This window comes from Streptomyces sp. MCA2 (assembly GCF_023544705.1).
GTDB classification, from domain to species: Bacteria; Actinomycetota; Actinomycetes; order Streptomycetales; family Streptomycetaceae; genus Streptomyces; species Streptomyces decoyicus.
The window spans coordinates 57672-115342 of record NZ_JAMJFM010000005.1; the positions used below are offsets into that span (position 1 = coordinate 57672).

Below are 57671 nucleotides of genomic sequence, written 5' to 3' on the forward strand. Positions count from 1 at the left end.
ACACGCCGACCTCGGTCACGTCGGGCTGGATGAGGCGCTCGGCGAGGATGCGGGCGCCGTCCAGGGTGCGCTGCTGGCGCTCCTTGAAGTCGTCGGACGCCGCGACCTTGAAGGACACCGCCTTCGCCGCGATGACGTGCTCCAGGGGGCCGCCCTGCTGGCCCGGGAAGACCGCCGAGTTGATCTTCTTGGCGAGTTCCTGGGTGGAGAGGATCACGCCGCCGCGCGGACCGCCGAGGGTCTTGTGCGTGGTGGTGGTGACGACGTGGGCGTGCGGCACGGGGGAGGGGTGCAGACCCGCGGCGACCAGGCCGGCGAAGTGCGCCATGTCGACCATCAGGTAGGCGCCGACCTCGTCCGCGATCCGGCGGAACTCGGCGAAGTCCAGCTGGCGGGGGTAGGCGGACCAGCCGGCGACGATCAGCTTCGGGCGGTGCTCCTTGGCGAGTCGCTCGACCTCTTCCATGTCGACCAGGTTCGACTTCTCGTCGACGTGGTAGGGCACCACGTTGTAGAGCTTGCCGGAGAAGTTGATCTTCATGCCGTGGGTGAGGTGGCCGCCGTGGGCGAGGTTGAGGCCCAGGATGGTGTCGCCCGGCTTGATGAGGGCGAACATGGCGGCGGCGTTGGCCTGTGCGCCGGAGTGCGGCTGGACGTTGGCGGCCTCGGCGCCGAAGAGCGCCTTGATGCGGTCGATGGCGATCTGCTCGACGACGTCGACGTGCTCACAGCCGCCGTAGTAACGGCGGCCGGGGTAGCCCTCGGCGTACTTGTTGGTGAGGACGGAGCCCTGGGCCTCCATGACGGCGACGGGGGCGAAGTTCTCCGACGCGATCATTTCGAGGGTGGACTGCTGGCGGTGGAGTTCGGCGTCGACGGCGGCGGCGACGTCGGGGTCGAGCTCATGGAGGGAGCTGTTCAGAAGCGACATGAGTCTTTCCTGGGGAGTCAGGGGCGCGAGCGGGTCCCCTGGGCGGAGTCCGGGGGAGCTGTCACGCGGGCGGTGGCGGTCGGGGGGAGCCGGGTGGCTCAGCCGGTGATGAAGGCGGCGTACTCGTCGGCCGAGAGCAGGTCGCCCGGCTCACCGCTGATCTTCACCTTGAACAGCCAACCGCCCTCGAACGGGGCGGAGTTCACCAGCGAGGGGTCGTTGACGACGTCCTCGTTGATCTCGGTGATCTCACCGTCGACGGGCGAGTAGAGGTCGCTGACCGACTTGGTCGACTCCAGCTCGCCGCAGGTCTCGCCCGCCGCGACCGTGGCACCGACCTCGGGGAGCTGCACGTAGACGACGTCGCCGAGCGCGTTGGCCGCGTGCTCGGTGATGCCGACCGTCGAGACGCCTTCCTCGGCGCCCGACAGCCACTCGTGCTCCTTGCTGTAGCGCAGCTGCTGGGGGTTGCTCATGGCTCGATTCTCCTGTACGCGAGGGTGTGATCGTGAAGGGGGTCGCCCCCTGGGCACGGCCAGGGGGAGGGTCTTGCACCGTGAGACGCGCGGGCGCGCTGCCCGGGTCCGCCGCGGACGAACCGTTACTTCTGCCGCTTGTAGAACGGCAGAGCGGTGACCTCGTACGGCTCATGGCTTCCACGGATGTCCACACAGACACCCTCGGTACCCGGTGTGGCGTAGGCGGCGTCGACATAGGCGATGGCGACCGGCTTGCCGAGCGTCGGGGACGGCGCCCCGGACGTGACCTCACCGATGACCGTGCCGTCGGCCGTGACGACCGGGTACCCGGCGCGCGGGACCCGGCGGCCCCCGGCGACCAGCCCGACCAGCTTGCGCGGCGGCTGGGTCTCGGCGCGCTCGGCGGCCGCCGCCAGCGCCTCGCGGCCCACGAAGTCACCGCCGTTGGAGGTCTTCTCGAACTTCACGACCCGGCCCAGGCCCGCGTCGAACGGCGTCGTCGCGGTGGTCAGCTCATGCCCGTACAGCGGCATGCCGGCCTCCAGACGCAGCGTGTCGCGGCAGGACAGACCGCAGGGCACCAGACCGGCGTCCTTGCCGGCCTCGGTCAGCGCCTCCCAGAGGGCGACCGCGTCGGCCGGCCGGACGAACAGCTCGAAGCCGTCCTCACCGGTGTATCCGGTACGGGCGATCAGTGCCTCCACACCGGCGACCGTGCCGGGCAGTCCCGCGTAGTACTTGAGACCGTCCAGATCGGCGTCGGTGAGCGCCTTGAGGATGCCGGGGGACTCCGGGCCCTGCACCGCGAGCAGTGCGTAGGCGTCCCGGTCGTCGCGGATCGCGGCGTCGAAGCCGCCCGCGCGCGCGGTGAGCGCGTCCAGCACCACCTGGGCGTTGGAGGCGTTGGCGACGACCATGTACTCCTGGTCGGCCAGGCGGTAGACGATCAGGTCGTCGAGGATGCCGCCCTCGGCCTCGCAGATCATGGTGTAGCGGGCGCGGCCGGTCTTGACGCCGCCGATGTTGCCGACCAGCGCGTAGTCGAGGAGGTCGGCGGCCTGCGGGCCGGTGACGGTGATCTCGCCCATGTGGGAGAGGTCGAAGAGGCCGGCGCGGGTGCGGACGGCGACATGTTCGTCACGCTCGCTGCTGTAGCGGAGCGGCATGTCCCAGCCGGCGAAGTCGGTCATGGTGGCACCGAGCGCGCGATGGGTGGCGTCCAGCGCGGTACGGCGGGGGGCATCTGTCATGGTTCTGGGCTCCCAGGCATGGGTGACAAGACGTTCTCCCCATCTGTCATCGGAACCTGAGAGGTTCACCGGGATCGCGCGAACGGACCCGGTTTGCACCTTGGGTGGAGCCGCCCCGTAGGCCGGGCAGTGGCTCGCTTTTCAGATCTGCCTCGCCCGCGCGGTATAGGGGCCTGAGAGATTCAAGGGAGGACTTGCTCCTTCGGCGCCCCGCCATGGCGGCCGGGGACTCTCCCGCGCGGGTTCAAGCGGCCGGTATGGAGTTGGCCGTGCACGAGTAGCTGCGCTGGTGCACGTGGCGGCCACATCATTGCACGGGATCGCCGGATACAGGAGTCCCGGCCGCCGCCCCGCCCGTGACATGGGCAGATCGGACAATCTCCTTGATGGGCATTACCTTTTCTTGACACTCTGCGGGTAGGGGACGGACTCGAACCGGAGCAGAACCGGACGGGGAGGACGATCACGGTGCACAGCGAAGCGGCATGGGGGGCCACTTCCGGGGTCGCGCCCCCGGACGTCGGGCCGGCGGCGCCGCCGGTCATGGCCAGGACCGGGCGGCCGCCGCGGCCCGTGGTCCGGCCGGGGCGCGCCGCCGAGGCCGTGGACCTCCGGGGCGGGGGACGGGCGCGGGGCGCCGCCGAGCTGCGGTTTCCGGCCGGTGACCTGGTGGTGGTCTCCGGCCTGCCGGGCAGCGGCAAGAGCACCCTCATGCACCGTGTCGTGCCGCCGCTGGACGCGCACGGCGCCGCGGTGCACCGCATCGATTCGCAGGACGTCCGCGAGCGCTGGGCACGGGGCAGGCTGCGCCGGCTGCCGTACGCCCTCTACCGCCCGCTGGTCCGGGCCGCCCACTATCTGACGCTGCACCGTGCGCTGCGCTCCGGCGACAGCGTGGTGGTGCACGACTGCGGCACCCTGGCGTGGGTGCGCCGCTGGATCGCGCGGTCCGCGGCGCGCGGCGGCCGCGGGCTGCATCTGGTGCTGCTCGACGTGGCGCCCGAGGTGGCGCTGTCCGGCCAGGAGTCCCGGGGCCGCGGGGTGTCGGGGTACGCCTTCGCGCGGCACCGCGGGGCGGTGGGCCGGCTGGTCGGCGCGGCGGAGTCGGCCCGGCTGCCGAAGGGGTTCGGCTCGGCGGTACTTCTCGACCGGCGGGCGGCGAGCGCCCTGGAGACGGTCAGCTTCGACTGAACGGACCGGCATCCCGCCCCCCGGGTTCCGCCTCCCGCCTTCTCGTCTAGGGTCTTTGGCCAGATGGCGTGGTTGGGAACGGGTGGATACACATGACATTTCCGGAGCAGGGGATACCGCAGCTGGCATGGCCGGCGAACGAGCTCGAAGAGGTGCTGGCCGCGTCGGTCGGGCACCCGGGCGCCGGTGGCCGGATCGTCGAGGTACTGGGCCGCAGCCGGGTGTGGGTACCGCTGCCCAACGGCGGCGGCCCGGAGAGCGCGGGCCCCGGCACCCGCGGCCTCGATCTGCCCACGGTCGAGCTCGGCGGTGCGGCCTATGTCCCGGTCTACAGCTCCGAGCAGGAGTTCCTGCGGGTGGTCGGCTCGCACCTGTCCTTCACCGTCGCCCCGGCCCGGGAGTTCGCCCGCGGGCTGCCGCCGCAGATCGGCATCGTGGTCAACCCCGACGGCACGATAGGCGTCCCGCTGCCGCCGCCCGCGGTGGCCGAACTGTGCCGGGAGGGGCGCCATGAGCCGTCCGGTCTGCCGAGCGGCGGCCGGGTGCGGCTCTTCGAGCCGGACTGGCAGGACGAACCGGTGGACTTCCTGGCCGCCGCCGGACTGGAGTTCTCCGGCGCCGGAATTGTCCTGACTGCCCGGCGTGCCCTGGCAAGTGTCGAGGGCGACACGCCCGCACTGTTCGTCGGAGTGCAGATCGGGGCGGAGGTGATGGCACTGCACGACGGCACTGCCCGCGAGGCGGTACTGTCAGCCCTCGGACGTGCGCTCGGCGCAGTACCGCTGCCCTGGCCCGTACAGCTCGTCATGCTCGACCTCGCCCAGGGTGACCCGGTCGCCGACTGGATGCTGGAGCGTGTGCGGCCCTTCTACTCTCGGGACCACTCGTAAGCTGGTTGGATGACGGGCGGGCGCACCCACACGTGCCCTGCTGACAGAAGGGACGGACCACGTGAGCGCGGGTGCGCATCAAGGGCCGGCGGCGGCCGGACAGCTGGAGCAGCTGCTCCAGCAGGTCGCGCCCGGCCGTTACGACGCCTACGAGGCACTGCTGCACGCGCTCGCCGCGAGCCAGGTCTGGATGCTGCTCTGGCACGGCCGGGCCGGTATGCCCGATGCGCAGTACGGAAACATGGAGGTCGAGGGCCTCGGCTATGCGCCGTGTGTGACCTCGGCGCCCGAGCTCGCCGCCTCCGGCTGGAACCGTGACCACGAGGTCGTCACCGGCCCGGAGATCGCCGCCTCGCTCTTCCCCGACCGCTGGGGCCTGTGGCTGAATCCGCATGCCCCCGGCGGCGGTGTCGGCATCCCCTGGCTGGATCTGCGCCGTATCGCCGGTGGTCTGGACCGGCTGCCCGCCGGTCCGCTGCGGATCTCCGAACCGGTCATCGACATCCCGCAGTTCTATGCGCTGCTGGCCCAGAACGCCCATCGGACGCCCGCCGTGCGGTCGCTGCGCCGGGCCTGGGTGCAGCCCGCGCTCGGTGCCCCCTATCTGGCGATCGGTCTGGATCTGTACGACACCGGCCAACAAGCGGTGGATTCGGTGCGGTTGATGATCCAGCAGTCGATCGGCGCGGTTCCGGACGGTCTGCCCGTCTCCACCGTCGCGATGAACGACGAGTACGACCCGGTCGGCATGTGGATGCGGGCCTCCGCACGCCCCTTCTTCGACCGTGACGGCTACGTCCAGGCGCCGGGTCAGCAGGCCCCCGCGCCGTCGTACGGCTACGGCTACCCGCGCCCTTACTGACAGCGTGTCTCCGACGTCCGACCGTGCCGGCCGGGCGTCGATCTTGTGGTGAATTCGCCCCGCATGCCCGGCGGTTGAGGCTCTCTCCCGCGGGCGTTCACCCCGCTCAGCCCGAACTGTTGTCCGTATAACGGAATGCCGTGGAGCACATCACAGTTGCGCATCCTTTCCCCGTCAGGGCTGGTGACTGATCGCGAAAGGGATGAAGACTCCGGAAACAACGGGCCTCGGTCCTTTGTGCGGGGCGTCATCCCGTACGGCGTCGCGCGAGCCGCTGATCTTCCTGGTGTGAACTTCCGCGATGCCCGCACCACTTGCACCACTTGCACCACTTGCACCAGTGATGTGAACCAGGCCGCTATCCGCGGCGGGCAGGGGCCGGCCACCGTCGGCCGAGAGGGGTCAAAGGCACTGTGACCGCACCGATCGAGACCACCGGGGCGGCTGCTGAGGCGCAGCCGGAAGCGGTGCTGAAGGGCGTCGAGGGAAAGCAGATCGAGGGGCGTTCGCTCGGTCAGATCGCATGGTTGCGCTTCCGGCGGGACAAGGTTGCGGTGGCCGGTGCCATCGTTGTCATCCTGCTCATCGTCGTCGCCGCGCTCTCCCGTCCGATCCAGTCCCTGCTGGGGCTGGACCCGAACAGTCCCAACCAGTCGCTGATCGATCCCAACACCACGCTCCCCAAGGGCGACATGGGCGGCATGAGCGGGGACCACCCCCTGGGCGTGGACCCGAAGTTCGGCCGCGATCTGCTCGCCCGGATCCTGGAGGGCTCCTGGGTGTCGCTGATCGTCGCGTTCGGCGCGACCCTGCTGTCGGTCGCCATCGGCACCGTCCTCGGTGTGGTCGCCGGCTTCTACCGCGGGCGGGTGGACGCCCTCATCAGCCGGATGATGGATGTCTTCCTGGCCTTCCCGCTGCTGCTCTTCGCCATCGCGATCTCCGCATCGCTCCAGGGCGGCGCCTTCGGCCTGGATGGCCTGCCGCTGCACATCTCGGTACTGATCTTCGTGATCGGCTTCTTCAACTGGCCGTACATGGGCCGGATCGTGCGGGCGCAGACACTGTCGCTGCGCGAGCGGGAATTCGTGGACGCCGCGCGCGGCATGGGTGCGCGCGGGCCGTTCATTCTCTTCCGGGAGCTGCTGCCCAACCTGGTCGGGCCGATCATCGTCTACTCGACGCTGCTGATCCCCTCCAACATCCTCTTCGAGGCCGCGCTGAGCTTCCTGGGCGTCGGCATCCAGCCGCCCCAGGCGTCCTGGGGCGGCATGCTCAACCAGGCGGTCAAGTACTACGAGGTCGACCCCCAGTACATGATCGTCCCTGGCCTCGCGATCTTCGTCACCGTGCTCGCGTTCAACCTGCTCGGTGACGGACTGCGGGACGCGCTGGACCCGCGCAGCCGCTGACGGCGCCTTCCCAGACGTCCCAACTGTGTTACCGCGTCACAGAGTTACTGCGTTACTTGCGTTGCTTGCGTTTCTGGTTTCTGCGTTTCTCGACGAACGAAGGGGACACCGACCATCATGCGAAGGTCAGTTCCGGTCGCGGCTGTCGCGGCCATCACCAGTGCGGGCCTTTTGCTGGCCGGCTGTAGCGGGGGCAAGGGCTCCTCGGAGGGCTCGGGCGAGGCGAACGCCGCCACCAAGGGCATCGTCAACGCCTCGGACGAGAAGGGCGGCACGCTCACCTACGCGATCAGTGACGCCCCCGAGTCGTTCGACCCGGGCAACACGTACTACGCCTTCATCTACAACTTCAGCCGGCTCTACGCCCGCCCGCTCACCACCTTCAAGCCGGGCCCCGGCACCAAGGGCAACGAGCTGGTACCGGACCTCGCCGAGTCGATGGGCAAGCCCAGCGACGGTGGCAGGACCTGGACGTACAAGATCCGCAAGGGCGTCAAGTACGACGACGGCTCCACGGTCACCTCGCAGGACGTCAAGTACGCCGTCGAGCGCAGCAACTTCGCGCGTGACACCCTCTCGCTGGGCCCGAACTACTTCCAGCAGTTCCTCAAGGACAACGACGGCGGCTACAAGGGTCCCTACAAGGACAAGAGCAAGGCCGGTCTGAAGTCCATCGAGACCCCGGACGAGCAGACGGTCGTCTTCCACCTCAAGAAGCCGTTCGCCGAGTTCGACTACCTGGTGAGCGCCCCGCAGACCGCCCCGGTCCCGCAGGCCAAGGACAAGGGCGCGGACTACACCAAGTCCGTGCTGTCCACCGGTTCCTACAAGTTCGAGAGCTACCAGGAGGGCAAGAAGCTCACCCTGGTCCGCAACCCGCAGTGGTCCGCGAAGACGGACCCGCTGCGCAAGCAGCTGCCGGACAAGATCGTCCTGAACCTGAAGGTCGCCCAGTCGACCATCGACAAGGACCTCCAGTCGGGCAACACCCTGGTGGACCTGGCCGGCCGTGGTGTCGACGGGCAGACGCAGGCCCAGCTCCTGACGGACTCCAAGGCGAAGGGCAACACCGACAACACCCTCGGCCAGCGCCTCGTCTACACGGCGCTGAACACCAAGGTGAAGCCGTTCGACAACATCGAGTGCCGTAAGGCCGTTGAGTACGCCATCGACAAGAAGGCCGTACAGACCTCCCTCGGCGGCCCGATACGCGGCGAGCTGGCCTCCACGGTCCTGCCGACCGACATCGACGGCTACCAGAAGTACGACCTGTACCCGCAGAAGTACGACGGCGACAAGCTGGATCTGACCGAGGCCAAGAAGCACTGGGCCAAGTGCGGCGCCGGCAAGACCACGACCACGATCCTGGCCCGCAACGACCGCCAGGACGAGGTCGACGCGGCCACCACGGTCATCGACTCGCTGAAGAAGATCGGCGTCACCGCCAAGATCCAGTCATACCCCACCAGCAAGTACTTCTCGGACTACGCCGGTGTGCCGAAGTTCAACAAGAAGAACAACGTCGGCATGATCATGATGCAGTGGGGCTCGGACTTCCCGACCGGCTACGGCTACCTCCAGCAGATCCTGAACGGCAAGGCGATCAGCCAGTCCGGTAACACCAACCTGTCGGAGCTGGACGACCCGGAGATCAACAAGCTGCTCGAAAGCGCCATCGCCAACACCGACAAGGCGGCCCGCGAGAAGGCGTACGCCGAGATCGACAAGAAGACGATGGAGCAGGCGGCGCTGGTCCCGCTCACCTACTTCAAGGTCCTGATGTACCGCTCGCCCAAGGCCACCAACCTGGTGTCCACCTCGGCCTTCAGCGGTCAGTACGACTACCTCAACATCGGCGTCAAGAAGTAGCAGCCCTGGAAGGCAGGTGAAGGCTTGGTGTCCGCGGGCCGGTGCTGAACCGGCTCGCGGCGCCGACGCCGCATCCCCGTGTTCTCGTACATCATCCGCAGGTTGATCAGCGCAGTGATCCTGCTGCTGATCGTCAGCGCGGTCACTTTCGGCATCTTCTTCCTGCTGCCGAAGCTGGCCGGGCAGAGCACCGACCAGCTTGCCCAGCAGTACATCGGAAAGGCCCCCACGGCTGCGGACATCGCCGCGGTCAAGAAGAATCTCGGCCTGGACAAGCCCGTGTACGAGCAGTACTGGGACTTCCTCAAGGGCATTTTCGTCGGCGTCGACTACAAATTCGGTCCCGAAGTCGCCAAGTGCCATGTGCCGTGCTTCGGTTACTCCTTCAAAACCCATATCGAGGTCTGGCCGGAGATCCAGTCCCGGCTTCCGGTGACGCTCTCCCTGGCCGCCGGCGCGGCCGTGCTGTGGGTCGTCTCCGGTGTCGCCACCGGCGTGCTCTCCGCGCTGCGCCCCGGCTCGCTCTTCGACCGGATGGCCATGGGCGTCGCCCTGGCCGGCGTCTCCCTCCCGATGTTCTTCACGGGAGCCCTGGCACTGGCGCTGTTCACCTACCAGTGGCCGATCTTCGAGCGCAGCGACTATGTGCCGCTGATGGACGATCCGTTCCTGTGGGCACGGACCCTGGTCCTGCCCTGGGTCACCCTGGCCTTCCTCTACTCCGCGCTCTACGCCCGGCTCACCAGAGCGGGCATGCTGGAGACGCTGAGCGAGGACTACATCCGTACGGCCCGCGCCAAGGGCCTGCGCGAGCGCAAGGTGGTCGTACGGCACGGTCTGCGGGCCGCGCTCACCCCGATCATCACCGTCTTCGGCATGGACCTGGGCCTGCTGCTCGGCGGCGCGCTGATCACCGAACAGGTCTTCTCGCTCAAGGGAGTCGGTGCCTTCGCCGTCGAGGCGATCAACGCCAACGACCTCCCGAACATCCTCGGCGTCACCCTGCTCGCCGCGTTCTTCATCGTCATATGCAATCTGGTGGTGGATGTGCTGTACGCCGCCGTCGACCCGCGGGTGAGGCTCTCGTGACCGACTCCTCCGAGGACAAGACCGAGGCCGTCGTGGGCGCGCCCACCGCGGCCGGCTCCCGGCCCTCTTCATCCTTCCTCGAAGTGCGGGACCTGAAGGTGCACTTCAACACCGACGACGGGCTCGTGAAGTCCGTCGACGGGCTGAACTTCACCCTGGAGAAGGGCAAGACGCTCGGCATCGTCGGCGAGTCCGGCTCCGGCAAGTCCGTGACCTCGCTCGCCGTGATGGGCCTGCACCGTGCCTCGCGCCAGCAGCGCAGCAAGGTGAACATGTCCGGCGAGATCTGGCTGGACGGCAAGGAGCTGGTCTCCGCCGAACCGGACGAGGTGCGCCGGCTGCGCGGCCGCGAGATGGCGATGATCTTCCAGGATCCGCTGTCCGCCCTGCACCCCTTCTACTCGGTCGGCGCCCAGATCGTGGAGGCCTACCGCGTCCACAACGACGTGGACAAGAAGACCGCGCGCAAGCGGGCGGTCGAGATGCTCGACCGGGTCGGCATCCCGCAGCCCGACAAGCGGGTGGACGACCATCCGCACCAGTTCTCCGGCGGTATGCGCCAGCGCGCCATGATCGCGATGGCGCTGGTCAACAACCCGGAGCTCTTGATCGCGGACGAGCCGACCACCGCACTGGACGTCACCGTCCAGGCGCAGATCCTGGACCTGATCCGCGATCTCCAGAAGGAGTTCGGCTCGGCGGTCATCATCATCACCCACGACCTCGGTGTGGTCGCCGAGCTCGCCGACGACCTGCTGGTGATGTACGGCGGGCGGTGCATCGAGCGCGGCCCGGCCGACAAGGTCTTCTACGAGCCCCAGCACCCCTACACCTGGGGTCTGCTCGGCTCCATGCCGCGTATCGACCGTGACCAGACGGACCGGCTGATCCCCGTCAAGGGATCCCCGCCCAGCCTGATCAACGTCCCGTCCGGCTGCGCCTTCAACCCCCGTTGCCCGTACGCGGATGTGCCCAAGGACAACCTCACCCGTACGGTCCGTCCCGAACTGCGCCAGGCCGGCGGCGGGCACTTCTCCGCCTGCCATATGTCGCAGGAGGAGCGGGAGCGTATCTGGACCGAAGAGATTGCGCCGAAGCTGTGACCGAGACGACTGACGACCAGAACAAGAAGATTCCGCTCCAGAAGACGGCCGCCCCGGCGGACCGTTCCGCGGAGTCCTCCTCCGACGCCGAGCCGCTGCTGAAGGTCCGCGGTCTGGTCCGGCACTTCCCGATCACCAAGGGCCTGCTCAAGCGGCAGGTCGGGGCGGTGCAGGCGGTCGACGGCATCGACTTCGACGTACGGCCCGGGGAAACGCTCGGCGTCGTCGGCGAGTCCGGCTGCGGCAAGTCGACGATGGGCCGGCTGATCACCCGCCTCGACGAGCCGACCGGCGGCTCCATCGAGTTCCAGGGCCAGGACATCACCCATCTGTCGCCGGGCAGGCTGCGCCCGATGCGCCGCGACGTCCAGATGATCTTCCAGGACCCGTACGGTTCGCTGAACCCGCGGCACACCATCGGCGGCATCGTCTCCACCCCCTTCCGCCTCCAGGGCGTCGAGCCCGAGGGCGGGGTGAAGAAGGAGGTGCAGCGGCTGCTGGAGCTGGTGGGCCTGAGCCCGGAGCACTACAACCGCTATCCGCACGAGTTCTCCGGCGGCCAGCGGCAGCGCATCGGCATCGCCCGTGCGCTGGCGCTCAAGCCCAAGCTGGTGGTCGCCGACGAGCCGGTCTCCGCGCTGGACGTGTCGATCCAGGCGCAGGTCGTCAACCTCATGGACGACCTCCAGGAGGAGCTGGGCCTGACGTACGTCATCATCGCCCACGACCTCTCCGTCATCCGGCATGTGTCGGACCGGATCGCGGTGATGTACCTCGGCAAGATCGTGGAGTTGAGCGACCGCAAGGCGCTCTACGAGTCGCCGATGCACCCGTACACCAAGGCGCTGCTGTCCGCCGTGCCGGTGCCCGACCCCAAGCGGCGCACCCAGCGCGACCGGATCCTGCTCAAGGGCGATGTGCCCTCGCCGATCAACCCGCCCTCCGGCTGCCGGTTCCGTACCCGCTGCTGGAAGGCGACCGAGGTGTGCGCCACCACCGAGCCGCCGCTGGTCGCGCTGCGGACGGGACACCAGGTGGCCTGCCACCACCCGGAGAACGCGGAAGGTGCGGCTCCGGCGGCCGGAGCGGTGGCAACCGGCAAGTAACACTTGGGACTTGGCAAAGTCCTGGGTGAAAAGCGGCGGGAGAGTGCAGAGTCAGCACGGTTGTTCGATCTTGAGGCGAACTTCATCCGTGTGTCCGAAGGGATGGCTCATGGCACTCTCCCGTTCCGCACGTCGCACCTCCCGCTGGCTCGCGCTGGCCACCGCGGTGGCCTCGGCCGCCACGATCGCCGCCGCGCCCGGTGCGTCCCCCGGTGCCCCGGGCATCGGTGATCCGTACTTCCCCGAGCTGGGCAACGGCGGCTTTGACGCCCTGCACTACGACCTCGGCGTCAGCTACCACCCCGGCAGCGGCCGCCTCGACGGCCGCACCACACTCGCCGCCAGGGCCACTCAGAACCTCTCCGCCTTCCACCTCGACCTCCAGAAGCTGACGGTCGACTCGGTCCGGGTGAACGGCCGGCGGGCGCACTTCGCCAGATCCGGCGACGAGATATCCGTACGGCCCGACTTCCCGTTGCGGCGCGGCAAGAAGTTCACCGTCACCGTCGCCTACCACGGCGTCCCCAAGCCGCTGAGCGGCCCGATCGTCTTCGGCTCCGACTACGGCTGGATGAAGACCAAGGACGGCGTCTTCGTCGCCTGCGAGCCGAACGCCGCCTCGACGTGGTTCCCCTCCAGCGACCACCCCGGCGACAAGGCCACCTACGACATCCGCATCGACGCCCCCAAGGGCCTGACCGGTGTCTCCAACGGCCGGCTGGTCAACTCCGGGGAGGCGCACGGCCGCTCGTACGCCCACTGGCGCGAGCGCCGCCCGATGGCGACGTATCTCGCCACCGCCACCATCGGCAAGTTCGACGTCCGTACGGGTACCACCCCCGGCGGCACGCCCATCTATGTCGCCACGGACCCGACCCTGCCGGCCGGCAACGTCGACGTCTACGGCGTCACCGCCGAGGCCACCGACTACTGGTCGAAGGTCTTCGGCCCGTACCCCTTCGAGGAGACCGGGGCGATCGTCGACGACATGCCGCAGGCCGGCTTCTCGCTGGAGGTGCAGTCCAAGCCCGCCTACTCGGCCGTGCGCAACGAGACGACCATCGTCCACGAGCTGGCCCACCAGTGGTTCGGCGACTCGGTCTCGGTCAGGCAGTGGAAGAACATCTGGCTCAACGAGGGCTTCGCCAGCTATGCGCAGTGGCTGTGGGCCGAGCACAAGGGCACCCTGAGCGCCCATGACGCCTTCCGCAAGGCGTACGACGCCAGGCCGGCGGGTGACGCCTTCTGGAAGGTGAAGGTCGCCGATCCGCAGCGGGACACCATGTTCGCCCAGGCGGTCTACACCCGGGGCGCGATGACGCTCCAGACGCTGCGCGAGCGGATCGGCGACAAGGCGTTCTTCAAGCTGCTGCCGGCCTGGACCTCCGCACACCGCTACGGCAACGCGGACACCGCCCAGTTCATCGCGCTCGCCGAGAAGATCTCCGGGCAGCAGCTGGACGATCTCTTCGCCGCCTGGCTGAACACGGACAGCAAGCCGCCGCTGCCGGGCGAGTAGGACCCCGGGCCCCGGGGCCGTCGCGCGGCCGTCAGTCGGTGTCCTGCCGCCCGCCGCGGTCGCGCAGCTGCTGCGGCCGCGGCAGATGCAGCCCGAGGTAGACGGCCCCCATCCGCAGGCCGAACACCACCCCCGCCGAGATCGCCGCGGCGGGGGTGGCGCCGGTGCCGAGGTGATGCAGCAGCAGATAGCAGCAGCCGCCGGCCAGCGCGGCGATCGCATAGACGTCCTCGCGCAGCAGCAGCGGCGGGAACTCCCCGCACAGCACATCGCGGATGACCTCGCCGGCGACTCCGGTCAGCACCGCCAGGATGATCACGGCGAGCGGGGTGGCGCCCGCATCGATCGCGGCGCGGGCGCCGATCACGGTGACGACGGACAGTCCGATCGCGTCGACCACCAGCAGTGATTTGTGCGGCAGCTGCCAGAACCGCAGATAGGCCATGGTGCCGACACCGACACAGATGATCACGGTCAGCAGCACCCAGTCGTGCGTCCAGTACAGCGGCTGCCGGTTGAGGATGAGATCGCGCAGCGTGCCGCCGGAGATGGAGGCGGCGAAGGCGAGCACCAGGCCGCCGAACGGGTCCATGTTGGCGCGATAGGCGGCCAGCACCCCGCTCGCGGCGAAGGCGGCCACGCCGACCAGGTAGAGCACGTGAAGCATGGCGCACATCATCGCAGGCGCGGAAGGAGAGCTTCCGTTCGAGGCCGTTAAATTTGACACTACCGGTCGGTAACTATCCGGTGTAGCGTGCAACCCATGGCTCTGGTGACCCAAGGCAACAGCGAGTTCGACCGCGATACGGCGGTCACCCGCCGCGCCCCCGGCGTGTACGACGCGCACCTCTCCGCCGGCTGGACCATCATCCAGGCGGTCAACGGCGGCTATCTCCTCGCTCTCATGGGCCGCGCCCTGGGCGACGCCCTCCCGCACCCCGACCCGCTCTCCGTCACCGCGCACTATCTGACGGCCTCGGTCCCCGGCCCCGCCGTCATCCGCACCGACGTGGTCCGCACCGGCCGCACGATGTCGACCGGCACCGCCTCCCTCATCCAGTTCGCGGAGGACGGCAGCGAGATCGAGCGGCTGCGGGTGCTCGCGGCGTACGGCGACCTCGGTGCGCTGCCCGACGACATCCGCACCACCGCCAAACCCCCGGCCATCCCCCCGTACGAGCACTGCCTGGGCACGGACAGCGCCCCCGACGGCCGCCCCGCGATCCCCGGCAGTACGGCCATCGCCGAGCGGCTCGCCCTCCGCCTGGACCCGGAGACCGCGGGCTGGGCCGTCGGCGCCCCCTCCGGCAAGGGCGAGATGCGCGCCTGGTTCGGCCTCGCCGACGGCCGCGAGCCCGACCCGCTCTCCCTCCTGCTGACCGTCGACGCGCTGCCGCCCACCGCCTTCGAGATGGGCCTGTCCGGCTGGGTGCCCACTGTCGAGCTGACCGCCCACATCCGCCGCCGCCCGGCCCCCGGCCCGCTGCGGGTCGCCATCACCACCCGCAACCTGGCGGGCGGCTTCCTGGAGGAGGACGCGGAGGTCTGGGACTCCGAGGACCGACTGGTCGCCCAGTCACGGCAGTTGGCGCGGGCGCTGTTGCAGGACTAGGGCCTGACGTTTGGATCAGGCCCGACGGGCCTACCGTCCCGTCCGCACGAACTCCGCCAATGCCGCCGTCAGCTCCGCCGGTGTGTCCTCCTGCACCAGATGTCCCGCGCCCTCGATCACCTGGAGGCGGGAGCCCGGGATGCGGGAGGCCAGCTCGTGCCCCTTCGCGACCGGGATCCAGTTGTCCTGCGCACCCCAGCAGATCAGCGTCGGCAGCTCGATCTCGCCGTAGCGCGGCTGGATCTCGTCCGTGAACCGCTGGTCGTTCCGGGCGATCTGCCGGTAGAACGCCGGCTGTCCCTCGGGCGTGCACCAGGGCTCGACCAGGCGGTCGAGGACGGCCGGGTGCAGTCCCGGATGGCTCGCGGAGGACACGTACTCGCGCACCAGCGCCCGGTGCAGCTCCGGCGGCAGCTGCCCGAACACCTCGGGATGCCCGCCCAGCAGCCGGTACGTCGGCGAGCCCCAGGGCGCCAGCGCCACCGGGTCGACGAGCGCCAGCCGCTCATAGCGCGCACCGTGCAGCAGATGCGCCCGCAACGCGACACAGCCGCCGAAGTCATGCGCGACCACGGCCGGCCGGTCCGTCTCCCCGTCCAGCCCCCAGTGCGCCAGCAGCTCTCCGAACACCCGGGCCTGCGCGCCGAGCGAGACGTCCTGCCCTTCCCGCATCTCCGAGGCGCCGTACCCCGGCATGTCCCAGACGAACACCCGGTGCCGCGCGGCCAGGGCGCGTGCCACGCCCCGCCACACGTACGACGAGAACGGCGTGCCGTGCAGCAGGACCACCGCGGGCGCGTCCGCCGGTCCCTCGCCGTGTACCGCCCACCGCACCTCGTCGCCGGACGCGCTGCGGAACGTACGGTCCAAGAGCCACTGCGTCATGAGTGTCAGGCTAGTGACTCCTTACAGGGGTGTCGAGGGGGCGGGCCGCGGGAAACGGGAGCGTCCCCGCCCGCGCGTCACCTGCCGGAGCCCGGGGCCGAGCGGCTGACGGCTCCCCGGCGCACGGCGCTCCCGCGCGCTGCGCATGCGCCCCCGGAGCCCGCCGCGCCAGCTCGTAGAATCGTGCGCACCATGGTTTACCTCGACCACGCCGCCACCACCCCGATGCTCCCGGAGGCGGTGCAGGCGATGACCGCCCAGCTGACCGTCACCGGCAATGCGTCCTCGCTGCACGCCGACGGCCGGCGGGCCCGGCGTACCGTCGAGGAGGCGCGCGAGTCCCTCGCCGTCTCGCTCGGCGCACGCCCGAGCGAGATCGTCTTCACCGCGGGCGGCACGGAAGCCGACAACCTCGCGGTCAAGGGCCTGTACTGGTGGCGCCGGGCCACCGACCCGGCCCGCACCCGCGTCCTCGCCAGCCCCGTCGAGCACCATGCGGTCCTCGACGCCGTGGAGTGGCTCGCCGAGCACGAGGGCGCCCGGGTCGAGTGGCTGCCGGTCGACACCTACGGCCGGGTGCCCGCCGAGGGGCTGCGCACGGCCATCGCCCGCAACCCCGCCGATGTCGCGCTCGCCACGGTCATGTGGGCCAACAACGAGATCGGCACCATCCAGCCGGTCCGTGAACTGGCCGAGGTGGCCGGGGAGTTCGACATACCGCTGCACGCGGACGCGGTGCAGGCGTTCGGCCAGCTGGAGGTCGACTTCGCCGCCTCCGGGCTCGCCGCGATGACGGTCTCCGGCCACAAGATCGGCGGCCCGTACGGCATCGGCGCGCTGCTGCTCGGCCGCGAGTACGCCCCGGTGCCGGTGCTGCACGGCGGCGGCCAGGAGCGGCACGTACGCTCCGGCACCCTCGACACCCCCGCCATCGCAGCCTTCGCCGCCGCCGGCCGGCATGCCGCCGCCCACCGCGAGGACTTCGCCCGCGACATCGGCGCCCTGCGTGACGACCTGATCAAGGCGGTGCGCGCTGCGGCCCCCGACGCCGTCCTCGGCGGCGACCCGGACCCCGCGGGCCGTCTCCCCGCCAACGCCCACTTCTCCTTCCCCGGCTGCGAGGGCGACTCCCTGCTGCTCCTCCTGGACGCCCAGGGCATCGCCTGCTCCACGGGTTCCGCCTGCACCGCCGGCGTCGCCCAGCCCAGCCATGTCCTGCTGGCCACCGGCATGTCACCGGAGCTCGCCCGCGGCACCCTGCGGTTCTCGCTGGGTCACACCTCCACCACGGAGGACGTGGCGGCACTGGCCCAGGCCATCGGCCCGGTCGTGGAACGGGCGCGGAGCGCGGGCCTGAGCTAGGCCTGGGGTACGGGCGCGGAGCGCGGGCCCGGGTACGGGGGCGGAGTGCGGGCCCGGGTCACGGCTTGCCCGCGGGCTTTTCCGCGGACTTCACGGGCTTGGGTACGGGCTTGCGCAGCTCGGCGCGTACGAGCCCCAGATACCGGCCCCAGTCCCAGTGCCGCCCCGGATCCGTGTGATCCGTTCCCGGCACCTCCACGTGCCCCACGATGTGCTCCCGGTCGGCAGGGAAGCCGTACCGCCGGCATATCGCCGCCGTCAGCCGTGCCGACGACGCGTACATGGCCGCCGTGAACGACTCCGGGCGGTCCACGTACCCCTCGTGCTCGATCCCGACGCTCCGCTCGTTGTAGCCGCGGTTCCCCGCGTGGAACGCCACATCCAGCTCGCGGATCATCTGGGCGATATGCCCGTCCTTGCGGACCACGTAGTGGGCGGCGGCCTCGTGGTCCGGGTCCCGGAACACATCCAGCGCGGTCGCATAGCTGCCCTGGACGACATGGATGACCACCCGGTCGATCTCGTAATCCGCCGGCCGGTCCGCCCGCCGGTAGTTCTCGGAGGACGCCGAGACCCACTGCGCGCCCCGGAAATCCACCGCCCCCGCCGTACGAGGCTTCTCGTTCCCCGGCATCCGCCACCACCAGTGCGCCAGCTCGCCCTGCGCGGCGAGCGCCCCGACCCCGGCGGCCACCGCCCCGCCGCCCCCGATCCACAACGCCCGCCGCCGCGTGATGCCGGGCGCGGCACCCTGGTCTCCGCCCCGTTCCCCGTCCCTTTTCCCCATGCGCTGCATAACGCTTTCGGCCCTGTCGGCGGTTCCGTCTACTCTGGACTGGCTATGACTGATGACGCTCCCCGCCGCCTCCGCGTACTCGCCGCCATGTCCGGTGGTGTCGACTCCGCCGTTGCCGCGGCCCGCGCCGCCGAGGCCGGCCATGACGTGACGGGCGTGCATCTCGCGCTCTCCGAGAACCCCAAGTCGTTCCGTACCGGCGCCCGCGGCTGCTGCACGATCGAGGATTCGCACGACGCCCGCCGCGCCGCCGACGTCATCGGCATCCCCTTCTACGTCTGGGATCTCGCCGAACGCTTCCGTGAGGATGTCGTCGACGACTTCATCGCGGAGTACGAGGCCGGGCGCACCCCGAACCCCTGCCTGCGCTGCAACGAGAAGATCAAGTTCGCCGCGCTCCTGGACAAGGCCCTGGCGCTGGGCTTCGACGCGGTCTGCACGGGCCACTACGCCACGGTCGTCCTGCGCGAGGACGGCACCCGCGAGCTGCACCGCGCCTCCGACATGGCCAAGGACCAGTCGTACGTCCTCGGCGTCCTCGACGACCGCCAGCTGGCGCACGCCATGTTCCCGCTCGGTGACACACTCACCACCAAGCCGGAGATCCGCGAAGAGGCCGCCCGCCGCGGCCTGTTCGTCGCCAAGAAGCCGGACAGCCACGACATCTGCTTCATCGCCGACGGCGACACCCAGGGCTTCCTCGCCAAGCGGCTCGGCACGGCCCCCGGCGACATCGTCGACGAGTCCGGCGCGGTCCTGGGCAGCCACGAGGGCGCGTACGGCTTCACGATCGGCCAGCGCAAGGGCCTGCGCATCGGCCACCCGGCCTCCGACGGCAAGCCGCGCTATGTCCTCGACATCTCCCCGGTCGACAACACCGTCACGGTCGGCCCCGTCGATGCCCTCGACGTCACGGGGCTGACCGCCATCCGCCCCCGCTGGTGCGGCCGCCCCCCGACGGCGGGCCCCGCGACGTACACGGCCCAGCTCCGCGCCCACGGCGGCGAGACCGAGGTCACGGCGGAGCTGGTGGACGGCACCGAGCTCCAGGTGACGTTCACGGAGCCGGTCCGTGGCGTGGCCCCCGGCCAGGCGATCGTGCTGTACGACGGCAGCCGGGTGGTCGGCTCGGCGACCATCGCCTCCACGGAGCGGCGGGTGCGGGCGGGGGCCTGAGAGGCGCTCGTCAGCAGGTAGGGAGCGCCTCAGCAGGTGTGGGGGGCGGAGCGCGCGTTCCGTTTTCTCTAGCGGCGGTTGCCCGCGGCGGTTGGCCGATGGGCCGGCCGATGCCCCAACCCATGCGCTGCGCGGCGCCCGCAACTGACAAATGTCATGGGGAAGTGAGGACAGTCGGAACTGTTGCCGCGCGTGGCCGTGCCCGAAGCTGAAGGCGTCGAGGAAGACGCTGTTCGGAGAGCACCTTGGGGGAGCCGCCGTGAACCGGAGCCGGAGCGAGAGCCGGAGCGAGAGCGACAGTTGGGGCCGGAGCGAAAGCCGGAGCCGGAGCCCTGAGCGGAGTCAGGGCGTCGCGGACGGCACGGGCTCCCGTCCGCTGGCGCAGAGCCTGCTGCCGCTGGTCCTGGACGTGGGGATACCCCTGGCGTCGTACTACCTCCTCAGGGACGGGTTCGGGCTGAGCGAGGTCGCGGCGCTGGGCTGGAGCAGTGTGGTGCCGGCGTTGCGTACGGTCTGGGCCCTGGTGCGGCGCACGGGGGTCAACGGCCTCGCGCTGCTGATCCTCGTCGTCAATGTCGTGGGCCTGGCCATGAGCACGATGACCGGCGATCCGCGGCTGATGCTCGCCAAGGACAGCGGGGTGAGCAGTGTCGTCGGCATCGCGATGATCGTCTCCGTGTTCCTGGGGAAACCCCTGATGACCGCTGGGCTCAAGCCGTTCGTGACGAAGGGGATCGCGGCGAGGAGCGCCGCCTGGGACCGGCTGGCGGCCGGGTCCGCACCGTTCCGCAGGGCCGAGCGGAGGTTCTCGCTGATATGGGGGACCGTGCTGCTCGTCGAGTGCGTGGCGCGGGTGATCGGCGCCTACACCGTTCCGGTGCACACGATGGTCTGGCTCGGGTCCGTGCTGATGGTGGTCGCCATCCTGCTGGCAATGGTCGTTGCGGGCGGCAGCTGCGCCGAACCCATGGAGAAGATGGTCCGGGCCGAGGCGGAGGCCGAGGCGGAGCGCGCCGCCGGCGACCGGGTGGGTGCGGCGGGAGCGGGCGGGACCGTCCCCGTGCCGGCCGTGACGGGAAGCTGAGGCGCCCAGGGGCCGGGCGGGCCGGGACCAGCCGCATCACGGGGGTGGGCTGGTCCCGGCCGGTCCTGTGACGCGCCGGCTGTCATCCACGGCGTCGCAAACAGCTCGTGACGGAAAGGACGGCAACGTCCGCCGGTCGGCGTGTGGGGAGGGGCGAGGGGCGGGGCGCGCGGGGCCCATGAGGTGCGAGAAGGTGTGCGCCGGTCAACTGTGAGGTGTCGCACAGCGCCTGCCGGAAAGGGGGGCGGGCGGTGCGGCGAGCGGTGCCAGACGGGCGGTGGCGAGGCGCTGACCTGCGGACATGGGCTGGGGGAGGGGTGCGCCGGGGACGTCAGCGGCTTGGCGTAATTGCGTACGGGAACGCCGTGTCGCGCATCCCACAGTCGATCGGCGGGGTGCCGCCCATAAAGTCGGCAACGCGACGGGACGTCAAAGGTTGCCGGGTCGAAGAATGGTGACGATAAGGACTCACAGGGAGTTGTTGCACTTGTGAGGGCTCGTCAGGGTCCGGACCACAGACGGCCTTTTCCGCGGCCACGAAGGGAACGGAAGTCATGTCGACTGTTCAATCTGAGGTCAAGCCCGGCGTTCATACGGCCGGGCCGGCATCCCTGTACGCCGAGCTGGTCCGGCGGAATCCCGGGGAGCCCGAGTTCCACCAGGCGGCTCTCGAGGTGCTGGAGACGCTGGCGCCCGCACTGAAGGCCCGCCCGGAGTTCGCCGACGCGAAGATCCTGGAGCGGATCTGCGAGCCGGAGCGGCAAATCATGTTCCGGGTCCCCTGGCAGGACGATTCCGGAGCGATTCACGTCAACCGGGGCTTCCGGGTGGAATTCAACAGCGCGCTCGGCCCGTACAAGGGCGGTCTGCGTTTCCATGCGTCCGTGAATCTGGGGATCGTGAAGTTCCTCGGCTTCGAGCAGATCTTCAAGAATTCCCTGACCGGGCTGAACATCGGCGGGGGCAAGGGCGGCAGCGACTTCGATCCGCACGGCAAGTCGGACGCCGAAGTGATGCGCTTCTGCCAGTCGTTCATGACGGAGCTGCATCGTCATCTCGGCGAGCACACGGACGTACCGGCGGGCGACATCGGCGTGGGCGGCCGGGAGATCGGCTATCTCTTCGGCCAGTACCGGCGGATCACCAACCGCTGGGAGCCCGGTGTGCTCACCGGCAAGGGGCTGGCCTGGGGCGGCTCCAAGGCCCGTACGGAGGCCACCGGTTACGGCAATGTGCTGTTCACCGAGGAGATGCTCAAGCAGCGCGGCGAGGAGCTGGACGGCCAGCAGGTGGTGGTCTCCGGGTCCGGCAATGTCGCGATCTACACCATCGAGAAGGCGCAGGCGCTCGGCGCCAACGTGCTGACCTGCTCGGACTCCGGCGGCTTTGTCGTCGACGAGAAGGGCATCGATCTGGCGCTGCTGCGGCAGATCAAGGAGGTCGAGCGCGGCCGGATCAGTGAGTACGCCGAGCGGCGCGGGTTGTCGGCCAGGTATGTCCCCGGTGGGCGGGTGTGGGATGTCGCATGCGATGTGGCGCTGCCGTCGGCGACCCAGAACGAGCTGGACGCGGACGCCGCCCGGGTCCTGATCCGTAACGGCGTCAAGGCGGTCTCCGAGGGCGCCAACATGCCGACCACTCCGGCGGCGGTGACGCTCCTCAAGGGGGCCGGTGTGGCCTTCGGCCCCGGCAAGGCCGCCAACGCGGGCGGTGTGGCGACCAGCGCGCTGGAGATGCGGCAGAACTCCTCGCGTGAGGCGTGGTCCTTCGAGCGTACGGAGGGCGAGCTCGCGACGATCATGCGCTCGATCCACCACCGCTGCTACGAGACCGCGGAACGCTTCGGGCTGCCCGGTGACTATGTCGCGGGCGCCAACATCGCCGGCTTCGAGCGAGTGGCGGATGCGATGTTGGACCAGGGACTGATCTGAGGCGGGGCGGGGGGGCGGGGCGACTTGGCGTTTGCCGGGGCGGCTTCGTGTCTCCTGAGGAAAGCGGCGTCGCGTTTCCTGAGGAAAGCGGCTTCGCGTCTCCTGAGAAAGGTGGCGTCGCGTCTGCCGGCTTCAGCAGCTGAGGCCTCAGCTCCCCCCACCCCCGAACCCACCCCCGCCCCCTCCCCCGACGGGGGCGAGGGGGGAGGGGGCGGGGGAGACCTTTCGGAGGAGCCTGGGGGAGAGCCTCGGAGTCTTGGGGAGAGCCTCGCGGCAGCTGCGAGCGCCCCGGCTTCGCGGCCCCGGCTCGTAAGGTGACCGCATGAATATCTGTGTCTTCTGCTCCGCCGCCGACCTCGACGAGCGGTATGTCGTCCCTGCCCGCCGGTTCGCCGAGCTGATCGGCAAGGGCGGGCATGCGCTGGTCTGGGGCGGTTCGGACACCGGCCTGATGAAGGTCATGGCCGACGGGGTGCAGGAGGCCGGCGGGAAGCTGATCGGCGTGTCCGTGGAGTTCCTGCGGCACAAGGCGCGCGAAGGCGCCGATGAGATGGTCGTCACCAAGGACCTCGCCGAACGGAAGGCGCAACTGCTGGCCCGCGCCGACGCCATCGTCATCATGGTCGGCGGTACGGGCACGCTGGACGAGGCCACCGAGATCCTGGAGCTGCGCAAGCACGGGATGCACACCAAGCCGGTGGTGCTGCTGAACACCGCCGGTTTCTACGACGGGTTGAAGGAGCAGTTCCAGCGGATGGAGTCGGAGGGGTTCCTGCCGATTCCGCTCACCGACCTGGTCTTCTTCGCGGCGGACGGTGTCGGCGCGCTCGCCTACCTGGAGGAGAAAGCGGGCATCCAGGCCTGAGCGCCCGCACCCCGCGTCCCCGTCGCCCGCTCGTTAGGATCGGCCCCATGGGTACGCACTTGATCACGGGCGCAGGATCGGGCATCGGAGCGGCGGTCGCACGGCGGCTCGCGGAGCGCGGGGAGGACCTGTGGCTGCTGGCGCGCAACGCCGTCCGGGCCAAGGAGCTGGCCGCGCAGTTCCCGGGTGCCCGCACGCTCGTGGGTGACCTCGCCACCCCGGAGAAGCTGTCCTGGGCGTTCGGACAGCAGCCGCTGCCGGACCGGATCGACTCCCTCCACCACATCGCGGGCGTCATCGAGCTGGGCGCGGTCGGCGATCTGCCGGCCAAGGCCTGGCAGCGGCAGCTGACCGCCAACCTGGTCGCGCCCGCCGAGATCACCCGGCTGCTGCTGCCGCTGGTACGGGTCGCCCAGGGGCATGTCGTCTTCGTCAACTCCGGTGCGGGGCTCCGTGCGAACGCCCAGTGGGGCGCGTACGCCGCGAGCAAGCACGGTCTGAAGGCGCTGGCCGACTCGCTGCGGGCGGAGGAGCACGACAACGGCGTACGGGTGACCTCGGTCTACCCGGGACGTACGGCCACGCCGATGCAGGAGAGCACCCACCGGCAGGAGGGCAAGGAGTACGACCCGGCCCGCTGGATCGACCCGGAGTCGGTCGCGACGGCCATCCTCACGGCCATCGATCTGCCGCGGGACGCGGAGATGAACGACGTGTCGGTGCGGCCCGGCCGCTGAGAACCGGGGCGCCGGCCCCGGAAGCTTTCCGCCGCGGCGACGTACGCTGCATGAGTGACCACTGAAGCGAAGTCGACCGCGGCGGCGGGGTGCGGGTTCCGGGAGATCCGGGGGCTCGTGACGGAGCTGGGCCGACGGCTGGACGCCCATCAGCGCAGCCGGATCGCCGAGCTCGATCTGACGCCGACGCAGGCCAAGGCCCTGGAGGAGCTCGGCGAGCCGAAGACCGCGCGGGAGCTGGCCGGAGTGCTGTGCTGCGAGCCGCCGAATGTCACCTATGTCATCTCCAAGCTGGAGAAGCAGGGCATGGTCGTGCGCCGTCCGCACCCCTTGGACGGGCGGGCCAAGCAGCTCGTCCTCACCGATGCGGGGCGGGAGTTGCGGCTGGATCTGCTGCGGCGGATGGGTACCGCTTCGCCGCTCGATCATCTGTCGCACGAGGAGCGGGCCGCGTTGCGCGACGACCTGCTGAAGGCGCTGGGACGGGGCGACTGACCCCGTCGGCGTACGTATGTCGGCGAACGTACTGCTGCACCGAGCGCGTGTCTTTCGGATCAGCCCCAGGCCCCGGGACGTCCCGGGGCCTCTTTCGTATGCGTTCAGTAAAGCTATAGCTGTAATCATTGCGGGAGTAGATAGCTACAGCTTTAACTAAATCAATGATCACTGAGAAAGCGACGCCGGGCGTGACGGCGAGCCCGGACCGGGTCGATGACGGCGCCCGGGGCCCGCGGCCGCGCTCCCGCAGCGGCATCCAACTCCTCGTCCTGGCACTCGGGTTCGTGATGGCGAGCCTCGACACCGGCATCATGAATGTCGCCGCCACCGACTTACGGGCCCGGCTCGGACTGAGCATGTCCGGCCTCACCTGGGTCGTCGACGGCTATGTCCTCGCCTTCGCCGCGCTGCTGCTGCTCGCCGGGTCGCTGGCGAAGCGGTTCGGCGCCCGCCGGATCTATCTCGTCGGGCTCGCCGTGTTCACCGGTGCGTCCCTGCTGGGCGCCGTCGCGCCGAACGGCGTCGTCCTGGTGGCCGCCCGCTTCGTCCAGGGCGTGGGCGCGGCGCTCTTCATGCCCAGCTCGCTGTCGCTGCTGATGCACGCCTTCCCCGAGCCGGCCCGCCGGGCGAAGATCCTCGGCATCTGGTCCGCGATCGTCTCCACCTCCGTCGGCCTGGCGCCGACCATCGGCGGCCTCCTGGTCGGCACCCTCGGCTGGCGCAGCATCTTCCTCGTCAACCTGCCCATCGGCATCGCGGGGCTGCTGCTCACCCGGCGGTTCGTCGCGGCCGTACCGGCCCGGGGCACGGCGCTCGGCGGCAGCGGTCATGTCCTGGGCCTGCTCGCCCTCGGGTCGCTGAGTTACGCGCTCATCGAAGGGCCCGACAAGGGCTGGTCCGCACCGTTCGTCCTGGGGGCCTTCGCGGTCTCGGCACTCGCGCTCACCGGATTCCTCCTCCGTGAGCGGGCCGCCCGCACCCCAATCCTGCCGGTCGCGCTCTTCGCGGACAGCAGCTTCACCGCGGCCAATGTGGTCGGCTTCCTCTTCAACTTCGCCTTCTACGGGGCGCTGTTCGTCCTCGGCCTCTTCCTCCAGACCGCGCGCGGCGCGAGCCCGGTGACGGCGGGGCTCCAGATGCTGCCGGCCGTCCTCGTCATCCCGGCCGGCAACATGCTCTATGCCCGGATCGCGCCGCGGATCGGCAACCGGGCCGCGCTCACCGGGGCGCTGGCGCTCTCCGCCACGGGCTACGTCCTGCTGTTCCTGCTCCTCACGCCCGGTCTGCCCTACTGGGTGCTCGCGGTGGTGCTCGCGCTCACCAATGTCGGCAGCGGGGTCAGCGCCCCGGCGATGACCGGCGTCCTGATGGCGGCCGCGGGCCGCGAGCACACCGACATCGGCAGCGCGACCCTCAACGCCAACCGCCAGATCGGCTCCCTGGTCGGCATCGCCGGCATGGGCGCCGTACTGACGGGCGCGGGCGATGGCTACCAGGGCGCCGCCTACGCCTTCGTCCTGACGGCGGGCGCGCTGGCCGTCGCGGCGCTGGCCGGCCGACTGGGCATCCGCACCCAGGCGTGAGGGGTATCGAGGCGTGAGAGGTACCCGGGTATGAGGGGTACCCGGGTATGAGGGGTACCCGGCCCGGCGTGGGGGACGTACCCGCCCGGTGTGCCGGGCGTACGCACCGAAGCCTGACCGCCGTACGCACCCGAGCCTGACCGCCGTACGCACCCGAGCGCGACCGCCGTACGTCTTCGGGCGGGGCGGGCGGCAGCGTTACGGGCCGCCCCGGCCTCCCCTCCTGACGCACCTCGCCGCCCACCGGTACGGCCGGCTCCGCCACGCACCACGTACCCCGCCCCCCATCGCGACGGCCGGCTCGTCCGCACACCTGGCGCACCCCGCCGGCCGTACCGCCGCATACCCTTCCTGGGTGAGCGAGAACAGCACGCAGAAGTGGGCCGCGGGCGCGGCGACCGGGGTCGGATCGATGCCGGGCGGTGACGCGCGGGAGGCGGCGAAGACCGTCACGGGATCGGTGGAGTCCTTCCCGTATCTGCCCGAGCTCCCGGCCCGGGGGCCGGGCGCGGACATGATCGGGCGGACCCTCGGGATGCTCGTCGAGGTCTACGGCCATGTGGAGCCCAGCGGCTGGCGGATCAGCGACCGGCCGGGCCGGGACACCCGCCGCGCCCACTCCTGGCTCGGCGAGGATCTCGACGCCCTGGAGGAGTTCACCCAGGGCTACGAGGGGCCGCTGAAGGTCTCCGCGGTCGGCCCGTGGACCCTGGCCACCGCGCTGGAGACGCGCAACGGCGAGGCGGCCCTCGGCGACCCCGGCGCCTGCCGGGATCTCGCGGCGTCCCTGGCGGAGGGGCTGCGCGGCCATCTCGCCGACGTACAGCGGCGGGTGCCGGGCGCCCAGGTCGTGCTGCAACTCGACGAACCGTCGCTGACGGCGGTGCTCCAGGGGCGGGTGAAGACCGCGAGCGGCTACCGCACCCACCGGGCCGTGGACCGGGTGGCCGTCGAGGGCGCGCTGCGTGATCTCGTCGCGGTGGCGGAGGGCGGTCCCGTGGTCGTCCATTCGTGCGCGCCCGAGGTGCCGTTCGGGCTGTTGCGGCGCGCCGGTGTCACGGGCGTCTCGTTCGATTTCTCGCTGCTCACCGAGCGTGAGGAGGAAGTGATCGGGGAGGCCGTCGAGGGCGGTACGACGCTGTTCGCAGGCGTGGTGCCGGGCGTGGACAGCCGATTGTCAGACCCTGCCGGTAGCGTCATGGGTGTCAGGACGCTGTGGCGCAGGCTGGGGCTGACACCAGGGACTCTCAGCGAGTCCGTGGTCCTCACCCCCACGTGCGGACTTGCGGGCGCTTCGCCCGCTTATGCCCGCTCGGCGCTCGCCCACTGCGCCCGGGCGGCGAGATCACTCGCAGACAACCCTGAGTGACCGCACTCAAGGACCACGGGAGGACAAAACGGTGGCTGGCGAACAGCACGCAGCGGAATCCGAGGTGCCCGCAGCGGCGCGGGAGAAGCACGCGCAGCTCGCTGAGCAGATCGAGGAGCATCGCTTCCGGTATTACGTGAAGGATGCCCCGGTCGTCAGCGACGCGGAGTTCGACAGGCTGCTGCGCTCCCTGGAGGCTCTGGAGGACGAGCACCCCGAGCTGCGCACCCCGGACTCCCCGACCCAGAAGGTCGCCGGGGCGTACGCCACGGAGTTCACCGAGGTCGAGCACCGCGAACGGATGCTCTCGCTCGACAACGCCTTCGACAACGAGGAGTTGGCGGCCTGGGCCGAGCGGATCGCCGGTGAGCTGGGCGGCGACCCCAGGAGCGCCGGCTACCACTTCCTGTGCGAGCTGAAGGTCGACGGCCTCGCCGTCAACCTCACCTACGAACAGGGCCGGCTGACCCGCGCCGCCACCCGCGGCGACGGCCGTACGGGCGAGGACATCACGCCCAACGTCCGGACGATCGCCGAGATCCCGCACCGCCTCAAGGGCGACCGGGTGCCGGACCTGGTCGAGGTGCGCGGGGAGGTCTACTTCCCGATGGAGAAGTTCCTGGAGCTCAACGAGCGGCTGGTGGCGGAGGGCAAGCCTCCGTTCGCCAACCCCCGTAACGCCGCGGCCGGTTCGCTGCGCCAGAAGGATCCCAAGGTCACGGCCAGCCGGCCGCTGCACATGGTCGTCCATGGTGTCGGCGCCCGCGAAGGCCTGGAGATCGACCGGCAGTCGGAGGCCTACGACCTGCTCAAGGAGTGGGGCCTGCCGACGGCCACCCACAACCAGGTCGTCGATTCCCTGGAGGCGGTGCGCGCGTTCATCGCCCATTACGGCGACGCCGAGACCCGCCGTACGGCCGTCGAGCACGAGATCGACGGCGTGGTCGTGAAGCTGGACGAGATCCGCCTCCAGGGCCGGCTGGGCTCGACCTCGCGGGCGCCGCGCTGGGCGATCGCCTGGAAGTACCCGCCGGAGGAGGTCAACACCAAGCTCGTCGACATCCGGGTCGGCGTCGGCCGTACGGGACGGGTCACCCCGTATGCCGTGGTCGAGCCGGTGACGGTGGCCGGGTCCGAGGTGGAGTTCGCCACCCTGCACAACCAGGACGTGGTCAAGGCCAAGGGCGTCTTCATCGGGGACACCGTCGTGATCCGCAAGGCCGGCGACGTCATTCCGGAGATCCTGGGCCCGGTCGTCGATCTGCGGGACGGCAGCGAGCGGGAGTTCGTGATGCCGGCCGAGTGCCCCGAGTGCGGGACGGCCCTCCAGCCCGCCAAGGAAGGCGATATCGACCTGCGGTGCCCCAACGCCCGCGCCTGCCCCGCCCAGATCCGTGAGCGGCTGTTCTATCTGGCCGGCCGCAAATGCCTGGACATCGAGAACTTCGGCTATGTCGCGGCGACGGCGCTCAGCCAGCCGCTGGAGCCCGCGGAGCCGCCGCTGAAGGACGAGGGCGATCTTTTCGGCCTCTCCATCGAACAGCTGCTGCCCATCAAGTCGTATGTCCTGGACCCCGATTCCGGTCTGCCCAAGCGTGACCCGAAGACCGGCGAGGAGAAGGTCGTCACCTTCTTCGCCAACCAGAAGGGCGAGCCGAAGAAGAACGCCCTGGCCATGCTGGAGAACATCCAGGCCGCCAAGGAGCGCCCGCTGGCCCGGATCATCACGGGCCTGTCGATCCGGCATGTGGGCCCGGTGGCGGCCGAGGCGCTGGCGCGGGAGTTCCGCTCGATCGACCGGATCCGGGACGCGGACGAGACGGAGCTGGCCGCCGTCGACGGCGTCGGGGCCACGATCGCCGCCTCGTTGAAGCAGTGGTTCGCCGTGGACTGGCACCAGCAGATCATCGAGAGCTGGCGGGCCGCCGGCGTCCGGATGGAGGAGGAGCAAACGGGTGAGGAGGGCCCGCGTCCCCTCGAAGGCGTCACCGTCGTCGTAACGGGCACACTTCAGTCACACACCAGAGATGGCGCGAAAGAGGCCCTCCAGAACCTCGGAGCGAAGGTGACCGGTTCTGTTTCGAAGAAGACCGGATTCGTAGTGGTGGGCGACAACCCCGGTTCGAAGTACGACAAGGCCATGCAGTTGAAGGTCCCCGTGCTGGACGATGATGGCTTCGCGGTGCTGCTGGAGCAGGGTCCTGACGCAGCGCGAGCGGTAGCTGTCACTCCGCCTGAGGAGGAGTGAGGTGTCACCCCATCGGCGCATACCAGATTGATCTGCGACGCCGGGTCGCATTCGGGCAACCGTCGTCGATCGCTGCCCGTGGCGGCCTTCTGCGGCCTACTGTTGAGGAGTGCGCCTGCCGTGGCGCGGGCACAGCCGGCTGTGAGAGGGATCGGAATGAAACCGACCGACAGCGCCGCTCCGGCGTCGCGGCTCCGGCGGCTCGTCGTGCCCGCGCTGCCCGCGACCATCGTCTCCGTGGCGGGCCTCGCGCTCGCCACGGGCGTCATCGTCACCCTCGGCGAAGGTGACGCGCTGTTCCCCGGCGGTTCCATAGGCTGGTCGCTGGCGATCCTCACCGGCATCATCGTCGGCCATCTGGTCGCCCTCGGCCGGGACCGCTGGTGGGGCGGCACGGGCTCCGGCGCCGCTTTGGCCCTCGCCGTCCTGCTGCTCTACGGCTGGGTGCCCGCCACCCTCGTCAGCCTCTCCGTCGTCGTCCTCGTCGGCGCCGCCCGCCGGCACCGCTGGCGGCAGGCCGTGGTGCACGGTGCCGTGGACATCCTCGGCATCGGCGCCGCGGCGCTCGGCCTCGCCGCGTTCGGCGTGGTCTCCAGCGTCCGCCACCCCTGGGCCCCGCCGGCCTGGAATCTCTCCGTCCTCCCCGAAGTCGTCGTCACCGCCGCCGGCTACCTCTTCGTCAGCCGCGGCCTCCTGTGGGTCAGCCTCACCCCGCGCACCGGCCAGCTGCCCGCCATCCCCCGAACGGCCGTACTCCGCCAGGCACTCGTCGGCATCGCGCTGCTGGGCATCTCCCCGCTGATCGCCGTCTGCGCCCTCCACGCCCCCCTGCTGCTGCCGCTGTTCGCGGTCCCGCTCATCGCGCTGGACTCCACCCTGTGGATCGCCCGCGCCCGCGCCGAGGAACAGCTCCGCGACCCGCTCACCGGCCTGCCCAACCGCCAATGGCTGCTGGAGCGCACCTGGACCGCGCTGGACGACGCCGAGCGCGTCGGCTCCCGCTCGGCGCTGGTCCTCATCGACCTGGACCGCTTCCGCTCCGTCAACGACACCCTCGGCCACCTCGCCGGCGACCGCCTGCTGCTACAGATCGCCGACCGCCTGCGGCACGCCCTCCCGCGCGGCGCCGAGGCGGCCCGGCTCGGCGGTGACGAGTTCGCCGTCCTGCTGCCCACCACCGACTCCCTCACCAGCTCCCAGCGGGTGGCCCGCAATCTCGTCGCCGCCCTCGGCTCCCCGCTGGACCTCGACGGACTGACCCTCGTGCTCGAAGCCAGCGCGGGGGTCGCCGTCTTCCCCGACCACGCCCTCGACGCCGAAGGGCTGCTGCGGCGCGCCGATGTGGCCATGTACCAGGCCAAGCGGGACCGCAGCGGCGTCGAGCTCTACGAGGCCAAGCGGGACGGCAACACCCCCGACCGGCTGGGCCTGTTGGGCGATCTGCGCCGCGCCCTGGACGCCGGCGACGTCGAGCTGCACTACCAGCCCAAGGTCGGCTTCGACGGGCATGTCGCCGGGCTGGAGGCGCTGGTCCGCTGGGTGCATCCGGACCGCGGCCGGGTGCCACCGGACGAATTCATCGCCATCGCCGAGTCCTCCGGGCTGATGCCGCGGCTGACCGAGTACGTCCTCGAGACCGCGCTCGCCCAGGTGGCGCGCTGGCGCGCGATGGGCCTGGAGGTGCCGGTCGCCGTCAATGTCTCCCCGCGCGATGTGCACTCCCCGGGCTTCGCCGGAGCGGTCGCGGCCCGGCTCGCCCGGCACCGCGTCCCACCGGGCTCCCTCCAACTGGAGATAACCGAGCACGTCCTCCTGGAGGACCCGCAGCGGGCCGCCGACACCCTCGCCGGGCTCACCGCGCACGGCGTGAAGATGTCCCTCGACGACTTCGGCACCGGCTACTCCTCCCTGGTCCATCTGCGGCGGCTCCCGGTGAGCGAGCTGAAGATCGACCGCTCCTTCGTGGCCCGGCTGGCCGTCGACAACGAGGACGCCGAGATCGTCCGCTGCACCCTCGACCTCGCGCACTCCCTCGGCCTGCTGGTCGTCGCCGAGGGCGTCGAGGACGACGAGACCTGGGAGCGGCTGCGCGACCTAGGCTGCGACGCCGTACAGGGCTGGCTGGTGGCCGCCGCGATGCCACCGGACGAGACCACGGCCTGGCTCAGAGCCCGCGGCGAGCGCGGCTGGCAGCGTGAATCGGAGACGGCCGCCCTGGCGGCGGAGAAGGCCGCCGAGCGCCCTTCGGGACAGGTCTTGAACTGACCCGGCCACCGGCCGTCCCGTGTCCCCGCTCCGAAGAACCCGCCCAGACGCCCTCAACAGCGGACCGTTCCGCCGAACACCGGCCGACCGACGAGAGCGACGCGTCCGGGGAGAGCGCCGCCTCCGACGCGTCCGGAGAGAGCGCCACCCCCGACGCGTCCGGCGAGAACGAAGCCGCCGACGTGTCCGGCGAGCCCGTCTTATCCGAGGCGGCGGAGGAGACCGAGGAGGCGCAGGAGCCCGAGGAAGCGGAGGAGACGGAAGCGGCAGAAGCGGCAGAAGAGGCCGATGAGCCCGCCGGGCCGGAGTCCCCCTGACGGGCCCCGACACCCTCCGGCCGACGGGCCCGACGCCCTCCGGCCGACAGGCCCCGGCACCCGCGGGACGGATCTCGGAACCGTCCCGCGTGGATCTTGGAACCGCCTCGGCGCGGATCTTGTCACCGTCCCGTGCGGTCCACGGAAGCGCTCGGCGCGGACCGTGGAAACGCCCCGCGCCCGACGCTCACGGCCGCCCCCGGCGAAACGGTTTCGCGGCAGCTCTTCCGTACGCCATAGGATTGGGCCGGAAAAGTTCACAGGAGCATTCGACGAGAAGACTCCGCCTGGACTCTCCGCCCGGAACACTCCGCCCAGAACACCAGAGGATCGCTGCATGCCTGGCATCACGCGCGAGGAGGTCGCCCACCTCGCCCGGCTGGCACGTCTGGAGCTGAAGGCAGAAGAGCTCGACCACTTCGCCGGACAGCTCGACGACATCATCGGCGCGGTCGCCCGCGTCTCCGAGGTCGCCGACCAAGACGTACCGCCGACCTCCCACCCGCTGCCCCTGACCAACGTCATGCGGCCGGACGAGGTCCGTCCGTCGCTGACCCCCGAGCAGGCGCTCTCCGGCGCCCCGGCCCAGGAGCAGCAGCGTTTCAAGGTGCCGCAGATCCTGGGGGAGGAGTGACCGTGAGCGACGCGCGCGCGGCCGCCGGGCCGCACCCGACCGCGAAAGCCGCACCTCTGCGCCGCGCGGGCGGAGAAGCGAACGAAGAAGCAAGGGCCATGGCAGACCTGATCAAGCTCACCGCCGCCGAGATCGCGGCGAAGATCGCCTCCGGCGAGGTCACCGCCGTCGAGGTGACCGAGGCCCACCTGGCGCGCATCGAGGCCGTCGACGAGAAGGTGCACGCCTTCCTGCACGTCGACCGCGAGGGCGCACTCGCCCAGGCCCGCGCCGTGGACGAGAAGCGTGCCCGCGGCGAGAAGCTCGGCCCGCTGGCCGGTGTCCCGCTCGCGCTCAAGGACATCTTCACGACGGAGGGCATTCCCACCACCGTCGGCTCGAAGATCCTCGAAGGCTGGATCCCGCCGTACGACGCGACGCTGACCAAGAAGCTCAAGGCCGCCGACGTCGTCATCCTCGGCAAGACCAACATGGACGAGTTCGCCATGGGGTCCTCCACGGAGAACAGCGCCTACGGCCCGACCGGCAACCCCTGGGACCTGACCAAGATCCCCGGCGGCTCCGGCGGCGGCTCCAGCGCCGCGCTCGCCTCCTACGAGGCCCCGCTCGCCATCGGCACGGACACCGGCGGTTCCATCCGCCAGCCCGCCTCCGTCACCGGCACGGTCGGCGTCAAGCCCACCTACGGCGGCGTCTCCCGCTACGGCATGGTGGCCTTCTCGTCCTCCCTGGACCAGGGCGGGCCCTGTGCCCGTACGGTCCTGGACGCGGCGCTGCTGCACGAGGCCATCGCCGGCCACGACCCGCTGGACTCCACCTCCATCGACGCGCCGGTCCCGGCGGTCGTCGAGGCGGCCCGCAACGGCAGCGTCGAGGGCATGCGCGTCGGCGTCGTCAAGCAGTTCCGCGGCGAGGGCTACCAGGCCGGTGTTATCCAGCGCTTCGACGAGTCCGTCGCGCTGATGAAGGAGCTGGGCGCCGAGATCGTCGAGCTGGACTGCCCGTCCTTCGACCTGGCGCTGTCCGCGTACTACCTGATCGCGCCCTCGGAGTGCTCCTCCAACCTGGCCCGCTTCGACGCCATGCGCTACGGCCTGCGGGTCGGCGACGACGGCACCAAGTCCGCCGAGGACGTCACCGCGCTGACCCGTGAGGCCGGCTTCGGCGACGAGGTCAAGCGCCGCATCATCCTCGGCACGTACGCGCTCAGCTCCGGCTACTACGACGCGTACTACGGCTCCGCCCAGAAGGTGCGGACGCTGATCACCCGTGACTTCGAGAAGGCCTTCGAAAAGGTCGATGTGATCGTCTCGCCGACCACGCCGACCACCGCCTTCCCGATCGGCGAGCGCGCCGACGACCCGATGGCGATGTACCTCGCCGACCTGTGCACGATCCCCACCAACCTGGCAGGCAACGCGGCGATGTCGCTGCCCTGCGGCCTGGCGCCCGAGGACGGGATGCCGGTGGGCCTGCAGATCATCGCTCCTGCCATGGCCGACGACCGGCTCTACAAGGTCGGTGCCGCGGTCGAGGCCGCGTTCACCGCCAAGTGGGGTCACCCGCTGCTCGAGGAGGCACCTGCACTGTGAGCGCCATGACCAAGAAGGCCAAGAACTTCAAGAAGTCCAAGGGCGGCCTGTATCTGTCGATCGGCAGCACCGCGTTCGGCGCCCTCAGCGTCGCGAAGCAGGCCAAGCTGGCCCGTCAGGAGAACGACACGCTCCGCCTGATCGACGCCGCCGTTTCGGCCGCGGCGATCGTCACCGGCCTGGCGATCCTCTACCGCGAACTGAAGCGCCTGGGCGACGACGACGTCCTGCTGGGCTGAGAGGGAAAGTTTCACCGTGACTGTCACTGACCTGGTGTCGTACGAGGACGCCCTCGCGACGTACGACCCCGTCATGGGCCTGGAGGTCCATGTCGAGCTCGGCACCAAGACCAAGATGTTCTGCGGGTGTTCCACCACCCTGGGCGCGGACGCCAATGCGCAGACCTGCCCCACCTGCCTGGGCCTGCCCGGCTCGCTGCCCGTCGTCAACGCGATCGGCGTCGAGTCCGCGATCAAGATCGGCCTGGCGCTGAACTGCTCCATCGCCGAGTGGTGCCGCTTCGCCCGGAAGAACTACTTCTATCCGGACATGCCCAAGAACTTCCAGACCTCCCAGTACGACGAGCCGATCGCCTTCGACGGTTACCTCGACGTACAGCTGGAGGACGGGGAGATCTTCCGGGTGCACATCGAGCGCGCCCACATGGAGGAGGACACCGGCAAGTCCACCCACATCGGTGGTGCCACCGGCCGTATCCACGGTGCCCGGCACTCCCTCCTGGACTACAACCGCGCCGGTATCCCGCTCATCGAGATCGTCACCAAGCCCATCGAGGGTGCGGGCGAGCGGGCCCCCGAGGTCGCCAAGGCGTACGTCGCCGAGCTGCGCGAACTCATCAAGGCGCTGGGCGTCTCCGAGGCCCGCATGGAGCAGGGCCAGATGCGCTGCGACGTGAACCTGTCGCTGCGTCCCCAGGGCACCGAGAAGTTCGGCACCCGTTCGGAGACCAAGAACGTCAACTCCCTGCGCTCCGTGGAGCGGGCGGCCCGGTTCGAGATCCAGCGGCACGCCGCGGTGCTCTCGTCCGGCGGCACGATCATCCAGGAGACCCGGCACTTCCACGAGGAGGACGGCTCCACCACGGCCGGCCGCATCAAGGACAACGCCGAGGACTACCGCTACTTCCCCGAGCCGGACCTGGTGCCGGTGGCTCCCTCCCGCGAGTGGGTCGAGGAACTGCGGGCCACGCTCCCCGAGCTGCCGCGGCTCCGCCGCAACCGGCTGCGCGAGGAGTGGGGCATCTCCGAGCACGACATGCAGTCGATCCTCAACGCGGGCGCGGTCGACCTGATCACCGCCACCGTCGACGCCGGAGCGGACTCCGCCTCGGCCCGTAAGTGGTGGATGGGCGAGCTGGCCCGCCGCGCCAACGAGGACGGCGTGGACCTGTCCGCCCTGCCGATCACCCCCGAGCAGGTCGCCCGGGTGACCGCGCTGGTCGCCGACGGCTCCCTCAACGACAAGCTGGCCCGCCAGACCATCGAGGGCGTGCTGGCCGGCGAGGGCGACCCGGACACCGTCGTCGAGAAGCGCGGCCTGAGGGTCGTCTCCGACGAGGGCGCCCTGGGCACCGCCGTCGACGAGGCGATCGCGGCCAACGCCGCCATCGCCGACAAGATCCGCGGCGGCAAGGTGGCCGCGGCCGGCGCCCTGGTCGGCGCGGTCATGAAGGCCACGCGGGGCCAGGCGGACGCGGCCCGCGTGCGCGAGCTCATCCTGGAGCGGCTGGGCGTCGAGGGCTGACGCACCGCCGATCCGGCAGCGCTGAGCGGCCGTCCTTCTTCGGAGGGGCGGCCGCTTCGTCGTCCCCCCACCCGATTGGCCCCGGCCGGGGAATGCCGGGCCCCCGCCGTCGTGCTGTGATCAAGGAGAAGTCCCCCCGGGGTCCCGGATACGAAGGGGGCTCACAGCGCTCAGTCAGTGGAGGAACGATGCCGCAGCACGCTCTCGCTTCGCGGATCGGACGGATCGGGGTCTGGCACGGGGGGCTCGGCCAGGTGCCGGGCGCCGTCGCGCGTCGGGCCGCGGCCGAGATCGAGCAACTGGGTTACGGCGCGCTGTGGTTCGGTGAGACGCCGGCCACCGAGTCGATGAGCCTGGCCGGTCTGCTGCTGGCCGCCACGGAGCGGATCACGGTCGCCACCGGCATCGCCAACATCTGGGTCAGGGACGCGTCCGCCGCGCACGCTGCCGCGCAGACCCTGGCCGAGGCGTACGACGGGCGTTTCGTGCTCGGTCTGGGCGCGAGCCACGCCCCACTGGTGGAGGCGCGCGGTCACAGCTACGCCAAGCCGCTCGCGGCCGTGCGCGCGTATCTCGACGCGATGGACGCGGCGCCGTACGACGGGACGCCGGCCGACCCGCCGCCCGCCCGGGTGCTGGCGGCGCTCGGCCCGAAGATGCTGGAGCTGGCCAGGGACCGGGCGGCCGGTGCGCACCCGTACTTCGTCACCCCGGAGCACACCGCCCGCGCCCGGGAGATCCTCGGCGCCGGTCCGCTGCTCGCCCCCGAGCAGGCCGTGCTGCTGGAGTCCGATCCCGCGACGGCCCGCGCGCTGGCCCGTGAACACCACACGCGCTTCTACCTGGAGCTGCCGAACTACACCGGCAATCTGCGCCGCCTCGGCTTCGGGGACGAGGACTTCGCGGGCGGTGGCAGCGACCGGCTGGTGGACGCGATCGTGGCCTGGGGGGACGTGGACGCCGTCCGGCGGCGCGTACAGGAGCACCATGACGCGGGCGCCGACCATGTGGCCATCCAGCCGCTGGCGGCGGACCGCGGGCTGGGTATCGGCCAACTACGGGAACTGGCACCGGTGTTGATGGACGGCTGAGGGCGGGTGGCGGTGCGGTGGCGTTCCGGGCGGGCGCGGTACGAAGGCCGCCCCCTGCCCGCTCAGTGGCCCAGCCGCTCCAGGGCGGCGAGCGGATAGCGCTCCCCGGACACGGCGCCGTCGGGTACGGCTGCCCGGAGCCGGGCCACCTGCTCGGGGCCGAGTTCGATGCCGGCCGCCGCCGCGTTCTCCTCCAGGTAGCCACGGCGCTTCGTGCCGGGGATCGGCACGATGTCCTCGCCCTGGGCGAGCAGCCAGGCGAGGACGGCCTGCGCCGGGGTGCAGCCGAGGGAGTCCGTGGTGGTCCGTACGGTCTGGACGAGCCGCAGATTGCGGTCGATGTTCTCCTCGGCGAACCGCGGCCACCGGCGCCGGGCGTCCTCGGCGGTGAGGTCGTCGCGGGAGGCGAGCGCGCCCGTCAGCATCCCGCGCCCGAGCGGCGAGTACGCGACGATGCCGATGCCGAGCTCCCGGCAGGTCGCCAGCATCTCGCCCTCCACGACGTCGCGGGTGAAGAGGGAGTACTCCAGCTGTACGGCGCTGATGGGATGCGTGGCATGCGCCCGGCGCAGCGTCTGCGGGCTCACCTCGCTGAGGCCGAGGTGGCGTACGGCGCCGGCGGCGACGAGGCCGGCCATCGCACCGACCGTCTCCTCGATGGGGACGGCCGGGTCGCGGCGGTGCATGGAGAAGAGGTCGATACGGTCCGTGCCGAGGCGGCGCAGCGAGGCGTGGCACGCCTCGCGCACCCAGGCGGCGGAGGTGTCCACCTCGTTCACCCGGCCGGTGGCGGCGTCGTGCCGCAGCCCGAACTTGGTGGAGAGCACCAGCTCGTCCCGCTGCGCGGCGGTACGGCTGCGCAGCCAGCGGCCGAGGAACTCCTCGTTGGCGCCCCGCCCGTAGGCGTCGGCGGTGTCCAGCAGCGTGACGCCGAGTCCGGCGGCGCGGTCGAGGGTACGGAGCGACTCGGCGTCGTCCGGGATGCCGTACGAGGTCGACATCCCCATACAGCCGAGGCCGAGCGCGGAGACGTTCGGCCCGTGTGTGCCGAGCTGACGCTGCTTCATGATTGCCCTGGCCTCCGGCAGTTGGTGACATTCGCGAGGGATGTGCCTGCGGCCGCAGCATCCCATATGCCTGTTGATGCAGGCTGATCCGGTGTGGGGCGTCGGCACGATCCGGAGACCGGAGAGGCGGCTGCGCCGGCCGTTCCCGAAGTTGTCATCCGGCTACCTGTCGCCCGTCACGGCAGTCCGTTAGCGTCCCCGTCGCACCCTCGCAAGGGAGTGGGCACGGACCATTGACCGGCTGAGGGACCGTCGACTGGGAGGTCGGGCGTGGCAGCTGAGGTATCTCGTAGACGCGTACTGGGAGTGGGCGCGGCAGCGGCGGGCGCGGCGATGGCGGGATCGCTGCTGCCGCCGTCGTTGCAGCAGGCGCTGGCGGACGAGGCGGTACGGCCGGCGCGGGGCGGCGGCGGGATCGAGGACATCAGGCACGTCGTCGTCCTGATGCAGGAGAACCGTTCCTTTGACCACTACTTCGGGATGCTGCGCGGCGTACGCGGCTACGCCGACCGCAATGCGGTCGAGCTGCCCGGCGGCCGCAGCGTCTACGAGCAGCCGGGGCTGCTGGGCCTCGGGACCGTGCTGCCCTTCCCGGTGCGCGAGGCGGCCGCGGCGCAGAAGAAGGACCTCCAGTACATCGGCGCGCTGGACCACAGCTGGTTCGGCGGGGCCGTGGCGTGGAACGGCGGCTGGATGAACACCTGGGTCACCGCCAAGACCGCCGCCACCATGGCGCACTACGACCGGCAGGACGTCCCGCTGCACTACGAGCTCGCGGACACCTTCACGGTCTGCGACGCCTACCACTCCTCGATCCACTCCTCCACCAGCCCCAACCGCAACCACCTGGTGAGCGGCTGGACGGGGTACGAGCCCAACGGGAGGCGGGCGGTGGGCAACGACGCCTACGAGGAGGACACCCACACCGGCTACACCTGGACCACCTACGCCGAGCGCCTGGAGAAGGCCGGCCGCAGCTGGCGGGTCTACCAGGAGTGGGACAACTTCACCGACAACAACCTGGAGTTCTACACGAGCTTCAAGGCGGTCGCGAGGAAGGCCCTGGCCAAGGTGGACGGGGTGCAGCACATGACCGGCTTCTACGGGAAGCTGGCGGCCGCCGACGCGGCCGGGCGCAAGCGGCTGGAGGGGCTGCTGGAGGAGGGTGTCGCGGGCCTCGGCCGCGCCGAACGCAGTCTGTTCGAGCGGGCGCTGCGCCGCGGTGAGCCGGACTCCACGGCGACCGCGTTCGCCGCCGATGTCGCCGGCGGCACGCTGCCCGAGGTGTCGTACATCGTGCCGTCCGCCGCGGACTCCGAGCACCCCGGCTCGTCCTCGCCGGTCGAGAGCGCCACCCTCGTCTACAAGGTGCTGGACGCGCTCGGCCGGAACCCGGAGGTCTGGCGGCACACCGCGCTCTTCCTGACGTACGACGAGAACGACGGGTTCTTCGACCATGTGCCGCCGCCGGTCCCGCCGCCCGGCACGGCCGGGGAGTTCTGCGACGGCTTGCCGACCGGTCTGGGCATACGGGTGCCGATGCTGGTCATCTCGCCCTGGACGGTCGGCGGCTACGCCTGCTCCCAGGTCTTCGACCACACCTCGATCACCCGCTTCCTGGAGCGCTGGACGGGGATCGAGGAGCCGAACATCAGCGCCTGGCGGCGCACCGTGTGCGGCGATCTCACGGCCGCCTTCGACTTCTCCCGCGGGCGCAGGCAGCCGTCCGTGCGGCGGCCCGGCGAGATCCCGGCGTTCAGCGGGCGCTGGTCGCCGCGGCCGCCGGCCGAGCAGGCGCTGCCCCGCCAGGAGCGCGGCGGCCGGCCGGCCAGGGCGCTGCCGTACCAGCCGGACGCCGACGGCGGCTTCGACCCGGGCGCCTCGGTCTTCCGGCTGGCCGTACGCAACGACGGAAAGGCCTCCGTGCATCTGGCGCTCTACCCGTACGCGAAGGAATTCGGCGCTCCGCAGCACCGGGACGTGCGGGGCGAGGGGGAGTGGGAGGTGCCGGTCAGGGACGGCAGGTACCGCTTCACGGTGACCGGGCCGAACGGCTTCCGGCGGGAGTTCGCCGGGACGGGGCAGGGCGCCGCCGCGGCCGTCGGGATCGGCACGCGGATCGACGCCGGGCGGCAGGAGCTCCATCTCACCGTCACCAACCACAGCCGCACCGACCTCACCTTCACCCTCAGGCCACTGGCGTATACGGACAGCGCGCCGCGCACGGTGAAGGTGAAGGCCGGCAGCGTCCGCACCGTCGCCCATTCCGCCGCGGACGCGCACGGCTGGTACGACCTCGCTCTCACGGCCGGCGAGGACACGTCCTTCCGCCGCCGGCTGATGGGACACGTGGAGAACGGCAAGGAGTCGGTCACCGGCTGAGACGCGGCGGACGGGGCGGGAGAGGCACAGGGGACGAGCTCCCCATTCCCGACTCTTTGTGGGGAAGTCCACAAACACCTCAAAGGATCTCTCCGGGCTGACACCCTGCACGAAGAGGGGACCCCGCCGCTCCCACCAGGGCATCCGGCGGGCCGCCCCGTCCCCCGTACATCCGCGCTCGGCACCACCCGCTCCCGGGAGATATCGACGCACAACCCGGGAAGCAGACGAGGTCCGTGACCGCTCTGGCTCGGTGGTGCCTCAGGCGCCGCATCGTCGTGATCGTTCTCTGGCTCGCCGCCTTCACGGGGGTCGCCGTCGCCGCGGGAGTGACGGGGTCCGCGTACTCGAACGACTACGAGGTCCCCGGGACCGAATCCGGGCGGGCGGCGGCCCTGCTGGACCGGGCCTTCCCCGGGCAGTCCGGGGACAGCGACAGCATCGTGTGGCACACGGACTCCGCCACGGTGCGCTCCGCCGCGGTCCGCAGGACGATGACGGACACCCTGGAGAAGATCGCCGAGCTGCCCGGCGTCGCCGCGGTGCGGAGCCCCTACGGCGGGTCCGGCGCACACCCGTCCGACGGGCGGAGCGGGCAGCACGGGCGGCAGATCAGCAAGGACGGGCACACCGCCTACGCCTCCGTGCTCTTCGGCCGTTCCACCGACGAACTGGACCCCGCCCAGGTCCAGAAGGTCGTCGACACCGCGCGGCACGCGTCCGGCCGCGGCCTCCAGGTCGAGCTGGGCGGCGCCGGGATCGCGCTGACCGAGGCGCCGCGCGCCCAGCTCCCGGAGCTCATCGGGCTCGGTGCCGCGGCCGTGGTGCTCTTCCTCGCCTTCGGGTCGCTCGCCGCTACCTTCCTGCCGATCGTCACCGCGCTGGCCGCCGTCGGCACCGCCTCGGCCGGCATCACCCTGCTCGGCCACGCCATGACCGTCGCCGACTTCGCCCCGATGCTCGGCATGCTGATCGGCCTCGGCGTCGGCATCGACTATGCGCTGTTCATCGTCACCCGGCACCGCAAGGGCCTGCGCGCGGGGCTGCCGGTCGACGAGGCCGCCGTCCGCGCCGCCGCGGTGTCCGGGCGGGCGGTCGTCTTCGCCGGGGCCACCGTCTGCATCGCGCTGCTGGGCATGCTGATCCTGCGGCTGAGCTTCCTCAACGGCGTCGCCCTCGCCGCGTCGCTGACCGTCGTGCTGACCGTGGCCGCCGCCGTCACCCTGCTGCCGGCGCTGCTCGGACTGATCGGGATGCGGGCGCTGAGCCGGCGCGAGCGCCGGCAGCTGGCCGAGCAGGGACCGCGTCCCGACCGGCCCACCGGTATCGCCGCCCGCTGGTCCGGGTTCGTCGAGCGGCACCCCAAGCTGCTGGGAACGGTCGCCGCGGCCCTGATGCTCGCCCTGGCGCTGCCCGCCTTCGGCCTGCACCTGGGCACCTCCGACCAGGGCAACAACCCGGCCGGCTCGACCACCCGCAAGGCGTACGACCTGCTGGCGGGCGGCGGGCCCGGCGCCGGACGCGGGAGCGGCTTCGGGCCCGGATTCAACGGGCCGCTGACGCTCGTCGGCACCCTGGACGGCGCCAAGGACCGGATCGCCTTCGGCAAGCTGCCGCACCGTCTGCGGGACACGCCCGGCGTCGCCCAGGTCAGCGCCCCCGACTTCAACGGCAGCCACAGCATCGGCGTGATCACCGTCGTGACCACCAGCTCGCCGCAGTCCCGGGAGACCTCCGACCTGGTGCGACACCTGCGTACGGACGTGCTGCCCGCGGCCGCGGGCGCGAGCACGCTGCGGGTGCACGTCGGCGGCATCACCGCCAGTTACGACGACTTCGCGTCCGTCATCGTCGGCAAGCTGCCGCTCTTCATCGGCGTCGTCATCGCGCTCGGCTCGGTCCTGCTACTGCTCGCCTTCCGCAGCGTCGGCATCCCGCTGAAGGCCGCACTGATGAACGTCGCCGCGGTCGCCTCGTCCTTCGGGATCGTCGTCGCGATCTTCCAGTGGGGCTGGGGCAGTGAGCTGCTGGGGCTGGGCAGTGCCGGGCCGATCGAACCGTTCCTGCCGGTCATCATGGTGTCGGTGCTCTTCGGCCTGTCCATGGACTACCAGGTGTTCCTGGTCTCCCGGATGTACGAGGAGTGGCAGCTGACGCGCAACAACTGCCGTGCGGTTCGGGTCGGGCTCGCCGAGACCAGCCGGGTGATCAACTCGGCGGCGGTCATCATGATCGCGGTGTTCGGGGCCTTCATCCTCAGCGGAGACCGGATCATCGCGATGTTCGGCATCGGCCTGGCGTCCGCCGTCGCCCTGGACGCCTTCGTGCTCCGTACGCTCCTGGTGCCCGCCCTGATGCACCTGCTGGGCGGCGCCAACTGGTGGCTGCCGTCCTGGCTCGACCGGTGGCTGCCCCGGATCAGCATCGAGCCGCCGCCGGAACCGGGCACGGCGGCGTGGCTGCCCGGACCGCAGGACGGTGAGAAACCGCTGGTGGGGGTCTAGAAACGAGGGTCGGCGCGGCCCGGTTCAGGGGCCGGCCTACGGCGTGTCGCCCGCTCTCGCCCGCCTGCTGCCGCGGTTCTCATCCGAATCTCAGACGCGGCACCTACGGTCGCGCCCATGGGAACGACCAGGACGACCGAGAACCGAACCGACGACGAGACGACCGTGCCGGCGCAGGGGGCCAAGGAGACTGCTGCGATCCCGGAGACCACCGAGGCGGAGGCGGCCGGCAAGGCCGGCGCCAAGGTCGACGAGGAGGCCGACGACAACGCCGCCCTCGCCGCGCAGGACGAAGCCAGTGACCGCGAAGCGGACGACGGCTCCGACCGTCCCGACCGCGACACGTACGCCACCGCACAGCCCGCCACCGGCATCGCCGCCGGCGCCGGTGCCGTCGTGGCCGCGGGGCTCGGCCTCGCATCCGTCACCGGCACCTGGCTCGGCACGACGCTGGCCGAGCGGGCGAACCTGATGGGCCAGATCAAGGTCCAGTCGGGCAAGGCCCAGGCCGCGGAGCAGATCTCCGCCGTCTACGGCGCCTCCTGGCACACCAGCGCCCTCGTCAACGGCTTCTTCGCACTGCTCGCCGTGATCGCCGCCGCGGTGGTGCTGACCCGCTCGCGCGCCACCTGGGTGCGGGCCGTCGCGTGGGGCGGGCTGGCGCTCGGCGCACTGGGGATCCTGATCTCCGCGGGCATGTACCTCGACCTGTTCGCGAGCATGCCCACCGTGCCCAAGGCCCCCGCGGGAGCCGGCGGCCCCGCGGCTCCGTAAGGCCACCCGGACCGCTTTCTAAGCACCGTACGGGTGCCACGGGCGGTGCCTAAGGAACCCCTGAGCGGCATCACGGGGTTTCTGAGCACCGCCCGGGGCCAAAGATCGGGAACTCTCCCGATGTGGCGGACCCCCCTTGGCGACGAGGCTTGAGCACATCGACAAGCCGTCGGGACACCACCTCACCGCCGTCAGGGGAGAACCACATGTACCGCTCCGAGCTGGAGATCCGGATCCGCTACGAAGAGCTGCGCCGCGAGGCCGACCGGCAGCGCCTGGTGCGCGAGGCCACCGGGGCCGGGCACGCCGGGCGCCGTGGCACCGCCCGATCCGGGGAGAACGAACCCGAAGGGCGGGTGAGTGCACGGAGCCGGCGGTTGCGGATACGCCGCGCCACCGCCTGACCGCCTGGCCGCGAGACTCCGATGACGCCCCAGGTGGCGGCCCCGCAGCCCGCCCCGCAGCCGTCCGCCCGGCCCCAGGTGCCCTCCGCACCGGGCCGGGCGCTTCGCATACCGGAAACCACTGCCGGATTGTCAGACCTCTGTGCGATGCTCACCGGCGTGGAGACCAGGTCCGTCAGTCCCGTGTTCGTCGGCCGCGCGGCCGAACTCACCGCGCTGGGGGACGCGCTCGCCCGCATCGAGGCGTCCGGCGAGCCCCAGGCCCTGCTGATCGGCGGTGAGGCCGGGGTCGGCAAGACCCGCCTCATCGAGGAGTTCAGCGAGGCCGCCCGCGCCCGCGGCGCGCTCGTCGCGCTCGGCGGCTGCATCGAGATCGGCTCCGAGGGCCTTCCCTTCGCGCCGTTCTCCGCGATCCTGCACACCCTCAACTGGCATCTGCGCGACGAGCTGGCCGCCGCCGTCGCCGGCCAGGAGGGCGAACTCGCCCGCATCCTGCCCGAATTGGGAGAGACGCCCGGCGAGGCGCATGACGAGGAGATCGGCCGCGCCCGCCTCTTCGAACTGACCGCCCGTCTCCTGGAGCGCCTCGCCGCCCACCGCACCCTCGTCATCGTCATCGAGGACCTCCACTGGGCCGACCGCTCCACCCGCGAGCTGCTCGCCTACCTCCTGAAGGCCCTGCACGACGCAGGCGTCCTCCTGGTGGCGACGTACCGCTCGGACGACATCCACCGCCGACACCCGCTGCGCCCCTTCCTCGCCGAGATCGACCGGATGCGCACGGTCCGCCGCGTCGAACTGGCCCGCTTCACCCGCGCGGAGGTGCGCTCCCAGATCGCCGGGATCAACGGCAGCGCTCCCGAGGAGGACACCGTCGACCGGGTCTTCAAGCGCTCCGAGGGCAACGCCTTCTTCGTCGAGGAACTGGCCCGCGGCCTCGCCGACGGCGCTCTGCACGGCCTCAGCGACCCGCTGCGCGATCTGCTGCTGGTGCGCGTCGAGGCGCTCCCCGAGGACACCCAGCGCGTGGTGCGCACGGCCGCCGAGGGCGGCTCCACGGTCGAGCACGAACTCCTCTCCGCCGTCTGCCGGATGCCCGAGGACGACCTCATCGAGGCGCTGCGGGCCGCCGTCGGCAGCAACACCCTCGTACCCACCCAGGACGGCACGGGCTACCGCTTCCGGCACGCCCTCGTCCGCGAGGCCGTCGTCGACGACCTGCTCCCCGGCGAGCGCACCCGCGTCAACCGCCGCTACGCCGAGGCCCTGGAGGCCAACCCCGCACTGGTCCGCGCCGATGTCTGCGCCGCCCGGCTGGCCAGCTACTGGTACAAGTCCCATGACGCCGCCAAGGCGCTGCCCGCCGTCCTCGCCGCCTCCGTCCAGGCCCGCCGCCGCCATGCCTACGCCGAGCAGCTGCGGCTGCTGGACCGCGCCCTGGAGCTGTGGGACGACGCCCCGATGGAGGTCCGCCAAGGGGTGCGCCCGGTCGACTACGCCGAGGCGTACCCGGCCTGCGGCTGCCATGACGGCGACGCCCTGCGCTTCCTCGACCTGCTCGCCGAGATCGCGGTGGCCGCCCGGCTCTCCGGCGACAACGAACGCGCCTTCACGATCGTCAAGCGCGCCCTGCGCTCGCTGCGCGGCGAGAGCGACCCCCTGCGCACGGCATGGTTCCTGGTGCAGCGCTCCCGGCTCTGCCAGGGCACCGGCCGCGGCAACGGCTGGGAGGACCTGGGCACCGCACAGGAGCTGATGCGCGGCCTGCCCCCCTCCTCCGTGCACGCGGAGGTGCTGGCCGCCGTCGCCAGCTGGGCGGTGCTGCACGAGCCGGGACCGGAAACCTTCGCCACGGCCGAACGTGCCGTGGAACTCGCCCGGTTGGTGGGCGACGAAGAGGCCGAGCTCAACTCCCGGCTGACCCTGGCCTGGCTGCGGGTCGACTCCGGCGAGGTCGACGAGGGGCTCGCCGACTTCCGTACGTGCCTCGACCGCGCCGTCGACCGCGGCTACTTCGCCGTCATCGCCCGCGGCCATATCAACCTTCCGTCCACCCTGGAAGGCGTCGGCCGCTCCCGCGAAGCCGTCGAGGTCACCGAGCGGGGCGTCGAACTCACCACCCGCTACGGCCTCAAGGACAGCACCAGCTGGGTGCTGGGCAACCGCGCCGAATCCCTCCAGTCACTGGGCCGCTGGGAGGAAGCGGGCCGGGCCGTCGCGGACGCCCGCCGCCTCGTCCAAAACCCCCGTGCCATCGCGCTGACCGCCAGCCGCCGCGCCGATCTCGCGCTGAACGAGGGAGATTTCGCCGGCGCCGAACGCGAACTCGCCGTCGCCCAGGAGTACTACGGCACCCACGACCCGCAGCCGCAGAACGCCATCGTCATGGCGCGGCACGCCCTGCGGATCGCCGCCCATCAAGGCCGCATCCTCGACGCCCGCAGCGTCCTCCAGCAGGCCCTGGACGCCGGCTTCCCGCCCGGCACCCAGCGCTACGCCTGGCCGCTGCTCTGGTCGGCCGCCACCGCCGAGGCGGACGCCCGCGGACTGCCTGCCGCCGAGCCGGGCCGGGGCGCGGTCCTCGCCCGCATCCGGGACGTTGCCAAGAAGCTGCCCCGGCTCTGCCCGGTCTGGACGGCCCACGGCCTCGCGGTCGACGCCGAACTCCGCCGTGCCGAGGGCCGCGAGACCCCCGACTCCTGGGCCGGGGTGGTCGCCGCCTTCGAGCCCCTGGAGCGTCCGCACGAGCTCGCCAGGGCCTGCTACCGCTGGGCCGAATCACTCCTCCACGGCAGCGAACGGGCCACGCTCGGACTGCACGGCCGCACCCCGCGCGAGACCGCCGTCCTCCTGCTCACCCAGGCGCACACCGCCGCCACGGCGATGGGCGCCCGCCCGCTCGCCGAGGAACTCGAACTCCTCGCCCAGCGCGCCCGCATACCCCTGCCCGGCCTGATACCTGCCGCCACGACGGAAGCAGCCGCCGCGGCCGGCCGGGGCGCCGCCGGACAGCCCGCGTCCGCCGGCGCCGCATCCCTCGGCCTGACCCCGCGCGAACGCGATGTACTGCGCCTGGTCGCCGACGGACGCAGCAACCGCCAGATAGCCGACGCCCTGTTCATCTCCCCGAAGACCGCCAGCGTCCATGTCTCCAACATCCTCGCCAAACTGGGCGTCTCCGGCCGCGGCGAGGCGGGCGCCGTGGCACACCGCCTGCGCCTGTTCGGCGAGCCGACGCCCGGCTAGCGGACTGCCGGCTAAGGCGTGTCCTCCGGCCCGGACGGCCCCTGGGTCTGTTCCGGGTCCTGGGACCGTTCCGTGTCCCGCTCCCGGCTTCGGTCCTGCTCCCGGCCGCGGTCCTGCCGCTGCCCGGGTGCCCTGACCACGACGGTCCCCGAGGAGAGGTCGATCGGGCCCTTCCCGGGATCGCCGTCACCCACGTCATCGACGACGAGCGACATCTTCTGCCGCTCCTCGTCGGTGTGCTTGCGCCCCGGCGCGAACAGTTCCTCCGCGATGTTGAACATGGTGCCGTGCCCCCCTCTTCGGTTGAGGCGCACCCGTCCCCTGCCCCCGAGTGTAGGCAGCGCACCCGAAAAGGGGACCAGCCGGATCAGCTCACCTGGAGACGGAGAATCCGGTCATCGCCCTTGTGCGCGGTGCCCCGCCCGTCCGTGTTGCTGGTGACCAGCCACAACGCACCGTCGTCGGCCGCCACGACGGTCCGCAGCCGCCCGTAGGTGTCCTTCAGAAAGGCCTGCGGAGCGGCCACCGGCTTCGTCCCGTTCAGCGGGATCCGCCACAGCCGTTCGCCGCGCAGCGAAGCCATCCAGACCGAGCCCTTGGCGTAGGCGATGCCGCTGGGCGAGGCGTCCGCGGTCTTCCACACCTCGACCGGGTCCATGAACCCGGAACCCGCCGCGCCACTCTTGGCCTTGCCCTCGGCCTTCGGCCAGCCGTAGTTCCTCCCCGGCTCGATGACATTGAGCTCGTCCCAGGTGTCCTGCCCGAACTCCGAGGCCCACAGGCGCTTGTCCTCGTCCCAGGCCAGCCCCTGCACATTGCGGTGGCCGTAGTCGTACACCACCGAATCCGCCTCGGGGTTGCCGTGCGCCGGTTCGCCGTCCGGCGTCATCCGGAGGATCTTGCCGCCCAGGGACTGCTTGTCCTGGGCCAGCCCGGTGTCGCCGGTCTCGCCCGTGCCGGCGTAGAGCATCTTGTCCGGCCCGAAGGCGATCCGCCCGCCGTTGTGGATCCGGCCCTTGGGGATGCCCTTGAAGAGCGTGTCGGGCGCGCCCAGCTGATTGCCCGGCGGGCGCTTCTCGTCGTAGTTCATACGGGCGATGCGGTTGTCGGACGCGGTGGTGAAGTACGCATAGACCTGGTGGTCCGCACCGAACGTCGAGGACACCGCGATCCCCAGCAGCCCGCCCTCGCCGCCAGGGTCCACGCCCGGCACCGACCCCAGCTCGGTGATCTTCCCGCCGTGCGCCGCGACCCGGACGATCTTCCCGGTGTCCCGGGAGGCGACCAGCAGATCCCCGCCCGGCAGCACCGCCACGCCCCACGGCGACTTCAGGCCGGTGGCCAGGGTGCCGGTCACCTTCACCGAGCCCTTGGCGGGCGGCGCGGTGGACGACGGTGTGGCGCCCGCCGAGGCACCGGCGCCGGGGCTCTTCGCCGGTGCGGAACTCGCCCCGCCCTGGGGCTGCGCGCCGCCGGACGAACAGCCCGCTGCCAGGAGCAGCGAAGCGGCGGCCAACACGGCGGTCTGGGAACGGCGTTGCACGGCAGGGTCCTCTCGTCGGCAGGGCGTGGACAAGAACACCACATCGCGGCCCCGCCGCGCCGCGCCTCATCGGTCCCGGTACCACTCCCACCAGCCATGATCCGGCCGGTGCGACCGTGTCGCGAGCGGGACCACGAGGTGCCGGACCGCCGCCGCGCCGCCGCGGGAATCCGCCGGGCGTCCCTGGCGCGCCGGATACCCCGGTACGCCGGGGGCCCCTGCCGCGCAGCCTCCCCGAGGACCACGCCGGGCCGACCGCAGGACGTCGGCGTCGTGCCTCGGTGCGTCCACCTCCGCAGGACAACCTCAGCAGGCCGGCCTCGGCAGGACGGGCTCAGTACCAGGACCCGCGCGCCGGCGGCAGCGCGGCGATCTCGGCCAGGTCCTCGCGTGTGAGCGTCAGCTCCGCGGCCTTGGCGTTCTGTGCGGCCCAGCGTTCCTTCTTCGTGCCCGGCACCGGGACCACATGCCGGCCCTGCGCGAGCGCCCATGCCAGCGCCACCTGCCCCGGCGTCGCACCGTACCGGGCGCCGACCCGGCGCAGCCCGGCTACCACCGGCTGGTTCGCCGCCATCATCTCGGCGGTGAAGCGGGGGTGGCGGGCCCGTGTGTCCTCCGGCTCGAAGCCCTGCCCCGGAGTGAGGGTGCCGGTCAGATAGCCGTTTCCCAGCGGCATCGCGGCCAGGAAGCCGACGCCCCGCGCCTCGCACCACGGCAGCAGGGCCTCCAGCGCCTCCGGCGACCACACCGACAGCTCCGCCTGCACACTGCTGACCGGGAACACCTGCTGGATGCGCTCCAGTTGGGCCAGTGTGCCGTCGTGCATCCGGGAGCGGGGGCGCCCCCTGCCGCCTGCCGGTCGCCGCTCAGCGCGGGCCGCGCGGGCCGGCCGTACCGCCCGCGCACCCACCGCACACAGCCCCAGCGACCGCACCTTCCCCGCCGCCACCAGCTCCGCCATCGCCCCCCAGGTCTCCTCGACGGGCACCTCGGGATCGGCCCGGTGCAGCTGGTAGAGATCGATACGGTCGGTCTGGAGCCGGCGCAGCGAGGCGTCGCAGGCACGCTTGACGTAGCCGGGCCGCCCGTTGGCGACGATGTGCTGCTCGCCCACCAGCAGCCCGCACTTGGTCGACACGAACGCGTCCGAGCGCCGCTCCTTGAGCACCCGGCCCACCAGCAGCTCGTTGGTGAAAGGGCCGTACATATCGGCGGTGTCCAGCAGGCTGCACCCCCGGTCCAGTGCGGTGTGCACGGCCCGCAGCGAGCTGTCCAAGCTGCGCTGCGACTCGGTGTACCCCCAGCTCATCGGCATGCAGCCGAGCCCTATGGCGCCCACTTCGAGAGCCGCCGCACCGATTGTCCTGCGCTCCACCTGGTTGTGCCTCCGTCCCCTCGCCCCCGGTCAAGGGCCTGACCAAACTAACGTCTGAGCAGAACGTCTCTTCGCATAGCCTGCGGCCATGGCAACCGCAGACCAGCGCACCAAAGCGAACGACGTATGGCTCCCGATCCCGCCCGACGAGATCGAGGGCCTCCCCGGCGGTCTCCAGTACGTCCACTGGGACGCCGGCCCCGACTACCCGGCCGACCCCGCGCGGTGCGCCTTCTACGCCGTCCCCTACATGAAGGGCGCGGAGGTCAGCCTGCGCCCGCTGTCCCTGATGAGCCGGGTACGGGTGGTGCAGACCCTCACGGCCGGTGTCGAGCACATGCTCCCCGGACTGAAGCGGATGCCGGCCGGTGCCCAACTGTGCAACGCCCGTGGGCTGCACGACGCCAGCACCGCGGAGCTGGCGCTCACCCTGATCCTGGCCGCGCTGCGCGATATCCCGGGCTTCGTACGGGGCCAGGACGCGGGGGAGTGGCGGCACGGCTTCCGGCCGGCGCTCGCCGACAAGTCGGTCCTCATTGTGGGCTATGGTTCGATTGGCAGTGCCATCGAGGACCGGCTCACACCTTTTGAATGTGCGCGGGTGGCGCGCGTCGCGCGCACCGCGCGTGACACTGTGCGCGGTCCTGTGCATCCACTCTCCGACCTTTCCGCCCTCCTGCCCGCCGCGGACGTGGTCGTGCTGGCAACTCCACTCACCGACACGACGCGTGGCCTGGTCGGAACTGATTTCCTGGCGCGGATGAAGGACGGCGCACTGCTCGTGAACATCGCGCGCGGCGCGATCGTCGACACCAAGGCGCTGCTTGCCGAACTGGAATCCGGACGGCTGCGCGCCGCACTCGATGTCACCGATCCGGAACCCCTGCCCCCGGGGCATCCGCTGTGGCACGCTCCCGGCGTACTCATCACTCCACACGTCGGTGGCCCCAGCTCTGCCTTCCTGCCCCGCGCGAAGCGGCTGCTGCGCGACCAGTTGACGCTTTTCGCGGCCGGCGAGCCCCTGCGGAACGTGGTCGCCACCGCCGACTGACCGCTTGCGAGTAGCGCTACGAGGCCGTACGACTGCAAAGAGTGCACACTTCACGCTGCCAGTCACGCTCCGTAGGGACACTATGTCCCTGAGTGACGGAACTGGTGTATCGTCCCGAGCGGGGACAACGCCGGGAAGGACGCGGCGTGATGCGAACGATCCGGAACTCGAGGGGGGCGACGGGCGATGTACAGCCGATGGATGATTCGCGAGAAGCGCGATCCACGAGCGCCCACGGGGATACTGCGAGGCTCCCAGGCGCACCGCTCCCGACGACGCCCGGTACAGGTGAGGGGAAGAGTCCGGTGAGCGCCCCCGGGGCGATGCTCTCCCGGCCGCCGGCGCCGGCCGGCAATCCGCCGGGCGCGGTACCGCAGATCGTCCTCGCCGTGGTCTGCGGCGGCTATGCCGTCGGTGCCGCCTTCGGCTGGGGATCGCCCGAAGTCGCCGCGTTCATGGGGGACTTCGGCCTCAGCTTCGCGGCGTTCCTGGCGGCCTTCTCCTGCGGTCTGTACGCCCGCAAGCGCCGCAGCCGGTTCCGCCCGGCATGGATGCTGTTCGCCGCCTCGTCCGGGATGGCCGGGCTCGGCAACGCCGTATGGGGCTGGTACGAGGTCATCCAGGGGACCACGGTGCCCAGCCCGTGCCTGGCCGACTTCTGCTTCCTGCTGTTCGCGCCGCCGGCCATCGTCGGTCTGCTGGTGCTCGCCAAGCGGCCGGTGACCAGGGCCGGTTGGGTCTGCCTCGGCCTCGACTCCTGGCTCATCGCGGGGTCGCTGGTCACCCTGTCATGGAGCCTGGCGCTCGCCCACACCGCCCACTTCCAGGGCCGCAGCGTGGCCCAGAGCGCGCTGTCGCTGGCCTACCCGCTGCTGGACATCGTGCTGGTGAGCATGGTGCTCGCGCTGCACTTCCGGCGCTCCTCGGTGCACCGCTCGGCCATCAACACCGCCGTCGCCGCACTGGCGCTGACGGTCCTGTGCGACGCCCTGTTCAGCTCACCGCTGCTGCGCGAGCACTACCGCTCCGGGCAGATCCTGGACGCCGGATGGTTCGCCGGCTCGATGCTGCTCGCGTACGCACCCTGGGTCGCCCGCCGCGCGGGTGACGAGGCCCCCGAGGAGGAGGTCAAGCCCGCCGCGCGCCGGGTCCAGCCGCACGGCAGCCGCCCCATCGCGGGCTCGCTCGCCGCACTGACCCCGTACCTCGCCGCCGCCGTCTGCACCCTGGGCATCCTCACCAACGTCCTGGACGGGCGGCGCATCGACCGCGTGGTGCTCTTCACCGGCTGCACGGTCGTCCTGGCGCTGGTCGTCCGCCAGGGCATCATGCTGCTCGACAACATCACCCTCACCCAGGAGCTGGCGCAGAAGGAGAACCACTTCCGCTCCCTGGTGCAGGGCTCCAGCGACGTCATCATGATCGCCGCCCCGACCGGTGTGCTCCGCTACGTCAGCCCGGCCGCCGCCGGTGTCTACGGCCGCGACGCCGAGGAACTGGTCGGCTCGGAGCTGGCCTCGCTGATCCACCCCGAGGACCTGGGCCGGGTGGTGCACGAGGTCCGCAGATTCCTCGCCGCCGCCCCCGAGGACGAACCCACCACCCGTATCGAATGCCGCTTCCGCGCCGGTGAACAGCGCTCCGGCGGCGACGGCTGGCTGAACGTCGAATCCACGGTCAACCGCCACCACGGCGGCCTGATCTTCAACTCCCGCGATGTCACCGAACGCGTCCGGCTACAGGCCCAGCTCCAGCACAACGCCTCGCACGACGCGCTCACCGACCTGCCCAACCGCGCCCTGTTCACCGAGCGCGTCACCCAGGCCGTCACCGGCCGCCGGGCCAGCGACCACGACACCGCCGTGCTCTACATCGACCTCGATGGCTTCAAGCAGGTCAATGACACCATCGGCCATCAGGCGGGCGACGAACTGCTGGTGCAGGCCGCCCGCAGGCTCGGTGACTCGGTGCGCTCCGGGGACATAGCGGCGCGGCTGGGCGGCGACGAGTTCGCCGCGCTGATCACCGGCGACGGCACCCGCGACCGGGCCGCCCGCGAGTTCCGCATCCACGAGATCGCTGACCGGCTGCGCATCAAGCTCTCCGAGCCCTACCGCATCGACGGGCGGGACGTACGGGTGGCGGCCAGCATCGGCGTCGCCTTCGCCGACCCCGGGGTGAGCCCCGCGGGCCTGCTGCGCAACGCCGACCTCGCGATGTACCGCGCCAAGCAGGCCGGCAAGGGCCGGGTGGAGCTGTACGCCCCCCAGATGCAGAGCGAGGTGGCCCACCGCGCCGAACTCGCCACCAAGCTCCGTACGGCCCTGCACGAGGGCGCGTTCACGCTGCTGCACCAACCGGTGGTGGAGCTGGCCGGCGGCCGGGTCACCGCGGTCGCGGCCCAGGCCCGCTGGCGCTCCGCCGAGGGCATCCTCTTCACTCCGGCCGAATTCCTGCGGGTCGGCGACCGTGGCCGGTTCGCCGACGACGGCGACCGCGCCGCGGAGCTGGACCGCTGGCAGCTGGAGGAGGCCGTCGAGCAGGCCGCGGCGCGCCACCGCGCCGGCTACGCGGTCCCGGTCGCGGTCCGGCTCTCCGCCCGCCGGCTGCTGGACCATGCGCTCTCCCCCAAGGGCGTCGAATCCCTGCTCACCCGGCACGGCCTGCCCTCGCGCGCGCTCGTGCTGGAACTGTCCGAAAGTGATTCCCGCATCCCGCTCGACGACCTGGAGCGCCGGCTGGTGGCGCTGCGCCGCCTCGGCGTACGGATCGCCCTCGACGGCTTCGGCAGCGGCTATGCCGCCATCAGCGCACTGCGCCGGCTCCCGGTCGACGTCCTGCGGCTGGACCGCGGACTGGTGGACGGAGTGGTGGAGTCCGCCCGGCTGCACAAGATCACCGCAGGGCTGCTGCGGATCGCCGGCGACCTCGGCATGCAGTCCGTCGCGGACGGCGTCGATCTGCCCGAGCAGGTCCTCGCGCTGCGCTCCATGGGCTGTACGCACGGCATGGGCATGGCCTTCTCCGGGCCGCTCGACGAACACCGGCTGCGGCGGTCCCTGACGCACGCCCACTATCCGGTGCCGGACCTCCCGGGCCAGAGCCGCGCGGTGGTGCTCACCGGCAGCGGACTGCCCGTCCGGCACGGCGGAATGGCGGGTCCGGATTCGCTCGTGCATCCGCCATTGCGCTCAAATAGTGAGACCTCCGTCCCACCCACTTGACACTCGGTGCACGGCGGGGGGAGGGTCAGTGCCATGCGCACCCGAATTCTCGTACTTGGAAAGCGCGTCGGCTGAAGCTGGTCCCTGACGAAACCAGCTCATCGCACCGACGCGCTCCCCTCGCTTGCCACCTGGCACGGGGGGTTTTTTGTTGCACAGCAACCTCACAAATCCGTCAAAACCCTCAGCTTCGAGAAGAGACGCAGATGACCGAGCAGGCCTCCGGGGCCCACCATCCGCAGCCGCGGGCCCGTCACTCAGGCGGACCGCAGCAGCCCGCCACCGTCGAGCACGTCACGGGCGCGCAGTCCCTGATCCGTTCGCTCGAGGAGGTCGGGGCCGACACCGTGTTCGGCATTCCCGGCGGTGCGATCCTGCCTGCGTACGACCCGATGATGGACTCCTCGAAGGTCCGGCACGTCCTGGTGCGCCACGAGCAGGGAGCGGGCCACGCGGCCACCGGCTACGCCCAGGCCACCGGCCGGGTCGGGGTGTGCATGGCGACCTCGGGCCCGGGCGCCACCAACCTCGTCACCCCGATCGCCGACGCGCACATGGACTCCGTCCCGCTGGTGGCGATCACCGGCCAGGTCGCGTCCAAGGCGATCGGCACGGACGCCTTCCAGGAGGCGGACATCTGCGGCATCACGATGCCGATCACCAAGCACAACTTCCTGGTCACCGACCCGGCCGAGATCCCCCGGACGATCGCCGAGGCGTTCCACATCGCGGCCACCGGCCGTCCGGGCCCGGTCCTGGTCGACATCGCCAAGGACGCCCTCCAGGCGCAGACCACCTTCGTCTGGCCCCCGCACACCGAGCTCCCCGGCTACCGCCCGGTGACCAAGCCGCACGCCAAGCAGATCCGCGAGGCCGCCCGGCTGATCGTCGAGTCCAGGCGCCCGGTGCTCTACGTCGGCGGCGGGGTCATGAAGGCCGGCGCCACCGCCGAGCTGAAGGTGCTCGCCGAACTGACCGGCGCCCCCGTCACCACCACCCTGATGGCGCTGGGCTCCTTCCCCGACAGCCACCCGCAGCATGTCGGGATGCCCGGGATGCACGGTGCGGTCACCGCCGTCACCGCGCTCCAGAAGTCGGACCTGCTGATCACCCTCGGCGCCCGTTTCGACGACCGGGTCACCGGCAAACTGGACTCCTTCGCGCCGTACGCCAAGGTCGTGCACGCGGACATCGACCCGGCGGAGATCGGCAAGAACCGCGCCGCGGACGTCCCGATCGTCGGTGACGCCCGCGAGGTCATCGCGGACCTGATCGTCGCCGTCCAGGCCGAGTACGACGCCGGCCACCGGGGCGACTACACCGCCTGGTGGAAGGACCTCAACCGCTGGCGCGACACCTACCCGCTCGGCTACGACCTGCCGGAGGACGGCAGCCTCTCCCCGCAGCAGGTCATCGAGCGGATCGGACAGCTCGCTCCCGCCGACACCATCTACGCCGCGGGCGTCGGCCAGCACCAGATGTGGGCCGCCCACTTCATCGGCTACGAACAGCCCTCGACCTGGCTGAACTCCGGCGGTGCCGGGACGATGGGGTACGCCGTCCCCGCCGCGATGGGCGCCAAGGCCGGTCAGCCGGACCGTACGGTCTGGGCGATCGACGGCGACGGCTGCTTCCAGATGACCAATCAGGAGCTGGTCACCTGCGCGCTGAACAACATCCCGATCAAGGTCGCGATCATCAACAACGGCGCGCTGGGCATGGTCCGCCAGTGGCAGACCCTCTTCTACAACCAGCGCTACTCCAACACCGTGCTGCACAGCGGTCCCGAGTCCGACGGCCTCGTGACGGCGGGCAAGGCCAGCGGCGGCACCCGCGTCCCGGACTTCGTGAAGCTGTCCGAGGCCATGGGCTGTGTCGCGATGCGCTGTGAGGACCCGGCCGAGCTGGACGCGGTCATCGCCAAGGCCAATGCCATCAATGACCGCCCGGTCGTGATCGACTTCATCGTCCACGAGGACGCCCAGGTGTGGCCCATGGTCGCCGCCGGCACCTCCAACGACGAGGTCATGGCCGCCCGGGGCGTGCGTCCCGACTTCGGCGACAACGAAGACGACTGAGCCCAGGACGTCACGGACGCACGGAAGAAGAGAGAAGACCATGTCCAAGCACACGCTCTCCGTCCTGGTGGAGAACACCCCCGGCATCCTCGCCCGGATCGCCGCGCTGTTCTCCCGCCGCGGCTTCAACATCGACTCGCTCGCGGTCGGGGTCACCGAACACCCCGACATCTCCCGCATCACCATCGTGGTCAGCGTGGAGTCGCTGCCGCTGGAGCAGGTCACCAAGCAGCTCAACAAGCTCGTCAACGTTCTGAAGATCGTCGAGCTGGAACCGGGCGCCGCGATCCAGCGCGAACTGGTCCTGGCCAAGGTCCGCGCCGACAACGAGACGCGCTCGCAGATCGTCGAGATCGTCCAGCTCTTCCGCGCCAAGACCGTGGACGTCTCGCCCGAGGCCGTCACGATCGAGGCCACCGGATCCAGTGAAAAGCTGGAGGCGATGCTCAAGATGCTGGAGCCGTTCGGCATCAAGGAACTGGTCCAGTCCGGCACCATCGCCATAGGCCGCGG

General features: G+C 71.0%; 46 protein-coding genes and 1 riboswitch (2 of these 47 cut by a window edge). Of the genes, 36 read left to right on the forward strand and 10 right to left on the reverse strand.

Annotated features, from left to right (window positions below; genetic code table 11):
• From glyA to gcvT, 3 genes are all read right to left on the reverse strand, one after another.
• Positions 1-931: the 5' portion of a serine hydroxymethyltransferase gene (gene glyA / locus M8I34_RS05690; RefSeq protein WP_250048204.1), read on the reverse strand. Its footprint begins 329 nt before the window's first position; 931 of the gene's 1260 nt are visible here — the first part of the coding sequence; the start codon lies at positions 929-931; the stop codon falls past the left edge of the window.
• A 98-nt stretch (positions 932-1029) separates the two neighbouring features.
• Complete coding sequence (gene gcvH, locus M8I34_RS05695; RefSeq protein WP_030982106.1) at positions 1030-1407, reverse strand: glycine cleavage system protein GcvH; 378 nt, start codon at positions 1405-1407, stop codon at positions 1030-1032.
• A 125-nt stretch (positions 1408-1532) separates the two neighbouring features.
• On the reverse strand, positions 1533-2660 hold the full coding sequence (gene gcvT / locus M8I34_RS05700; RefSeq protein ID WP_250048205.1) for a glycine cleavage system aminomethyltransferase GcvT: 1128 nt from the start codon (positions 2658-2660) through the stop codon (positions 1533-1535).
• A gap of 151 nt (positions 2661-2811) precedes the next feature.
• Positions 2812-2907, reverse strand: a riboswitch (glycine riboswitch).
• A 221-nt stretch (positions 2908-3128) separates the two neighbouring features.
• Here gcvT and M8I34_RS05705 point away from each other — a divergent pair.
• The 9 genes from M8I34_RS05705 to M8I34_RS05745 all read left to right on the forward strand — a co-directional run bounded on the left by M8I34_RS05705 (position 3129) and on the right by M8I34_RS05745 (position 13701).
• Complete coding sequence (locus M8I34_RS05705; protein WP_250048206.1) at positions 3129-3851, forward strand: AAA family ATPase; 723 nt, start codon at positions 3129-3131, stop codon at positions 3849-3851.
• 92 nt (positions 3852-3943) lie between these two features.
• Positions 3944-4741: an enhanced serine sensitivity protein SseB gene (locus tag M8I34_RS05710; protein ID WP_250048207.1), complete on the forward strand. Its 798-nt coding sequence runs from the start codon at positions 3944-3946 to the stop codon at positions 4739-4741.
• A gap of 61 nt (positions 4742-4802) precedes the next feature.
• Positions 4803-5603 (forward strand): enhanced serine sensitivity protein SseB C-terminal domain-containing protein, encoded by an 801-nt coding sequence (locus M8I34_RS05715; protein WP_250048208.1) that lies wholly within the window; start codon positions 4803-4805, stop codon positions 5601-5603.
• 413 nt (positions 5604-6016) lie between these two features.
• Positions 6017-7015 carry an ABC transporter permease gene (locus M8I34_RS05720; RefSeq protein ID WP_250048209.1) on the forward strand — a complete coding sequence of 333 codons (999 nt, stop codon included), beginning with the start codon at positions 6017-6019 and terminating at the stop codon, positions 7013-7015.
• Positions 7016-7132: 117 nt separating this feature from the next.
• On the forward strand, positions 7133-8884 hold the full coding sequence (locus tag M8I34_RS05725; protein ID WP_244418597.1) for an ABC transporter substrate-binding protein: 1752 nt from the start codon (positions 7133-7135) through the stop codon (positions 8882-8884).
• 78 nt (positions 8885-8962) lie between these two features.
• Positions 8963-9973, forward strand: coding sequence for an ABC transporter permease (locus tag M8I34_RS05730; protein ID WP_244418596.1), 1011 nt, complete (start codon positions 8963-8965; stop codon positions 9971-9973).
• Positions 9970-11076 carry an ABC transporter ATP-binding protein gene (locus tag M8I34_RS05735; RefSeq protein WP_250048210.1) on the forward strand — a complete coding sequence of 369 codons (1107 nt, stop codon included), beginning with the start codon at positions 9970-9972 and terminating at the stop codon, positions 11074-11076. Before M8I34_RS05730 ends, M8I34_RS05735 begins: the two co-directional genes overlap by 4 nt.
• On the forward strand, positions 11073-12182 hold the full coding sequence (locus M8I34_RS05740) for an ABC transporter ATP-binding protein (RefSeq protein WP_244418595.1): 1110 nt from the start codon (positions 11073-11075) through the stop codon (positions 12180-12182). Before M8I34_RS05735 ends, M8I34_RS05740 begins: the two co-directional genes overlap by 4 nt.
• Before the next feature lie 109 nt (positions 12183-12291).
• Positions 12292-13701 carry a M1 family metallopeptidase gene (locus M8I34_RS05745; RefSeq protein ID WP_250048211.1) on the forward strand — a complete coding sequence of 470 codons (1410 nt, stop codon included), beginning with the start codon at positions 12292-12294 and terminating at the stop codon, positions 13699-13701.
• A 31-nt stretch (positions 13702-13732) separates the two neighbouring features.
• Here M8I34_RS05745 and M8I34_RS05750 read toward each other — a convergent pair whose 3' ends face one another.
• Positions 13733-14368: a trimeric intracellular cation channel family protein gene (locus M8I34_RS05750; protein ID WP_250048212.1), complete on the reverse strand. Its 636-nt coding sequence runs from the start codon at positions 14366-14368 to the stop codon at positions 13733-13735.
• A 96-nt stretch (positions 14369-14464) separates the two neighbouring features.
• On the opposite strand from M8I34_RS05750, the gene M8I34_RS05755 reads away from it, so the two are divergent.
• Complete coding sequence (locus M8I34_RS05755) at positions 14465-15313, forward strand: thioesterase family protein (protein ID WP_030982125.1); 849 nt, start codon at positions 14465-14467, stop codon at positions 15311-15313.
• A gap of 30 nt (positions 15314-15343) precedes the next feature.
• Here the strand turns inward: M8I34_RS05755 and M8I34_RS05760 are convergent, their stop codons facing one another.
• Positions 15344-16198, reverse strand: a complete 855-nt coding sequence (locus M8I34_RS05760) for an alpha/beta fold hydrolase (protein WP_250048213.1) — start codon at positions 16196-16198, stop codon at positions 15344-15346.
• 192 nt (positions 16199-16390) lie between these two features.
• On the opposite strand from M8I34_RS05760, the gene M8I34_RS05765 reads away from it, so the two are divergent.
• Entirely contained in the window at positions 16391-17560 is a 1170-nt protein-coding gene (locus M8I34_RS05765; protein WP_250048292.1) for a cysteine desulfurase family protein, read from the forward strand.
• A 58-nt stretch (positions 17561-17618) separates the two neighbouring features.
• Here M8I34_RS05765 and M8I34_RS05770 read toward each other — a convergent pair whose 3' ends face one another.
• Positions 17619-18347: an N-acetylmuramoyl-L-alanine amidase gene (locus tag M8I34_RS05770; protein ID WP_250048214.1), complete on the reverse strand. Its 729-nt coding sequence runs from the start codon at positions 18345-18347 to the stop codon at positions 17619-17621.
• Positions 18348-18401: 54 nt separating this feature from the next.
• Between M8I34_RS05770 and mnmA the strand changes: the two genes are divergently transcribed.
• The 16 genes from mnmA (at position 18402) to M8I34_RS05845 (ending at position 37510) form a co-directional block, all read left to right on the forward strand.
• Positions 18402-19532, forward strand: a complete 1131-nt coding sequence (mnmA, locus tag M8I34_RS05775; protein ID WP_250048215.1) for a tRNA 2-thiouridine(34) synthase MnmA — start codon at positions 18402-18404, stop codon at positions 19530-19532.
• Between the two features lie 376 nt (positions 19533-19908).
• Entirely contained in the window at positions 19909-20616 is a 708-nt protein-coding gene (locus M8I34_RS05780; protein WP_250048293.1) for a VC0807 family protein, read from the forward strand.
• Between the two features lie 554 nt (positions 20617-21170).
• The gene (gene gdhA, locus M8I34_RS05785) at positions 21171-22547 is read left to right on the forward strand and encodes an NADP-specific glutamate dehydrogenase (RefSeq protein ID WP_250048216.1); all 1377 of its coding nucleotides are present in this window, start codon (positions 21171-21173) and stop codon (positions 22545-22547) included.
• Positions 22548-22869: 322 nt separating this feature from the next.
• Positions 22870-23412 carry a TIGR00730 family Rossman fold protein gene (locus M8I34_RS05790; RefSeq protein WP_250048217.1) on the forward strand — a complete coding sequence of 181 codons (543 nt, stop codon included), beginning with the start codon at positions 22870-22872 and terminating at the stop codon, positions 23410-23412.
• Positions 23413-23459: 47 nt separating this feature from the next.
• Positions 23460-24149, forward strand: coding sequence for an SDR family oxidoreductase (locus M8I34_RS05795; protein WP_053209787.1), 690 nt, complete (start codon positions 23460-23462; stop codon positions 24147-24149).
• 117 nt (positions 24150-24266) lie between these two features.
• Entirely contained in the window at positions 24267-24644 is a 378-nt protein-coding gene (locus M8I34_RS05800) for a MarR family winged helix-turn-helix transcriptional regulator (protein WP_244420205.1), read from the forward strand.
• Positions 24645-24808: 164 nt separating this feature from the next.
• Positions 24809-26230: an MFS transporter gene (locus M8I34_RS05805; protein WP_250048218.1), complete on the forward strand. Its 1422-nt coding sequence runs from the start codon at positions 24809-24811 to the stop codon at positions 26228-26230.
• A gap of 355 nt (positions 26231-26585) precedes the next feature.
• The gene (locus tag M8I34_RS05810; protein WP_244418585.1) at positions 26586-27599 is read left to right on the forward strand and encodes a methionine synthase; all 1014 of its coding nucleotides are present in this window, start codon (positions 26586-26588) and stop codon (positions 27597-27599) included.
• A gap of 31 nt (positions 27600-27630) precedes the next feature.
• Positions 27631-29847 (forward strand): NAD-dependent DNA ligase LigA, encoded by a 2217-nt coding sequence (gene ligA / locus M8I34_RS05815; RefSeq protein WP_250048219.1) that lies wholly within the window; start codon positions 27631-27633, stop codon positions 29845-29847.
• A 156-nt stretch (positions 29848-30003) separates the two neighbouring features.
• On the forward strand, positions 30004-32112 hold the full coding sequence (locus tag M8I34_RS05820) for a bifunctional diguanylate cyclase/phosphodiesterase (protein ID WP_053209788.1): 2109 nt from the start codon (positions 30004-30006) through the stop codon (positions 32110-32112).
• A gap of 182 nt (positions 32113-32294) precedes the next feature.
• Positions 32295-32429, forward strand: a complete 135-nt coding sequence (locus M8I34_RS41215) for a hypothetical protein (RefSeq protein WP_284049990.1) — start codon at positions 32295-32297, stop codon at positions 32427-32429.
• Between the two features lie 337 nt (positions 32430-32766).
• Positions 32767-33063, forward strand: a complete 297-nt coding sequence (gene gatC / locus M8I34_RS05825; RefSeq protein ID WP_006602950.1) for an Asp-tRNA(Asn)/Glu-tRNA(Gln) amidotransferase subunit GatC — start codon at positions 32767-32769, stop codon at positions 33061-33063.
• Between the two features lie 98 nt (positions 33064-33161).
• Positions 33162-34655, forward strand: coding sequence for an Asp-tRNA(Asn)/Glu-tRNA(Gln) amidotransferase subunit GatA (gene gatA, locus M8I34_RS05830; RefSeq protein ID WP_030982154.1), 1494 nt, complete (start codon positions 33162-33164; stop codon positions 34653-34655).
• Positions 34656-34660: 5 nt separating this feature from the next.
• Complete coding sequence (locus tag M8I34_RS05835) at positions 34661-34894, forward strand: hypothetical protein (RefSeq protein WP_030087700.1); 234 nt, start codon at positions 34661-34663, stop codon at positions 34892-34894.
• A 16-nt stretch (positions 34895-34910) separates the two neighbouring features.
• Positions 34911-36419 carry an Asp-tRNA(Asn)/Glu-tRNA(Gln) amidotransferase subunit GatB gene (gene gatB, locus M8I34_RS05840; protein WP_250048220.1) on the forward strand — a complete coding sequence of 503 codons (1509 nt, stop codon included), beginning with the start codon at positions 34911-34913 and terminating at the stop codon, positions 36417-36419.
• Between the two features lie 188 nt (positions 36420-36607).
• A complete protein-coding gene (locus M8I34_RS05845; protein WP_250048221.1) occupies positions 36608-37510 on the forward strand; it encodes an LLM class F420-dependent oxidoreductase in 903 nt (300 codons plus the stop codon).
• A gap of 62 nt (positions 37511-37572) precedes the next feature.
• On the opposite strand, the gene M8I34_RS05850 is transcribed toward M8I34_RS05845, so the two are convergent.
• The gene (locus M8I34_RS05850; protein ID WP_250048222.1) at positions 37573-38577 is read right to left on the reverse strand and encodes an aldo/keto reductase; all 1005 of its coding nucleotides are present in this window, start codon (positions 38575-38577) and stop codon (positions 37573-37575) included.
• A gap of 270 nt (positions 38578-38847) precedes the next feature.
• Here M8I34_RS05850 and M8I34_RS05855 point away from each other — a divergent pair, with 270 nt between their 5' ends.
• The 5 genes from M8I34_RS05855 to M8I34_RS05875 all read left to right on the forward strand — a co-directional run bounded on the left by M8I34_RS05855 (position 38848) and on the right by M8I34_RS05875 (position 47887).
• Positions 38848-40959 (forward strand): phosphocholine-specific phospholipase C, encoded by a 2112-nt coding sequence (locus M8I34_RS05855; protein ID WP_250048223.1) that lies wholly within the window; start codon positions 38848-38850, stop codon positions 40957-40959.
• Between the two features lie 236 nt (positions 40960-41195).
• Positions 41196-43463, forward strand: coding sequence for an MMPL family transporter (locus M8I34_RS05860; RefSeq protein WP_250048224.1), 2268 nt, complete (start codon positions 41196-41198; stop codon positions 43461-43463).
• A gap of 117 nt (positions 43464-43580) precedes the next feature.
• Entirely contained in the window at positions 43581-44237 is a 657-nt protein-coding gene (locus M8I34_RS05865) for a hypothetical protein (RefSeq protein ID WP_250048225.1), read from the forward strand.
• Between the two features lie 206 nt (positions 44238-44443).
• Complete coding sequence (locus M8I34_RS05870) at positions 44444-44641, forward strand: hypothetical protein (RefSeq protein ID WP_244418576.1); 198 nt, start codon at positions 44444-44446, stop codon at positions 44639-44641.
• A gap of 147 nt (positions 44642-44788) precedes the next feature.
• Entirely contained in the window at positions 44789-47887 is a 3099-nt protein-coding gene (locus M8I34_RS05875) for a helix-turn-helix transcriptional regulator (protein WP_250048294.1), read from the forward strand.
• 11 nt (positions 47888-47898) lie between these two features.
• Here the strand turns inward: M8I34_RS05875 and M8I34_RS05880 are convergent, their stop codons facing one another.
• From M8I34_RS05880 to M8I34_RS05890, 3 genes are all read right to left on the reverse strand, one after another.
• Entirely contained in the window at positions 47899-48168 is a 270-nt protein-coding gene (locus M8I34_RS05880; RefSeq protein ID WP_244418575.1) for a DUF6191 domain-containing protein, read from the reverse strand.
• 86 nt (positions 48169-48254) lie between these two features.
• The gene (locus M8I34_RS05885; RefSeq protein ID WP_250048226.1) at positions 48255-49430 is read right to left on the reverse strand and encodes a PQQ-dependent sugar dehydrogenase; all 1176 of its coding nucleotides are present in this window, start codon (positions 49428-49430) and stop codon (positions 48255-48257) included.
• A gap of 334 nt (positions 49431-49764) precedes the next feature.
• Positions 49765-50805: an aldo/keto reductase gene (locus tag M8I34_RS05890; protein WP_250048227.1), complete on the reverse strand. Its 1041-nt coding sequence runs from the start codon at positions 50803-50805 to the stop codon at positions 49765-49767.
• Between the two features lie 88 nt (positions 50806-50893).
• Here M8I34_RS05890 and M8I34_RS05895 point away from each other — a divergent pair, with 88 nt between their 5' ends.
• From M8I34_RS05895 to ilvN, 4 genes are all read left to right on the forward strand, one after another.
• The gene (locus M8I34_RS05895; protein ID WP_250048228.1) at positions 50894-51856 is read left to right on the forward strand and encodes a 2-hydroxyacid dehydrogenase; all 963 of its coding nucleotides are present in this window, start codon (positions 50894-50896) and stop codon (positions 51854-51856) included.
• 305 nt (positions 51857-52161) lie between these two features.
• On the forward strand, positions 52162-55080 hold the full coding sequence (locus tag M8I34_RS05900) for a putative bifunctional diguanylate cyclase/phosphodiesterase (protein WP_374210858.1): 2919 nt from the start codon (positions 52162-52164) through the stop codon (positions 55078-55080).
• A 206-nt stretch (positions 55081-55286) separates the two neighbouring features.
• Entirely contained in the window at positions 55287-57158 is a 1872-nt protein-coding gene (locus M8I34_RS05905) for an acetolactate synthase large subunit (protein WP_250048229.1), read from the forward strand.
• Between the two features lie 40 nt (positions 57159-57198).
• A protein-coding gene (gene ilvN, locus M8I34_RS05910) for an acetolactate synthase small subunit (RefSeq protein WP_030087741.1) crosses the window boundary here: on the forward strand, positions 57199-57671 show its 5' portion. 52 nt of this gene lie beyond the right edge of the window; only the first 473 of its 525 coding nucleotides appear in the window; it begins with the start codon at positions 57199-57201; its stop codon lies beyond the right edge, outside the window.

Excerpts from the sequence above, each read along its gene's own strand:
- gcvH (WP_030982106.1), bottom strand. The coding sequence starts at position 1,407 with ATGAGCAACCCCCAGCAGCTGCGCTACAGCAAGGAGCACGAGTGGCTG.
- gcvT (WP_250048205.1), bottom strand. The coding sequence starts at position 2,660 with ATGACAGATGCCCCCCGCCGTACCGCGCTGGACGCCACCCATCGCGCG.
- M8I34_RS05710 (WP_250048207.1), top strand. The coding sequence starts at position 3,944 with ATGACATTTCCGGAGCAGGGGATACCGCAGCTGGCATGGCCGGCGAAC.
- M8I34_RS05725 (WP_244418597.1), top strand. The coding sequence starts at position 7,133 with ATGCGAAGGTCAGTTCCGGTCGCGGCTGTCGCGGCCATCACCAGTGCG.
- M8I34_RS05745 (WP_250048211.1), top strand. The coding sequence starts at position 12,292 with ATGGCACTCTCCCGTTCCGCACGTCGCACCTCCCGCTGGCTCGCGCTG.
- M8I34_RS05750 (WP_250048212.1), bottom strand. The coding sequence starts at position 14,368 with ATGCTTCACGTGCTCTACCTGGTCGGCGTGGCCGCCTTCGCCGCGAGC.
- M8I34_RS05755 (WP_030982125.1), top strand. The coding sequence starts at position 14,465 with ATGGCTCTGGTGACCCAAGGCAACAGCGAGTTCGACCGCGATACGGCG.
- M8I34_RS05760 (WP_250048213.1), bottom strand. The coding sequence starts at position 16,198 with ATGACGCAGTGGCTCTTGGACCGTACGTTCCGCAGCGCGTCCGGCGAC.
- M8I34_RS05765 (WP_250048292.1), top strand. The coding sequence starts at position 16,391 with ATGGTTTACCTCGACCACGCCGCCACCACCCCGATGCTCCCGGAGGCG.
- M8I34_RS05770 (WP_250048214.1), bottom strand. The coding sequence starts at position 18,347 with ATGGGGAAAAGGGACGGGGAACGGGGCGGAGACCAGGGTGCCGCGCCC.
- mnmA (WP_250048215.1), top strand. The coding sequence starts at position 18,402 with ATGACTGATGACGCTCCCCGCCGCCTCCGCGTACTCGCCGCCATGTCC.
- gdhA (WP_250048216.1), top strand. The coding sequence starts at position 21,171 with ATGTCGACTGTTCAATCTGAGGTCAAGCCCGGCGTTCATACGGCCGGG.
- M8I34_RS05790 (WP_250048217.1), top strand. The coding sequence starts at position 22,870 with ATGAATATCTGTGTCTTCTGCTCCGCCGCCGACCTCGACGAGCGGTAT.
- M8I34_RS05795 (WP_053209787.1), top strand. The coding sequence starts at position 23,460 with ATGGGTACGCACTTGATCACGGGCGCAGGATCGGGCATCGGAGCGGCG.
- M8I34_RS05805 (WP_250048218.1), top strand. The coding sequence starts at position 24,809 with ATGATCACTGAGAAAGCGACGCCGGGCGTGACGGCGAGCCCGGACCGG.
- M8I34_RS05820 (WP_053209788.1), top strand. The coding sequence starts at position 30,004 with ATGAAACCGACCGACAGCGCCGCTCCGGCGTCGCGGCTCCGGCGGCTC.
- gatC (WP_006602950.1), top strand. The coding sequence starts at position 32,767 with ATGCCTGGCATCACGCGCGAGGAGGTCGCCCACCTCGCCCGGCTGGCA.
- gatA (WP_030982154.1), top strand. The coding sequence starts at position 33,162 with ATGGCAGACCTGATCAAGCTCACCGCCGCCGAGATCGCGGCGAAGATC.
- M8I34_RS05835 (WP_030087700.1), top strand. The coding sequence starts at position 34,661 with ATGACCAAGAAGGCCAAGAACTTCAAGAAGTCCAAGGGCGGCCTGTAT.
- M8I34_RS05845 (WP_250048221.1), top strand. The coding sequence starts at position 36,608 with ATGCCGCAGCACGCTCTCGCTTCGCGGATCGGACGGATCGGGGTCTGG.
- M8I34_RS05850 (WP_250048222.1), bottom strand. The coding sequence starts at position 38,577 with ATGAAGCAGCGTCAGCTCGGCACACACGGGCCGAACGTCTCCGCGCTC.
- M8I34_RS05865 (WP_250048225.1), top strand. The coding sequence starts at position 43,581 with ATGGGAACGACCAGGACGACCGAGAACCGAACCGACGACGAGACGACC.
- M8I34_RS05870 (WP_244418576.1), top strand. The coding sequence starts at position 44,444 with ATGTACCGCTCCGAGCTGGAGATCCGGATCCGCTACGAAGAGCTGCGC.
- M8I34_RS05875 (WP_250048294.1), top strand. The coding sequence starts at position 44,789 with ATGCTCACCGGCGTGGAGACCAGGTCCGTCAGTCCCGTGTTCGTCGGC.
- M8I34_RS05880 (WP_244418575.1), bottom strand. The coding sequence starts at position 48,168 with ATGTTCAACATCGCGGAGGAACTGTTCGCGCCGGGGCGCAAGCACACC.
- M8I34_RS05895 (WP_250048228.1), top strand. The coding sequence starts at position 50,894 with ATGGCAACCGCAGACCAGCGCACCAAAGCGAACGACGTATGGCTCCCG.
- M8I34_RS05905 (WP_250048229.1), top strand. The coding sequence starts at position 55,287 with ATGACCGAGCAGGCCTCCGGGGCCCACCATCCGCAGCCGCGGGCCCGT.